The 53,603-nt window shown below is 63.4% G+C and carries 59 protein-coding genes (1 of these 59 running past the window's edge); 43 read left to right on the top strand and 16 right to left on the bottom strand.

Going from position 1 to position 53,603, the window contains the following annotated elements:
• The first annotated feature begins 352 nt into the window (after positions 1-352).
• Positions 353-2,158: a DNA mismatch repair endonuclease MutL gene (gene mutL, locus CS1GBM3_RS10960; RefSeq protein WP_072395332.1), complete on the top strand. Its 1,806-nt coding sequence runs from the start codon at positions 353-355 to the stop codon at positions 2,156-2,158.
• A gap of 13 nt (positions 2,159-2,171) precedes the next feature.
• Here the strand turns inward: mutL and CS1GBM3_RS10955 are convergent, their stop codons facing one another.
• Entirely contained in the window at positions 2,172-4,568 is a 2,397-nt protein-coding gene (locus CS1GBM3_RS10955; RefSeq protein WP_072395330.1) for a WD40 repeat domain-containing serine/threonine protein kinase, read from the bottom strand.
• A 260-nt stretch (positions 4,569-4,828) separates the two neighbouring features.
• Here CS1GBM3_RS10955 and CS1GBM3_RS19290 point away from each other — a divergent pair, with 260 nt between their 5' ends.
• The 4 genes from CS1GBM3_RS19290 to CS1GBM3_RS19285 all read left to right on the top strand — a co-directional run bounded on the left by CS1GBM3_RS19290 (position 4,829) and on the right by CS1GBM3_RS19285 (position 7,780).
• The gene (locus CS1GBM3_RS19290) at positions 4,829-5,533 is read left to right on the top strand and encodes an FHA domain-containing protein (protein WP_171946479.1); all 705 of its coding nucleotides are present in this window, start codon (positions 4,829-4,831) and stop codon (positions 5,531-5,533) included.
• A 73-nt stretch (positions 5,534-5,606) separates the two neighbouring features.
• The gene (locus CS1GBM3_RS10945) at positions 5,607-6,386 is read left to right on the top strand and encodes an FHA domain-containing protein (RefSeq protein ID WP_072395329.1); all 780 of its coding nucleotides are present in this window, start codon (positions 5,607-5,609) and stop codon (positions 6,384-6,386) included.
• Between the two features lie 13 nt (positions 6,387-6,399).
• Positions 6,400-7,254, top strand: coding sequence for a PP2C family protein-serine/threonine phosphatase (locus CS1GBM3_RS10940; RefSeq protein ID WP_083567444.1), 855 nt, complete (start codon positions 6,400-6,402; stop codon positions 7,252-7,254).
• 79 nt (positions 7,255-7,333) lie between these two features.
• Positions 7,334-7,780: a hypothetical protein gene (locus CS1GBM3_RS19285; RefSeq protein ID WP_083567442.1), complete on the top strand. Its 447-nt coding sequence runs from the start codon at positions 7,334-7,336 to the stop codon at positions 7,778-7,780.
• Between the two features lie 48 nt (positions 7,781-7,828).
• Here the strand turns inward: CS1GBM3_RS19285 and CS1GBM3_RS10930 are convergent, their stop codons facing one another.
• Complete coding sequence (locus tag CS1GBM3_RS10930; protein WP_139247883.1) at positions 7,829-8,266, bottom strand: hypothetical protein; 438 nt, start codon at positions 8,264-8,266, stop codon at positions 7,829-7,831.
• Positions 8,267-8,547: 281 nt separating this feature from the next.
• Here CS1GBM3_RS10930 and CS1GBM3_RS10925 point away from each other — a divergent pair, with 281 nt between their 5' ends.
• The 14 genes from CS1GBM3_RS10925 (at position 8,548) to CS1GBM3_RS10860 (ending at position 19,393) form a co-directional block, all read left to right on the top strand.
• The gene (locus tag CS1GBM3_RS10925; protein WP_072395325.1) at positions 8,548-9,327 is read left to right on the top strand and encodes a response regulator transcription factor; all 780 of its coding nucleotides are present in this window, start codon (positions 8,548-8,550) and stop codon (positions 9,325-9,327) included.
• The gene (locus CS1GBM3_RS10920) at positions 9,324-10,601 is read left to right on the top strand and encodes a flagellar hook protein FlgE (protein ID WP_072395323.1); all 1,278 of its coding nucleotides are present in this window, start codon (positions 9,324-9,326) and stop codon (positions 10,599-10,601) included. The genes CS1GBM3_RS10925 and CS1GBM3_RS10920 overlap by 4 nt, the downstream gene beginning before the upstream one ends.
• Before the next feature lie 32 nt (positions 10,602-10,633).
• Complete coding sequence (gene flgK / locus CS1GBM3_RS10915; RefSeq protein ID WP_072395321.1) at positions 10,634-12,097, top strand: flagellar hook-associated protein FlgK; 1,464 nt, start codon at positions 10,634-10,636, stop codon at positions 12,095-12,097.
• 6 nt (positions 12,098-12,103) lie between these two features.
• On the top strand, positions 12,104-13,153 hold the full coding sequence (locus tag CS1GBM3_RS10910; RefSeq protein WP_072395319.1) for a flagellar hook-associated family protein: 1,050 nt from the start codon (positions 12,104-12,106) through the stop codon (positions 13,151-13,153).
• Between the two features lie 34 nt (positions 13,154-13,187).
• On the top strand, positions 13,188-13,535 hold the full coding sequence (gene flaF, locus CS1GBM3_RS10905; RefSeq protein ID WP_072395317.1) for a flagellar biosynthesis regulator FlaF: 348 nt from the start codon (positions 13,188-13,190) through the stop codon (positions 13,533-13,535).
• A complete protein-coding gene (locus tag CS1GBM3_RS10900) occupies positions 13,532-13,963 on the top strand; it encodes a flagellar biosynthesis repressor FlbT (protein WP_072395315.1) in 432 nt (143 codons plus the stop codon). Before flaF ends, CS1GBM3_RS10900 begins: the two co-directional genes overlap by 4 nt.
• Complete coding sequence (gene flgD / locus CS1GBM3_RS10895) at positions 13,960-14,391, top strand: flagellar hook assembly protein FlgD (RefSeq protein ID WP_072395313.1); 432 nt, start codon at positions 13,960-13,962, stop codon at positions 14,389-14,391. Before CS1GBM3_RS10900 ends, flgD begins: the two co-directional genes overlap by 4 nt.
• Positions 14,388-14,654, top strand: a complete 267-nt coding sequence (fliQ, locus tag CS1GBM3_RS10890; RefSeq protein ID WP_072395311.1) for a flagellar biosynthesis protein FliQ — start codon at positions 14,388-14,390, stop codon at positions 14,652-14,654. Before flgD ends, fliQ begins: the two co-directional genes overlap by 4 nt.
• A gap of 144 nt (positions 14,655-14,798) precedes the next feature.
• A complete protein-coding gene (flhA, locus tag CS1GBM3_RS10885) occupies positions 14,799-16,886 on the top strand; it encodes a flagellar biosynthesis protein FlhA (RefSeq protein WP_072395309.1) in 2,088 nt (695 codons plus the stop codon).
• Entirely contained in the window at positions 16,883-17,638 is a 756-nt protein-coding gene (fliR, locus tag CS1GBM3_RS10880; RefSeq protein WP_072395307.1) for a flagellar biosynthetic protein FliR, read from the top strand. Before flhA ends, fliR begins: the two co-directional genes overlap by 4 nt.
• Before the next feature lie 6 nt (positions 17,639-17,644).
• Positions 17,645-18,052, top strand: a complete 408-nt coding sequence (locus CS1GBM3_RS19810) for a hypothetical protein (RefSeq protein WP_072395305.1) — start codon at positions 17,645-17,647, stop codon at positions 18,050-18,052.
• 85 nt (positions 18,053-18,137) lie between these two features.
• Positions 18,138-18,491, top strand: a complete 354-nt coding sequence (locus CS1GBM3_RS19805; protein WP_171946478.1) for a rod-binding protein — start codon at positions 18,138-18,140, stop codon at positions 18,489-18,491.
• Between the two features lie 3 nt (positions 18,492-18,494).
• Positions 18,495-18,938, top strand: a complete 444-nt coding sequence (locus CS1GBM3_RS10865; protein ID WP_244534628.1) for a hypothetical protein — start codon at positions 18,495-18,497, stop codon at positions 18,936-18,938.
• Positions 18,935-19,393 carry a hypothetical protein gene (locus CS1GBM3_RS10860; RefSeq protein WP_083567437.1) on the top strand — a complete coding sequence of 153 codons (459 nt, stop codon included), beginning with the start codon at positions 18,935-18,937 and terminating at the stop codon, positions 19,391-19,393. The genes CS1GBM3_RS10865 and CS1GBM3_RS10860 overlap by 4 nt, the downstream gene beginning before the upstream one ends.
• A 14-nt stretch (positions 19,394-19,407) precedes the next feature.
• Here CS1GBM3_RS10860 and fliI read toward each other — a convergent pair whose 3' ends face one another.
• Positions 19,408-20,823, bottom strand: a complete 1,416-nt coding sequence (gene fliI, locus CS1GBM3_RS10855) for a flagellar protein export ATPase FliI (protein ID WP_072395300.1) — start codon at positions 20,821-20,823, stop codon at positions 19,408-19,410.
• Between the two features lie 60 nt (positions 20,824-20,883).
• The gene (gene flgF / locus CS1GBM3_RS10850; RefSeq protein WP_072395298.1) at positions 20,884-21,609 is read right to left on the bottom strand and encodes a flagellar basal-body rod protein FlgF; all 726 of its coding nucleotides are present in this window, start codon (positions 21,607-21,609) and stop codon (positions 20,884-20,886) included.
• Positions 21,610-21,827: 218 nt separating this feature from the next.
• Here flgF and motA point away from each other — a divergent pair, with 218 nt between their 5' ends.
• The 4 genes from motA (at position 21,828) to CS1GBM3_RS10830 (ending at position 24,802) form a co-directional block, all read left to right on the top strand.
• On the top strand, positions 21,828-22,703 hold the full coding sequence (gene motA, locus CS1GBM3_RS10845) for a flagellar motor stator protein MotA (protein WP_072395297.1): 876 nt from the start codon (positions 21,828-21,830) through the stop codon (positions 22,701-22,703).
• A gap of 72 nt (positions 22,704-22,775) precedes the next feature.
• Complete coding sequence (gene fliN, locus CS1GBM3_RS10840; protein WP_072395296.1) at positions 22,776-23,165, top strand: flagellar motor switch protein FliN; 390 nt, start codon at positions 22,776-22,778, stop codon at positions 23,163-23,165.
• A gap of 76 nt (positions 23,166-23,241) precedes the next feature.
• On the top strand, positions 23,242-24,324 hold the full coding sequence (flhB, locus tag CS1GBM3_RS10835) for a flagellar biosynthesis protein FlhB (RefSeq protein ID WP_072395295.1): 1,083 nt from the start codon (positions 23,242-23,244) through the stop codon (positions 24,322-24,324).
• 10 nt (positions 24,325-24,334) lie between these two features.
• Entirely contained in the window at positions 24,335-24,802 is a 468-nt protein-coding gene (locus tag CS1GBM3_RS10830; RefSeq protein ID WP_072395294.1) for a hypothetical protein, read from the top strand.
• A gap of 18 nt (positions 24,803-24,820) precedes the next feature.
• On the opposite strand, the gene CS1GBM3_RS10825 is transcribed toward CS1GBM3_RS10830, so the two are convergent.
• Complete coding sequence (locus CS1GBM3_RS10825) at positions 24,821-25,066, bottom strand: usg protein (protein WP_072397423.1); 246 nt, start codon at positions 25,064-25,066, stop codon at positions 24,821-24,823.
• Between the two features lie 211 nt (positions 25,067-25,277).
• Here CS1GBM3_RS10825 and CS1GBM3_RS10820 point away from each other — a divergent pair, with 211 nt between their 5' ends.
• The 19 genes from CS1GBM3_RS10820 to CS1GBM3_RS10730 all read left to right on the top strand — a co-directional run bounded on the left by CS1GBM3_RS10820 (position 25,278) and on the right by CS1GBM3_RS10730 (position 42,550).
• Entirely contained in the window at positions 25,278-25,907 is a 630-nt protein-coding gene (locus tag CS1GBM3_RS10820; RefSeq protein ID WP_072395293.1) for a MarC family protein, read from the top strand.
• A gap of 199 nt (positions 25,908-26,106) precedes the next feature.
• Positions 26,107-26,487 carry a flagellar basal body rod protein FlgB gene (flgB, locus tag CS1GBM3_RS10815; RefSeq protein WP_072395292.1) on the top strand — a complete coding sequence of 127 codons (381 nt, stop codon included), beginning with the start codon at positions 26,107-26,109 and terminating at the stop codon, positions 26,485-26,487.
• Between the two features lie 3 nt (positions 26,488-26,490).
• Complete coding sequence (flgC, locus tag CS1GBM3_RS10810; RefSeq protein WP_072395291.1) at positions 26,491-26,910, top strand: flagellar basal body rod protein FlgC; 420 nt, start codon at positions 26,491-26,493, stop codon at positions 26,908-26,910.
• Positions 26,910-27,239 (top strand): flagellar hook-basal body complex protein FliE, encoded by a 330-nt coding sequence (locus CS1GBM3_RS10805; protein ID WP_072395290.1) that lies wholly within the window; start codon positions 26,910-26,912, stop codon positions 27,237-27,239. The genes flgC and CS1GBM3_RS10805 overlap by 1 nt, the downstream gene beginning before the upstream one ends.
• 21 nt (positions 27,240-27,260) lie before the next feature.
• Positions 27,261-28,049 carry a flagellar basal-body rod protein FlgG gene (gene flgG / locus CS1GBM3_RS10800; protein WP_072395289.1) on the top strand — a complete coding sequence of 263 codons (789 nt, stop codon included), beginning with the start codon at positions 27,261-27,263 and terminating at the stop codon, positions 28,047-28,049.
• Between the two features lie 18 nt (positions 28,050-28,067).
• Complete coding sequence (flgA, locus tag CS1GBM3_RS10795; protein WP_083567435.1) at positions 28,068-28,583, top strand: flagellar basal body P-ring formation chaperone FlgA; 516 nt, start codon at positions 28,068-28,070, stop codon at positions 28,581-28,583.
• A complete protein-coding gene (gene flgI, locus CS1GBM3_RS10790) occupies positions 28,580-29,689 on the top strand; it encodes a flagellar basal body P-ring protein FlgI (protein WP_072395287.1) in 1,110 nt (369 codons plus the stop codon). The genes flgA and flgI overlap by 4 nt, the downstream gene beginning before the upstream one ends.
• Positions 29,686-30,690 (top strand): MotE family protein, encoded by a 1,005-nt coding sequence (locus tag CS1GBM3_RS10785; protein WP_072395285.1) that lies wholly within the window; start codon positions 29,686-29,688, stop codon positions 30,688-30,690. The genes flgI and CS1GBM3_RS10785 overlap by 4 nt, the downstream gene beginning before the upstream one ends.
• Positions 30,687-31,448 carry a flagellar basal body L-ring protein FlgH gene (gene flgH, locus CS1GBM3_RS10780; RefSeq protein ID WP_072395283.1) on the top strand — a complete coding sequence of 254 codons (762 nt, stop codon included), beginning with the start codon at positions 30,687-30,689 and terminating at the stop codon, positions 31,446-31,448. Before CS1GBM3_RS10785 ends, flgH begins: the two co-directional genes overlap by 4 nt.
• Before the next feature lie 10 nt (positions 31,449-31,458).
• Complete coding sequence (locus CS1GBM3_RS10775; protein ID WP_072395281.1) at positions 31,459-31,944, top strand: flagellar basal body-associated FliL family protein; 486 nt, start codon at positions 31,459-31,461, stop codon at positions 31,942-31,944.
• Positions 31,941-32,693 (top strand): flagellar type III secretion system pore protein FliP, encoded by a 753-nt coding sequence (gene fliP / locus CS1GBM3_RS10770; RefSeq protein WP_072395279.1) that lies wholly within the window; start codon positions 31,941-31,943, stop codon positions 32,691-32,693. Before CS1GBM3_RS10775 ends, fliP begins: the two co-directional genes overlap by 4 nt.
• A gap of 236 nt (positions 32,694-32,929) precedes the next feature.
• Complete coding sequence (locus CS1GBM3_RS10765) at positions 32,930-33,850, top strand: flagellin N-terminal helical domain-containing protein (protein WP_072395277.1); 921 nt, start codon at positions 32,930-32,932, stop codon at positions 33,848-33,850.
• A 256-nt stretch (positions 33,851-34,106) separates the two neighbouring features.
• On the top strand, positions 34,107-35,030 hold the full coding sequence (locus CS1GBM3_RS10760; RefSeq protein ID WP_072395276.1) for a flagellin N-terminal helical domain-containing protein: 924 nt from the start codon (positions 34,107-34,109) through the stop codon (positions 35,028-35,030).
• A gap of 173 nt (positions 35,031-35,203) precedes the next feature.
• Positions 35,204-36,151 carry a flagellin N-terminal helical domain-containing protein gene (locus tag CS1GBM3_RS10755; RefSeq protein ID WP_072395274.1) on the top strand — a complete coding sequence of 316 codons (948 nt, stop codon included), beginning with the start codon at positions 35,204-35,206 and terminating at the stop codon, positions 36,149-36,151.
• Between the two features lie 178 nt (positions 36,152-36,329).
• Positions 36,330-38,009 (top strand): flagellar basal-body MS-ring/collar protein FliF, encoded by a 1,680-nt coding sequence (gene fliF / locus CS1GBM3_RS10750; RefSeq protein WP_072395272.1) that lies wholly within the window; start codon positions 36,330-36,332, stop codon positions 38,007-38,009.
• Positions 38,006-38,611, top strand: a complete 606-nt coding sequence (locus tag CS1GBM3_RS10745) for a hypothetical protein (RefSeq protein WP_139247882.1) — start codon at positions 38,006-38,008, stop codon at positions 38,609-38,611. Before fliF ends, CS1GBM3_RS10745 begins: the two co-directional genes overlap by 4 nt.
• Positions 38,608-39,822, top strand: a complete 1,215-nt coding sequence (locus CS1GBM3_RS10740) for a MotB family protein (RefSeq protein WP_083567434.1) — start codon at positions 38,608-38,610, stop codon at positions 39,820-39,822. Before CS1GBM3_RS10745 ends, CS1GBM3_RS10740 begins: the two co-directional genes overlap by 4 nt.
• On the top strand, positions 39,819-41,117 hold the full coding sequence (locus tag CS1GBM3_RS10735; RefSeq protein ID WP_072395268.1) for a hypothetical protein: 1,299 nt from the start codon (positions 39,819-39,821) through the stop codon (positions 41,115-41,117). The genes CS1GBM3_RS10740 and CS1GBM3_RS10735 overlap by 4 nt, the downstream gene beginning before the upstream one ends.
• Positions 41,114-42,550, top strand: a complete 1,437-nt coding sequence (locus CS1GBM3_RS10730; protein WP_139247881.1) for a flagellar hook-length control protein FliK — start codon at positions 41,114-41,116, stop codon at positions 42,548-42,550. Before CS1GBM3_RS10735 ends, CS1GBM3_RS10730 begins: the two co-directional genes overlap by 4 nt.
• A 390-nt stretch (positions 42,551-42,940) precedes the next feature.
• Here the strand turns inward: CS1GBM3_RS10730 and CS1GBM3_RS19275 are convergent, their stop codons facing one another.
• Entirely contained in the window at positions 42,941-43,165 is a 225-nt protein-coding gene (locus tag CS1GBM3_RS19275) for a hypothetical protein (RefSeq protein WP_083567430.1), read from the bottom strand.
• Positions 43,166-43,347: 182 nt separating this feature from the next.
• A complete protein-coding gene (locus tag CS1GBM3_RS10720) occupies positions 43,348-43,620 on the bottom strand; it encodes a hypothetical protein (RefSeq protein ID WP_072395261.1) in 273 nt (90 codons plus the stop codon).
• 130 nt (positions 43,621-43,750) lie between these two features.
• Between CS1GBM3_RS10720 and CS1GBM3_RS19950 the strand changes: the two genes are divergently transcribed.
• Positions 43,751-44,512 carry a lysozyme gene (locus CS1GBM3_RS19950; protein WP_072395259.1) on the top strand — a complete coding sequence of 254 codons (762 nt, stop codon included), beginning with the start codon at positions 43,751-43,753 and terminating at the stop codon, positions 44,510-44,512.
• A gap of 41 nt (positions 44,513-44,553) precedes the next feature.
• On the opposite strand, the gene CS1GBM3_RS10710 is transcribed toward CS1GBM3_RS19950, so the two are convergent.
• The 9 genes from CS1GBM3_RS10710 to CS1GBM3_RS10670 all read right to left on the bottom strand — a co-directional run.
• Entirely contained in the window at positions 44,554-45,480 is a 927-nt protein-coding gene (locus CS1GBM3_RS10710; RefSeq protein ID WP_072395257.1) for a CheR family methyltransferase, read from the bottom strand.
• A gap of 81 nt (positions 45,481-45,561) precedes the next feature.
• Positions 45,562-45,927: a response regulator gene (locus CS1GBM3_RS10705; protein ID WP_072395256.1), complete on the bottom strand. Its 366-nt coding sequence runs from the start codon at positions 45,925-45,927 to the stop codon at positions 45,562-45,564.
• 80 nt (positions 45,928-46,007) lie between these two features.
• Entirely contained in the window at positions 46,008-46,478 is a 471-nt protein-coding gene (locus tag CS1GBM3_RS10700) for a chemotaxis protein CheW (protein ID WP_072395255.1), read from the bottom strand.
• The gene (locus CS1GBM3_RS10695) at positions 46,475-49,123 is read right to left on the bottom strand and encodes a hybrid sensor histidine kinase/response regulator (RefSeq protein WP_072395254.1); all 2,649 of its coding nucleotides are present in this window, start codon (positions 49,121-49,123) and stop codon (positions 46,475-46,477) included. The genes CS1GBM3_RS10700 and CS1GBM3_RS10695 overlap by 4 nt, the downstream gene beginning before the upstream one ends.
• 36 nt (positions 49,124-49,159) lie before the next feature.
• Positions 49,160-49,687, bottom strand: coding sequence for a hypothetical protein (locus CS1GBM3_RS10690; RefSeq protein WP_072395253.1), 528 nt, complete (start codon positions 49,685-49,687; stop codon positions 49,160-49,162).
• A 572-nt stretch (positions 49,688-50,259) separates the two neighbouring features.
• Complete coding sequence (locus CS1GBM3_RS10685; RefSeq protein WP_072395252.1) at positions 50,260-51,216, bottom strand: flagellar motor switch protein FliM; 957 nt, start codon at positions 51,214-51,216, stop codon at positions 50,260-50,262.
• Positions 51,216-52,259, bottom strand: coding sequence for a flagellar motor switch protein FliG (locus tag CS1GBM3_RS10680; protein ID WP_072395251.1), 1,044 nt, complete (start codon positions 52,257-52,259; stop codon positions 51,216-51,218). The genes CS1GBM3_RS10685 and CS1GBM3_RS10680 overlap by 1 nt, the downstream gene beginning before the upstream one ends.
• 232 nt (positions 52,260-52,491) lie before the next feature.
• Positions 52,492-53,091, bottom strand: a complete 600-nt coding sequence (locus CS1GBM3_RS10675) for a L,D-transpeptidase (protein ID WP_072395250.1) — start codon at positions 53,089-53,091, stop codon at positions 52,492-52,494.
• Between the two features lie 183 nt (positions 53,092-53,274).
• Positions 53,275-53,603: the 3' portion of a DUF4186 domain-containing protein gene (locus CS1GBM3_RS10670; protein WP_072395249.1), read on the bottom strand. The gene runs 58 nt beyond the window's last position; 329 of the gene's 387 nt are visible here — the last part of the coding sequence; its start codon lies beyond the right edge, outside the window — the gene reads right to left on this strand; its stop codon occupies positions 53,275-53,277.

The raw sequence follows: 53,603 nt of genomic DNA, 5'->3' as shown, positions 1-53,603 counted from the left end.
TGCAAGACGCTAGGGTGTGGAATTGGGCGTGTTGCTTAAGATTTATGCTCGCAAATATGAAGAACTGTAGGCTTGAGCTCTGACTTCGTTATCTAAAGGCTAGATAGTGAACGATGCATTACTTTCCTGTACTAAAGTCTAATTAGGGGCCTGCTTGGCCCCCACGCCGCGGTTGAAAAGCCGGTGGCTGGCGAAGCGCTCTGTCATCGCCTTCGGCCTCAAGACCGCAACCGTTAGCAAGCCGGTCGGTTGCCTTTGCCGTTTCCCCTCTCGCGGATACCTTCGCAGCGTGCAGCCGAGTCGGTCCCGGCACGCATGGTGCGCGTCCAATCCCATAGGTCTCCGCTTTTCGATGGCGATCCGTCAGCTCAGCCCTGAGATGGTCAATCGCATTGCTGCCGGCGAGGTCGTCGAGCGGCCGGCGAGTGTGGTCAAGGAGCTGGTCGAGAATGCGCTCGATGCGGGCGCCAGTGAAATCGAGGTCGTGACGGCGGCGGGCGGCTTGTCGCTGATCCGCGTGACCGACGACGGCATAGGCATGGACAAGTCCGATCTGGCGTTCTCGGTCGAACGCCATGCCACCTCGAAGCTGGCGAGCGACGACCTGCTTCAGATCCACACGCTGGGGTTTCGCGGCGAGGCTTTGCCATCGATCGGCGCGATCGCGCAACTGACGATCGCCTCGCGTCCACGCGGGGGGCGCGACGCTTTCGAGATCATGGTGGATCGTGGGAGCCGGCATGATCTCAGACCCGCGGCGCTCAACCCCGGTACGCGGGTCGAGGTGCGCGATCTTTTCTCCGCGACGCCGGCGCGTCTCAAGTTTCTCAAGTCCGAGCGGGCGGAAAACATGGCCGTGTCGGAAGCCGTGAAGCGGCTTGCGATGGCGCATCCGCATGTGGGCTTCTCGCTGACGATGGGCGAGCGCACGGGGCTCCGGCTGCCGCGCTGTGCGTCGAATCCAGATGGCATGCTCGAACGGCTGGGCCGGATCATGGGCCGCGAGTTCATGACGGACGCGGTGCCGATATCGGGCGGACGCGACGGCGTCTCCGTTCGCGGCTTCGCCGGTCTTCCGACGCTGCACAGGCCGGATGCGGCGTTGCAGTTCTTGTTCGTCAACGGGCGCCCGGTGCGCGACAAGCTCGTCATCGGTGCGGTGCGCGCGGCGTACGGAGATCTCGTTCCGAAGGGGCGGCATCCCCTGTTGGCGCTGTTCGTCGAGCTGCCGCCCGAGGAGGTCGACGTCAACGTGCATCCCGCCAAGGTGGAGGTGAGGTTTCGCGATAGCGGCGCGGTGCGCGGTCTTCTGATCGGAGCGTTGCGGCATGCGCTCGAGACCGCAGGGTTTCGCGCAAGCGCGCAAGGTGGGGCGCGCACGCTCGAGACGTTGGCCCAGACCGTGGCTGTTGCTGCTCAACCCGCGCGTGCCGATGCGCCGCCTCCGCCTCTTCCGCTCTCTCCTGACCGTGCGCGAGGGTTTGCCGAGGACCGGCAGGTTCCATTCGATGCCTTCGCTATGCCGACTGCCGACAGCAATGCGCATGACGAGGCGCCCGCTGCTCCGGACGCCATGCAGCGACCGCTCGGCGCTGCGCGCGCGCAGTTGCACGAGACTTACATCGTGGCGCAGACGGAGACGTCCGTCGTCATTGTCGATCAGCACGCGGCGCATGAGCGGCTCGTGTACGAGCGACTGAAGCGTGCGCTCGCAAACGGTGGTGTTGCGCGCCAGGCCTTGCTCATTCCCGCTGTGGTCGAGGTCGGAGACGACGAGGCGCTGGTGCTCGACGAGAAGGCCGCCGAACTCGCCGAGCTGGGGCTTGTGCTCGAGCGCTTCGGGCCGGCTGCCGTTGCCGTGCGCGAGGCGCCGGCTCTGCTCGGTACTTCGTCCGTCGACGGGCTCGTCAAAGATCTCGCCGCCGATCTCCTGGCGGACGGAACGGCGACGCCGCTGCGCGAGCGGCTGGAGGCCGTCGCCTCGCGCATGGCCTGCCATGGCAGCGTCCGAGCCGGACGGCGGCTCACGGCGCCCGAGATGAACGCGCTGTTGCGCGAGATGGAGGCGACACCGTTCTCCGGCCAGTGCAATCACGGCCGGCCGACCTACGTCGAGCTCAAGCTGTCCGACATCGAGCGCCTGTTCGGGCGCAAGTAGGTCGGTCTTCGCTTTATTGGGTTGATGCCTGGGCGCTGATCGGGTTCGCCCAAATGCGCACGACGCCGTCTGCGCCTGCGGACGCGATACGCGTGCCGTCGGGTGCGAAGCTCACCGCATTCACGGCGCCGGCGTGTCCGGTCAATGTGCGCAGCGTGCGGCCGCGGGCAACGTCCCAGATGCGGAGCTGTCCGTCGGCGGCGGCCGAGGCCAGTGTCTTGCCATCGGGAGCGAACGAGAGACCGCCGACGCGGCCGCGATGACCGTAGAGGCGGCGCAGCGCGCGGCCCGAGCTGGTCGACCAGACGCGAATGTTGCCGTCGAGGCTCGCGGAGGCCAGGACTTTTCCGTCGGGTGAGAAGGCAAGTGCGGAAATGTAATCCTTGTGGCCGCGGTAGGTGCGCATGCGGTCGAGCGTGTCAAGATTCCAAAGCTTGACCACCTTGTCGGCGCCGCCCGATGCAAGGCGCGGGCCGCGATCCGTGGTGACGTAAGCGACGGCCTGTGCCGCGCTTTGATGGGCATCCAGCACCTGCACCGGAGCTGACGGCGTTGCGGCATCCCAAAGCGTGACTTTCCAGTCATGGCTGGAGGCTGCGAAACGATCGGCGCGGCCGACGAAGGTTACGGACCAAACCTCAGCGTCGTTGCGCTTGAAGGTGCCGAGCTTCTCGGCGCGCTGCCAATCCCACAGGACGACTTCGCCGGTGGCGTGTCCGGTCAGCGCGTTGTTGCCGAACAGGGCCAGCGCCGAGGCCGGGCCGTTGTCGAGCTCGATGGTGCGGGTCAGTGTTGCGGATTGCCCGTTCCAGATCTTGAGGCGTCCGTCCGCGCCGGCGGTTGCCAGCGAGACGCCGTCGTTTGCGTAGGCGACCGCTGTGACGGCGCCGATGTGTCCGGCGAGCTCGGCGAGCGGCCGGATAACCGGCACCTCCTGCAGAGACGCGGTCTTGATGGCGGCGGATGTCTCGCCGCTGCCGCGGCTCTCGAACTGCGGGAAGCGCTCCTGCATGGCGACGGCCGCGCTCGCGACACCGACGCCGACCAGCAATTTGAACAGGACGGGCCGCCAGCTTACGTTGCGGCGGCGGATGGGCCGTGGGCGGCTCGCGGGCTTAGGCTTCTCTTTTACTTCGGTCTTTCTCGGTTCCTTGACGACCAGCTCGCGGCCGGGCTCCTTCTTGCGCAATACGCGGGGTAGCTTGATCGGCTCGGGCGGCTTGTTCAGCTTCTGCGTTCCCGCGGCAGCGGGCGCCGCTTTTGCGGCGGGAGCTTCGGCTGATTTGGCCGCTGGCTCTTTCTTTTCCTTGGCGCCCTTTTCCTTCCCGGCCGCAGGTGCGGAGGGCTTCTTCTTCAACCCTTCCAGGAAATCGAGCATGCCGCCCTTCGGGCCGGGTGCATCCGGCGGCGGGGGCACAGCAGACGCGGGGGACGCGGGTTTCTTGGCAGCAGCACCTGCCGGGGCGGCACCGGCGGCCTTTTCCTCGTCTCCAGCGCGTGCCGGGGTCTTGGCGAACCAGCCGCTCTTGGCCGGGTCGGGCGCCAGAAGCGCGCCACGCCACGCGGCTATCGACTGCGGGCGTGCCTCGATCTGCAACGTGAGCGCGTCGTCGATGGCTTTGAGAAATCCGACGCGGTAGGACGACAGCGCCGCGTCGCGGGCCGGCACCAGTTCCTCTTTCACCATGCGCGAGGGGCTATCGGCCGGGCGCTTGCCGGTGACGGCATGATAGAGGGTCGCGGCAAGGGCATAGATGTCGGTCCAAGGGCCCTGCTGGCGGCTCGTTTCGGCGTATTGCTCATAAGGGGAATAGCCGGGCTTCACGAGCGCGGAGACGGTCTTCGAGTGGGCCAGGATCTCGCCGCGGGCCGAGCCAAAGTCGATCAGGACCGGCGAGCCGTCCTTGCGGATGATGATGTTGTCGGGTGCGATGTCGCGATGCAGGAAATCCTGCTTGTGAATGAGCTCGAGGGCATCGAGGAGCGGTGCCACGATGGCATCCAGCTCCTTCTGGCGCGGGGCGCGGCCGAGGCCCTTGAGCCACGACTTGAGGCTCTGGCCCTCCTCGAAGTGGAGCACCATGTAGGCCGTGTTGTTCGCCTTGAAGTAGCGATAAACGCGGACGATGTTCGGATGCGAGAAACGAGCGAGGGTCTGCGCTTCCTCGATGAAGCGGTCGAGGCCCCAACGGTAGTCGCTGGCGCAGTCCTGCGAACGGGGCGCCGCGTCGGCCGTCGAAGTGCGCGCTGCAAAATCGGACGGGAAGTATTCCTTTATGGTGACTTTGCGGTCGAGCGCATTCTCGTCAGCCAGATAGGTGATGCCGAAACCTCCAGCGCCGAGCACACGCTCGATGCGGTAATCACCGACGAGCTCCGTGCCATTTTTCAGCGCAATCAGGTTCGTCATCAGCTCTTGGGCTCTCGGTTCTTTCGGGCCAAGTGTCGGGCCAAGTCCGGGCGCGCGACTTCCATGTCATGCACAAACAGTGCAAATCACCTCCACTGCCTCTTGTGAAGCAGGAATGTGGCGGACGCGTGCGCGTTGTGGTCAAAGTTGCTGTAATCCGCAGAGGGAATCAGCGAGCGGCCATGTTGCTGCCGCAGAACGCGGCGAACAGTAAGACAGATTCGAGCCTGAGCATATCCATGTACTCTCGAGCGCCGGGGATGAGCCGGCAGCATTTCGTTTGGGGCCTTACACTCCGCATCGCGGCCGGAGCGCCGCTGTTTGCATGTTTCACGGGGCCGGTATCGGCGAAGTCGTCAGACGATGGCGAATTTGTTCTGGCGACAACCGTGCCGTATTGGACAGGATTCGCGGAGTGGGTGGCAGCCAGCTATGCACAGGCGCCAGCGTTGGTGCTCGGGCTGGCAGCACTGGTCGCGGTGCCGCCGCTGGCGCTGATCGGTCTGTGGGTCGCCCGGCGCGACGCGGCGTCCGTTTCCGTGTCCGAAGCGCGGACGCAAGTCCGGCGGGTGCGTCGCGAGGCGACGGCCGAGCCGCGTGACGGTATCAGGACCGGACATATCCCGCTGCGGCCGCTCTCAGCGTGGGTCGAGGTCGTCAATCGCAGCGAGGTTGCACCCGCGGCGCCGGATAAGCGCTATGGTCTCGCCCAGCCATTGCTTAGGATCGGGCGGGAGACGGACAACGATATCTGCCTCGAGGATAAGACCGTGCATCGCTATCATGCGGCCATCCATCGGACGGAGGATGCGGAGTTCGTGATCACCGATCTGTCGAGCTCGGGCGGTAACGGCGTGGTCGTGAATGGCCGGGCGGTATCAGAAGCGCGCCTGACGAGCGGAGACCTGATCGAGCTCGGCAACGCGCGGCTCAAGTTTTCGGCCGGGCCTGCTGGCATGGCTTGAGGAACAGAGGCGGCCGTGGTGCGCCGCGCAGGGGCACCGGGCCTAGGCGGCAGCAAACGAGGAGGACGGCATCATGGCAGCGGGCGATTCTCAAGGGCAAGGCCAACGGTCGGGGTTTCTCGGCTCGCTCAAGGATGCGCTCGTTGCGGCGAGCCGCGAGGACACCGGGCGGCAGCAGGCCATCGTCGCGCAACGCGTGGCGGCCGCGACTACGCCGGCGAGCGATAGCGTGATCGCCGTGCCGCCACCCGAAGGGACCTCCGCCCAGCTTCCGGCACCACGTGCTGAAGGCGCAACGCCGTCCGCTGCCGAAGCCGCGCGTGAAGCGCGCACGCCGCGGGTGACGGACGATCGGCATGTGGAGGCCGATGCACCGCCGACAACGCGGGTCGTGCGCGCCGCCAACAGGCCAGCGCCACCGCCCGAGGATGCCGGTTCGCGCACGACGCTCGTGCGCGGGAAGATGCAAGTGACGCGCGGGGCGTTCGAGCAGGATCCTGTCGTCGGCTGGCTGGTGGTCGTAGGCGGGCCTGGCATCGGGCAGTTCCGGCCAATCTTCGAGGGTAACAACTCGATCGGGCGTGCCACCGGCAATCGTATTGCCATCGATTTCGGAGACGATGCCATCTCGGCCGATGAGCAGGCCTATATCCGTTACGATTCGGCGGAGCGCTCGTTCCTGTTCGTGCCGAACCTTGCAAAGACCAACGTTGTTTCCGTAAACGAGAAGCGGCCGACGGGCGCGGTCGAGCTTGCGCAGATGGACGTGATCACCATGGGGCGCACCCAGCTCGTGTTCGTGCCCTTCTGCGGACCGGATTTCGATTGGGCGGCGCTGCAAGAACAGAATTGAGACGTACGTGCGAATGCTAGCGTTCGAGCATGCCAGTCGCGCCACAAAGGGTGCGCGCAACTACCAGGAGGACATGGCCCTCTTCTGGAGCGGGGACGATGCGTCCACTCCTGAGGCCACGTCCGTCACTGTCGCCAACGGGCGGTCTGCAGTCGCGGTGCTGGCAGACGGCATGGGTGGTCATGCCGGCGGGGCAATTGCGAGCCGCATGGCCTGCGAAACCTTCGTCAAAGCATTCGGAAGCCAGAACGGATCGAACCGCGAGCGCCTCGTTGAAGGCTTGACGGCCGCCAATCAGGCGATCGCCGATACGGTCGATACCAATCCGATGCTCAGCGGCATGGGATCGACGCTGGTCGGCGTAACGTTCGCGGTGGACGGGATCGAATGGATCAGCGTCGGCGACAGTCCGCTGCTGCTCTACCGGCGCGGCGAGATCGCGATGCTCAACGAGGATCATTCGCTTGCGCCGGAGCTTGATCGGTTGGCGGCGACGGGCGCCATCACCGCGGACGATGCCAAACGCGATCCACGCCGGCATATGCTGCGGTCTGCGGTGACGGGCGACGACATCGATCTCGTCGACGTGTCGCGGCGGCCGCTCAAGATCGAGCCCGGTGACTACGTCATCCTGGCCAGCGATGGGTTGCAGACGCTCGAGCCGGCAGAAATCGAACGCATCGTCACGGCCTATGCCAATGACGGGGCCGTGGCCGTGGCCAATGCATTGATCCGCGCGGTCGAAGCGCTCAAGGATCCGCATCAGGACAATGCGACGGTGATCGCGGTCCGCATGGTGCCGCAGCAGGTGCGCGAGCCGGTTACACCCCAAGACACGGCGCGTGCGGAGACGGACGCGGGCCGATAACGACGCGCAAGGTCGGAACAAGGTATCGGCAACATACTGTGCACCCTCGGCGGCAATGAACGCCAGGGAGATCCGACCCGTGGTTTGGCCGATAGGGGGCCGACGCCCTCGATCCAACAAGCATGCTTTCGAGGAGGCCCTCGAGGAGGCACGTCTCGACCCGGACGGCGATGGGCCGCTTTGGGACGACGAGGCGGGTCCGCTTGGGCCTGCGGTCGGGAGTCTCGGCGATATCGCGGTTGCGTCGGGCTACGTGGCGCCGGCCTCGCTGGCGCAGGCCTATGACGGTGAGAGAGACTTGGACGAACCGACTGCTCCGGTGCGCCCGCGGGAGGCGGCGGCCAAGCTCAAGGACACTCTCGCCGTTGGGACCTATGCCGCGACCGACCTGCAGCGGATGAGACGGCGTTTTGCTTCGCTGAACCATCCGGACCGGGTGCCCGAGCATTTGCGGCAGGAAGCGGTGACGGCGATGGCTGAGATCAATGCCGAGATCGACCGGGCGTTGAAGCAGGCAAAGGGTTAGAGCTCGTGTGCGTGCTTGTGCGTCGCCCGGCAGAGCGAGGCGGCCCGCCTACTTGATCGCGTAGCCCCCGTATCCTCCGCCAACAATAGCGCCGCCACTGATGTCGTCTTCCCAACTGAAGGCGGCCAAGAAGTCCTCGCAGCGTCCCATGACGCGGCTCGGATAGGCGCGCATGTGGCGGACGCGGCCGTTCTCGAACCAGACGGTGACGTAGAGGTCCGGATCCCGCTCCTGATGAAACAAGTCTTCGACGAAGCGACGGAAGCTGCGTCCGGGGCAATACTGCCATGCCTGCCGCAATCCTTTGACCTGGATGTAGCTTGGGGGCCCGAGCACGGATTGCAGCTCAGTCTGGTTCATGCCGGGCGCGACAAGCTCGATCGCGAAATCCTGCGCGCGGGTGTCGCCCGAGATGAAGCTCAAGGCGGCAGCGAGACTCAGCCCGAGGGCGAAGCCGCGCGCCGATGCCGCTATGCGAATCCACATCTCGTTGCCGCTCCACCTGAAGCTCGTTGGCCGAGTAAGGCCGATGATGCTTGCGCCAGGCTGAAGCGACGGCTGCTGAAAAATCTTCCGCATACGATACGTAGCCGCCCATAGGCGGTTGTCGGGAGTGATCATTTTGAGCAACACCACAATAGCGAATCGGGGCAGCGCGCGAGAAATCCTCAACAAATCGTTGATCGAAAGGGCGACGCACTGCATCCACGGCATGTGGGGTTGCGTTTGTGTGATTCGGGGGGTGCCTGTGGGCGGGGGAACATCACATGATCGTCGTCGTGGACGAGCGCGCGACCGTGACGGAGGGGTATGCGTCCTGGTTCGATAGGGAAGGTGTGTCCGCGTGCGGACTGGCGCCGGGTGAGTTCGAAAGCTGGGTCAGTGCGGTTTCGGATGCGGACATGAGGTCCGTGGAGGCAGTCCTGCTCGGGGACTGCGGCAATCGCGCTGGACTCGCGAAAATCATACGCCGCCGGTCGGCGGTTGCGGCCATCATCGTCATGAACGAGCACCGGTCGCTTGAGGAGACGCTCGAGCTCTTCGCGGCGGGCGTCGACGACGTGGTTCGCAAGCCTATTCACGTGCGCGAGATCATCGCCCGGGTCAAAGCCATCCGGCGGCGGGCGAGCGGTCAGCCGGACTATACCGACGTCGGCGAGATGCGCGTGTTCTTCGACGGGCGGGATCCGGAAGTCAAAGGCGAGGTGCTGCAACTGCCGAGGCGCGAGCGGCGCATCCTCGAGTATCTCGTCGCCAATCGCGGTTGCCGGATCAACAAGACGCAGATCTTCAACTCGGTTTACGGGCTGTTCAGCGAGGACATCGACGAGAACGTCGTCGAGAGCCACATCAGCAAGCTCAGGAAGCGGCTGCGGCATCGACTCGGCTACGATCCGATCGATTCCAAGCGCTATCTCGGCTACCGGCTGGTGGTCGATGCGGCGCCCGAGAGGGCGCTGGACGACGAGGCGCCCTCCAGCCTCACGCAAGATGCAAATGGTCTACTCGCGGGGGTGGAGCATTTCGCAAAGGACCCCGTCGTATGAGCATTTCCGGCATGATGCGGACGAGCACGTCCGGCATGGCAGCACAGTCGAGCCGCCTTGGTACTGTCTCGGACAACATCGCCAACGCCAGCACGCACGGCTACAAGCGCGCCTTTACGGCCTTCTCGACGGTGGTGCTCGAATCCGGAAAGGGCAGCTACGTGCCGGGCAGCGTCGATACGACGATCCGGTACGGCATCTCCGAGCAGGGCGCATTCGACTACACGACCTCGCCGACGGATCTCGCTGTCAGCGGCCAGGGGTTTTTCCTTGTCTCCGACGGCAGCGAGTCCACGTATCTCACGCGAGCGGGTTCGTTCGTGAAGGACAGCGAGGGGTATCTGGTCAACGCTGCGGGGTTCAAGCTGCTTGGCTATCCGATCGTCAACGGTTCGGCAGCGTCAGCTTCGAACAGCACTGCTGGTCTTGCCGAGGTCAATATCGCGACCATGTCGCTTGAGGCGACGCCTTCGACGCTCGGAACGTTTCATGCCAACGTGCCGATCGACGCAACCGACGTCGCGGCGGGCAACAGGCCTTCCGACAACATTGCCACCTCCGCGTATACAGCCAAGTCGTCGATTACTGCCATCGACAACGTCGGGCGCGAGGTGACGCTGGACATCTACTATACGAAGACAGGCACTAACACCTGGGAAGTGTCGGTCTTCGATGCTTCGACCGCCGCGTCGTCGAGTGCTCCGTTCCCCTATACCTCTCCGGCGCTTTCAACGACGACTCTGACGTTTGATGGTGGAACAGGGCAGTTGGCGTCGGTTGCGCCTGCCAACCCGGCCGGCCTTGTCATATCGGTTCCGGTGCCAAACGGTCAGACTCTTACGCTCGACATCTCCAAGTCGAGCGAGCTGGCTGAGAACTTCCAGGTCATGGCGCCGACGGCCAACGGCAACAAGCCGAGCTCGGTCGAGAGCGTGGAGTTTGCTTCTGACGGTATGCTCTATGCTGTTTACGGCAACAGCGCGCGCGTTCCGATCTTCCAGATCCCGCTTGCCACCGTGCCGAGCCCCGACAACCTGACGCCGGAAGCCGGCAACGTCTATTCGATCAGCGCCACGTCCGGAAACCTGCAGATCGGTATGCCTGGAACGTCGAGCTTCGGACTCGTGCGTTCGTCGGCTCTCGAGAAGTCCACGGTCGACACCGCGACCGAGCTTACGACGATGATCGAATCCCAGTTCGCGTTCACGGCCAACTCGAAGGTTTTCCAGACCGGCGGCGAGCTCATGGAGGTCCTCGTCAACCTCAAGCGCTAGCGCGCTTAGAGGCCCAGGGGGGATGACGCGCAATGAGCCTTTCGGCAAGTTTGTCCACGGCAAACTCCTCCCTGTTCGTGTCCAGCGAGCGGACGAGCCTCGTCTCGCGCAACATTGCCAACGCCGACAAGGCCTACTACTCGCGGAAATCCGTCGAGGTCGTGACGTTGCCGGGCTCGGGCGTGCGCACCTCGGCGGTCGTGCGTGCCGAGGACCCGGTCCTCTTTCGCAAGATCCTGTCATCGTCGTCGCAGACCGCCATGCATGGAGCGGTGCTCGACTCGCTCGATCTGCTCAACGGGACGATCAACGACGTCGAGCTTGACAGCTCGCCCGCGGCGCTGATCAACAAGCTCTTGAGCGCGCTGCAGAGTTTTTCGGCGCAGCCGCATAGCCAGCTTGCGGCGGAAGCGGCCGTCCGCTCGGCGCGGGACCTGGCGACAGGGCTCAATGCCGCGGCTCAGACCGTGCAATCGGTGCGCAACGAGGCGGATACCGGAATCCAAGCCTCGGTCGATCGCGTGAACTCCCTTCTCGCGCAGTTCCAGTCGCTGAACGACGAGATCGTCAAGGGAACGGTGCAAGGCCGCGACGTCACCGACTACATGGATCAGCGCGACGAGGTCCTCGCCAGCCTCTCGAACGAAATGGGCATCCGGACTGTCCAGCGAGAGAACAACGACATGGCGATCTACACGGACAGCGGCGTGACGCTGTTCGACCGTTCGCCGCGCACGATCGTATTCAACAGAACGCTCAACGCCACGCCAGGTGTTCCGGGCAATGCCGTCTACATTGATGGCGTGCAGGTGACAGGGGCTGGCGCGACCATGCCGCTGCAGTCGGGACGCATCGTCGGCCTGGTGCAGGCACGTGACGACATCTCGCTCGCCTACGAGGCGCAGCTGGACGAGATCGCGCGTGTTCTCGTCAAGACGTTTGCGGAGCAGGATCAGGTGGGGACCGGTCCCGATGTGCCGGGCCTCTTCACCTACGTTGGGGCGACCGGAATCCCGCCCGACGGTGTGCTCATCAGCGGTCTTGCCGCATCGTTGCGCGTCAATCCTAGCGTCGATCCCGATCAGGGCGGAAACGCCAATCTGTTGCGCGACGGTGGCATCTCGGGATTGGCCGACTATACCTACAACTCGAGTGGATCCGCGAGCTTCACCGATCGCATCGACGAATTGATCGGGAATATGGGGCTGACGAACGCGTTCGATCCTGCGACCAAGCTCGCGGGTGGGACGCTCGCCGATTTCTCGGCGGTCTCGGTTGGCTGGCTGCAGGAACAGAGGAAAGTCGCCGAGGACAGCTTTACTTATCAGAGTACGTTGTTTGAGCGCTCGTTCGAAGCCTTCACGCGTGTCACTGGCGTCAACCTCGACGAGGAGCTGTCGCTGATGCTCGAGATTGAGCGCTCGTTCGCGACGTCGTCAAAGCTGCTCTCCGTTATCGACAACATGTACAACGCGTTGCTGGGGGCCATCAGGTAACGCACCATGAAGACAAGCAACGTCTCGACCCTGGCCATCATACATGCGACGCGGGAGACACGCGTCAATCTGCAATCAAAGCTCGTCGAAGCGCAGAAGGAAGCAAATACTGGCCGTTACGCCGACGTCGGCGTAACGATTGGCTATCTTACGCAGCGAACAATTTCGCTCCGGCAGGACTACGCACGGCTGCAGACCTTCAAAGATACGAATATCGTCGCGGCCTCCCGGCTCGAACTGACGCAGACTACGCTCGACGGTGTCGCGTCTGCCGCAGAGGAGTTTCTGAGCACGCTGATGGCGGCGCGCGCGGCGCCATCGAGCGCCAGCGTAGCGATCACAGATGCCAAGAACAAGCTGACATCGTTCGAGGCCGCGCTCAACACGACCGTCAACGGCACGCATATCTTTGCGGGCGTCAACACCGACGTGAAGCCGATTACGGCCTATTTCGGAACGCCACCTTCGGCGGCGCAGTCCGCGGTTGCGACGGCGTTCGTCACCGAATTTGGTGTCGCACAAGGCGCGGCTGGCGTCGAAAACATCTCGGGTGCCGATATGCAGGCGTTCCTCGACGGTGCCTTTGCGGATCTCTTTGATCACGCCAATTGGACGACGACATGGTCGGCCGCCTCGGACCAGAACATCACGAGCCGCATCTCGACCAACGAACGCATCCAGACCTCGACCAACGCCAATGAAGGTCCGTTCCGGGCGCTGGCGCAGGCCTATACGATGATTGCGGACATCGGCCTCGATGAGCTCAGTCCCGAGGCTTATCTCGCCGTCGTCAACACGGCGATCGAGGTCGTCGGCCAGGCGGTAGCGGATCTCACCCAGCTGCGCGCGGGGCTCGGCACGTCCGAGGAGCGCATCGCGGCTGCCAACGAGCGCATCGACATTCAGAGGTCCTTGCTCAACGAGCATATTCTCCAGCTCGAAGGCGTCGATACCTATGAGGCGACAGTCAGGGTCAACTCGCTGCTGACACAGATAGAGACCGCGTACGCATTGACCGCGCGTTTGCAGAATCTCAGCCTGCTCAACCACATCTGAGGCGCTTGGTGCGCCGGGAGACACGGGAAACTCCATGTACAAGTTCTACTACGACGAGGTTCTCGACGAATCGCCCAAGGAAGCGCGCGAGAATGAGCGCACGGCGCTCGATCGCTCGATCTCGCTTCTGCAGGAAGCGGAGCGGAAGGGGACACAGTCGCGGGAGGCGATCGAGGCGATCTTCTTCGTGCGCCGCCTGTGGGGAATTTTCATCGAGGATCTCGCAAAGCCTGAAAACGGGCTGCCGCAGAAGCTTAGGGCCGACCTTGTCTCCGTTGGTCTGTGGGTGATGCGTGAGACGGAGGAGATCCGGCAGGGCCGCTCCTCGAATTTTTCCGCGTTGATCGATGTGTCACGAACAATTTCAGAGGGACTGAGATGAGCACGACAACGCGCATTACGCTTCGCCCCGGCGAGCGCATGTTTATCAACGGTGCGGTTCTCAAGGCGGAGGGCCGCATGTCGTTCGAGATCCTCAACGACGTGCCGTATCTGGTCGAGAACGAGATCCTGCACGCGCAGCAAACGACGACGCCGCTGCGTCAGCTCTATTACATCCTTCAGACGATGGTGATGGAGCCCACGGGCATGGAGATGACGCGCGAAGTCTACGAGGACACCATGCGTATTCTCCCTGAGGCGTTTGCGAACGAGGTCGTTTTGGCCGGCCTGGCAACGATCCGGGATCAGGTGACGCAGGGCTCGCCCTTCGCGGCCATGAAGACACTGCGGGCGCTGATCCCGATCGAGGATCAGATCCTTGGTAGGGACAGAATGGCAGACCTCAAAGTCGTGGGAGCAGGCGCATGACCGTCGAGGTAGTGACTTCGGCAACCGGCCGTCAGCCGACCTCAAACGCATCGGCCGCTGCGTCTCTCAACTACGACTCCTTCCTAAAGCTGCTGACGGCGCAGATGCAGTACCAGGATCCGACCAATCCCATGGATGCGACGCAGTATGTGGCGCAGCTTGCTTCGTTCTCGAACGTCGAGCAGGCGATCCAGACCAACAACAAGCTCGACGCCCTTTTGATCTCGCAGGCGCTGATACAGGTCGACGGGTTGATCGGAAAAACGGTGACGTCGATGGACGAGACGATCTCGGGTGTCGTCAAGGAGGTCCACATCTACTCGAACGGCACCGTGGTGGCGCTCGACAACGGCAAGGAGTTGCTGCTCGACTCCGGCGTCAAGATCTCGGAAACCCCACCCGCGGGCAGCGAAGACGAGACTGCATGAACCCCGCCGACGCGCTGGATCTTGGGCAGGCGGCCATCTGGACCGTTTTGATCGCCTCCTCGCCAGGAGTCATTGCGGCAATGCTGGTGGGCGTCGCGATTGCGCTCTTGCAGGCGCTGACACAGGTGCAGGAAATGACGCTCACCTTCGTGCCCAAGATCGTTGTCATCCTGGTGGTGACGGCCTTAACGGCGCCGTTCGTTGGAGCGGTGATCTTCTCGTTTGCCGAGCAGACGTATTCTCGCATCCCGAACGGTTTCTAAGGCGACCCTTGATCGGCTGCGGGGCGCCGCAGGCTGGTAAGCATATCACGACGCTTACTTTTTCCGCGCCAGGCTGCAGGGCCGCGACCTTCGCGCAAGGTTGATCACTGACACTCTCGGCGGGTTTTCGTGCCGGGAGGTTCAATGGCCACGAGCGTCGCCGTGCAGGGTATCGCGCCGAAGCGCAGTCTGCGCGATATCGGATTTGCGGCCGGCATCGTCGTTATTCTGACGGTGCTGTTCCTGCCGCTGCCCGCGATCATGATCGATATGGGGTTGGCGTTTTCGATTGCTTTCGCCGTGCTGATCCTAATGGTGTCGCTGTGGATTCACCGACCGCTCGAGTTTTCGGCGTTTCCGACCGTTCTGCTCATCGCGACCATGCTCCGGCTCTCGCTCAACGTGGCGACGACGCGCATTATCCTGTCGGAGGGCGCAGAGGGCCCACACGCGGCCGGACATGTCATCGCCGGCTTCGCTAACTTCGTGATGGGCGGCGACTTCGTGATCGGTGTCGTCGTGTTTCTCATCCTGATCACCGTCAATTTCCTTGTCATCACCAAGGGCGCGACGCGCATCGCGGAGGTCGGGGCCAGGTTCACCCTTGATGCCATTCCTGGCAAGCAGATGGCCATCGACGCGGACCTCTCGGCCGGCAACATCGACGAGCAGGAAGCCATGCGGCGGCGGCGGGAACTCGAAGAGGAGAGTTCGTTCTTCGGCTCCATGGACGGTGCTTCGAAGTTCGTGCGCGGCGATGCGATCGCCGGTCTCATTATTACGGCTGTCAATATTTTCGGCGGAATCATCATTGGTGTGACGCGTCACGAGTTGGATCTTGCGAACGCCGCCGACGTGTTTGTTCGGCTTTCGGTCGGTGACGGCTTGGTGACGCAAATCCCGGCGCTGATCATTTCGCTCGCCGCTGGCCTTCTGGTGTCGAAGGGTGGCACGCGCGGCTCGGCCGAGATGACGGTCATCTCGCAGCTTGGAAACTATCCGCGTGCGCTTGCCGTTGCGGGTACCGTGTTGCTGGCGCTGGCGGTTGCACCGGGGCTTCCGTTCTTACCGTTCGCTGTTCTCGCGGGCGGACTGATCTTCGTCTCTGTCTCCATCCCGAAGAAGCTCGCCGAGGCCAAGGCCGCGGAGGAGGCCGTCAAGCAGGAGGCGGCACGCCTCTCGGCCGAGGAAGCCAAACAGTCGGTCAAGGAGCAGCTTAAGACGGCGGAGATCGAGATCTCGCTCGGCAAGCAGCTCTCGACGTCGTTGCTTGCGTCGCAAGGCGAGCTTGCGCACCGCGTTAGCCGCATGCGCCGTGCCTTCGCCAAGCAGTACGGCTTCGTAGTGCCGGATATCCGTATCAGCGACGATCTCGCCATCCCGGCCAAGACCTATCAGATCAAGATCCACGGCACGGTGGTGACGTCTGAAGAGCTCCGCATCGGCGACGTCCTCGTCATCACGGGCGACGGTCCGGTGCCAGACGTTCCGGGCGATGAGGCGCGCGAGCCGGCGTTCGGCATGAAGGCTCTCTGGATTCCGGAGATGTTCGCCAATACGGTGAAGCGCGAGGGCTTCAGCCCCGTCGACCCGATGTCGGTGATGCTGACGCACCTGCGCGAGGTGATCCGCGGGAACCTGTCGCAACTGCTCTCCTACAAGGACATGCGCGCGCTCGTGGATCGGCTCGAGCCCGAATACAAGCGCCTCGTCGAGGAGATCATTCCGTCGCAGCTCTCCTATTCGGGCCTGCAGGCGGTGCTCAAGCTGCTTCTGGCCGAGCGCATCTCGATCCGAAATCTGCACCTCATCCTCGAAAGCATCGCCGAGATCGCGCCCCACGTTCGCCGCGCTGAGCAGCTCGCGGAGCATGTGCGTGTGCGCATGGCGCAGCAGATCTGCGGTGATCTCGCGGATGCAGGCGTGCTCAAGGTGCTGCGTCTCGGCAACCGCTGGGATCTCGCGTTCCATCAGAGCCTCAAGCGTGATGCGAAAGGTGAGGTTATCGAGTTCGAAATTGATCCGCGCTTGATCGAGCAGTTCGGTGCCGAGGCATCCAAGGTCATTCGCGGCTTTTTGGATCAGGGCCATCAATTCGTGCTGGTCTCGGCTCCCGACGCGCGGCCCTACGTGCGCATGGTCACCGAGCGCTTGTTCCCGACGCTGCCGGTGCTCTCGCATCTCGAAATCGCGCGGGGCATCCAGGTCAAGGCTCTGGGTGCAATCTCGTGACGGTGATCACGCCAGGAATGGTGCTGGTCACCTTCCTGGTGTTTTGCCGGATCGGCGCGTGCCTGATGTTGATGCCGGGGTTCGGCAGTGCACGTATCCCTGTGCAGGTGCGCGTTTTTCTGGCGGTGGCCGTGACGTTGGCGCTGGCGCCCCTGCTCGTGCCCGCGCTCGAAGGGGACATCGCCAAGGCGACGGTTCCGACCGTCGTGCAGCTCATCGCGTCGGAAACGTTGATTGGGGCCATGATCGGTATCATGGCGCGGATGTTCTTTTTGGCCTTGCAGTTCATGGGAACGGCCGTGACCATGCTCGCCGGCTTCGGCGGGCAGGCGGACGCGCCGATCGACGAGAGCGAGCCCGCACCCGCCGTGGCGACGCTGTTTACGCTTACGGCCACGGTGCTCCTGTTCTCACTGGGGCTGCACATTGAAATCATGAGAGCGCTCGTCGCATCCTATTCGGTGCTGTCGGTGACGGATCTCTTCAATCCGCAGTTCGCGCTTTCGAAGGTGACGGACTCGGCCTCGGATTCCTTCATTCTGGTGGCGCAGCTCATGGCGCCGTTTCTCGCTTATTCTCTGATCATCAATTTTCTGTTCGGAATCCTGAACAAGCTGACGCCGATCATTCCCGTCTACTTCATCTCGGCGCCGTTCGTGATGGCGGGTGGGCTCTTGCTGCTCTACTTCACGTTCAAGGAGGTATTGACGCTGTTCCTCTCGGCTTTTCAGATGTTTCTCGCAAACGGATGACGACACATGCGTAACCGCGCCCGCAGTCTCAAACGCATCCTCGAGGTCCAGCGGCACCTCCACAACGTGGAGGAGGTGAAGTATGCGCGTCTCAAGCAGCAGATGACGCATTGCCAGGACGAGCAGCGCGCGCTCACGGATGCGCTCGCCGAGGATGGCGCGCTGCACAGCATGTTCATGGACGTGACGGCGCGGCGCGTTCAGTCGCTTCAGCAGCAAGAAGCGAAGCTCGCGCCGCAACTCGATGCGCAGGCGCGTGTGTTGGTCGAGCACGGCGGGCGCATGCGCAACTCGATGCGGCTTGCCGAGGAGCTTGCGGCGGAGATCCGGCGCGAGGATGAGCGACGCGAGCTCGAGCGGCTTCTGGAAGCCGGTTTTGCATTCCGCGCCGCAAGCCCCGAGCAAGACCAGTGAGTCATTCTCGGCCGCGATAGATCCTCTGCGGAGATCGGTTTTGACTGCAGATCTTGCCATTCGTTCCGTGTCCGCGGAGCCCGCGTTGCAAGCGAATGAGCTTGGAGAGCGTGCGCCGCACGTGCGCAAGACGGCCGATGCCGCGCAGAAGTTCGAAGCCTTCGTTTTGCAGAGCTTCATTCAAGAAATGATGCCTGAAACTCAGGAGAGCGTGTTCGGCTCTGGAGTTTCGGGCGACTTCTGGAAGTCCATGATGGCGGAGAAGATTGCCGAGCAGGTCGCCGAGCGCGGCAATCTCGGCATCGCCGACATGATCCGCGCCGGCCATCTGGCCCCTGTGAAGCCGCAAGGCTTCAATCCGCTCGATGTCATGCGCAGCGATGTTCTATCGGGTGGCGTTGCCAGCCAGCTTGACACCAAACCCGTGCTTGGAGAGTAAGTCATGTATCAGCCGTCAGCACCCACGATGCAGCCCTCACGCCCTGAAGCCGCGCCTTTTACGGCGGCTCCACAGGCGCCACGGGGCGCGGTGGTTCCGACGCTCGAGATTTCGCTGCAGCGGCTCGAGGAGATCGTCGACCAGGAAACGCATGCGCTCAGGACGCGTAAGGCGATAAATCTCAAGGAGTTCAACGATCGCAAGAGCCAGGCGCTGCTCGAGCTGACGCGCTCGCTGCGTCATATCCAGGGCGTGGGCTCCGATCCGGCGCTGACGGCGCGTGTCGGCGCGCTCAAGGTCAAGCTGGCCGTCAATCAGGCCGCGCTTAAGGTGCATCTTGAGGCCGTGCGCGAGGTTTCGACCTCGATTGCCGACGCCATTCGGCAGGCCGAATCCGACGGCACCTATACGCAGGCCATATCGTCTGCCGTGCGACGCCCATTATGAAGCTTCTGCTTGTCGGCGTCTGGGCCTCGATCGTGACGCTTGGCGCGGCGTTCGGCATGCTGCACTGGCAAAAGGGCAGTGGCGGGCCGAGGGCGGGTGATGGCGAGGCGAAAGTCGAGGAGTATCGGACCAAGGCCATCAACGTGCCGATCATCGGAGCGGGCACGATCCAGGGTTATATCGTCGCGCAGTTCGTATTCACCGTCGATGCCACGGCGCTCGCAAAGGTGCCGGTCAATCCCGAGGTCTATGTGCTCGACGAGGCGTTCAAGACAATCTACGCCGGCGAGCAGGTCAACTTCCAGAACATGAAGAAGCAGGATCTGCCGGTTCTCGCCAAGCGTCTGGGCGAGAACGTCAATAAGCGGCTCGGCGTAGAGGTCGTGCGCGACGTGCTGATCGATCAGCTTTCGTACATCCCCAAGAAAGACATGCGAGGCGGCGAGCGGTCGTAGCGGGTGCCTGCAGCTTATCGCTGCTGGCCTGGCTTCTGTGCGTCGTCCTTGGTCTCGGTCAGCGCGCGGGCGATCTCCTGGAAGGGGTCGGCGCTCGGCGGGTCGCTCAGCGTCTGCTTCATGACCTCGTAGAGCTTGGGCACGATCTCGATCGCCCTGTCGAGCTCCGCGTCGGCGCCTTTCTGATAACCGCCCATTAGCCGAAGGTCGCGCGTGTCCTCGAAGTGGGAGATCATGGCGCGCAGCATCATCACGAGCTTGCGCTGCTCTGCCGACCACACGGTGTTGGCGAGGCGCGAGACGGATGTCAGCACATTGACGGCCGGATAGCGACCCTGGTCGGCGATTTTGCGATCGAGCACGACGTGGCCATCGAGCGTGCCGCGGATGCTGTCGGCAATGGGATCGTTGTGGTCGTCACCGTCGACGAGCACGGAGAAGACCCCGGTGATCGAGCCTGTGCCCTCTGCGCCGGGGCCGGCACGCTCGAGGAGCTTCGGCAACTCGCTGAAGACCGACGGCGTGTAGCCGCGCGCGACGGGTGCTTCTCCGGCGGCGAGGGCGACCTCGCGCGTCGCGTGGGCGAAACGGGTGACCGAATCGACGATCAAGAGAACGCTGTCGCCCTGATCGCGGAAGAACTCGGCGATGGCGAGGGCCGTTTTAGGCGCCAAGCGGCGCATCATCGGACTCTCGTCGCCGGTCGAGACGACCGTCACGGCGCGGGCGCGGTTCTGCGCCAGGGCATCCTCCAGGAACTCGCGCACCTCGCGGCCGCGCTCTCCGACGAGCGCCAGCACAACGGTGTCGAAGCCGTGCGAACGGGCCATCATGGAAAGCAGCGTCGATTTGCCGACACCGGAGCCGGCGAAGATGCCGATGCGCTGACCGGCACAGAGGGGTGTGAACAGATCCATCATGCGGACACCCGTCTTGAGCGGGGCGCGCACGCGCTGGCGGCTCATGGCGGAGGGAGGCTCGGCGTCGAAGGCATATGTGCGGGCGCCTTCACGCAACGTGCCCTGGCCGTCGATCGCGATGCCGAGCGCGTTCAACACGCGGCCTTTCCAGGAGAGATCGGGTCGCAGGCTTTGATCGCCATGTAGCCACGCTGCCTCGCCGGGGCCGATCTTGAGGCTGGCGTCGAACGGCTTGATGGTGGCGCCGCCCTCGTCGATGCGCACGACCTCACCGAGGGGCGGCTTCTCCGCGTTGCCAAAGGCGATGCAGTCGCCGAGCTTCAGGCGATGTGAGAGCCCCGAGACCTGAACGTAGGCGGGCGTGACGTGGGTTACGGCGCCCCCGATGCGCACGAGGGGCATGGGGGATGCATGCGCGACGCGCTGAGCTAGGAGATCGAGCGCCGTCGGGCGCCGAGCGGGCGCCGGCGCCGGGGCTTCTGGTTCCAGCTCGGGGGATGCCTCGCTCATCGCGTGTCCTTGGCGTGACGTTCCTGCTCAGCCTGCGAGTGCGACAGGCGTGGATCAGTTTCAGCTCGTCTCACCCAGCGAGCGGACCGCTCCCGACAGCGTCTCCTCGGTACGCGTCATGGCGTTGCTGATCGAGTCGAACGCGCGCTGGATCTGAACCAGACGCGAGATCTCGGAGACAGGATTGACGTTTGCCTGCTCCATGAAGCCCTGCATGACGCCGACACGATTGAAGTCGAGGGCGGGCTGGGCGGCAATGTCAGGAATTACGCCGGAGTTCGAGTAACGCGTGAGGTGTGCTTGCTCGGGGATCGTGAACAGGCCCAAAGCGCCTAGCTGCTGCCCACCTTGCGTGATGGTGCCGTCGCGGGCGATCTGCGGGGCACCGCCGTTGGGATTGAGCTGGATCGGTGCGCCGCCGACGTCGAGCACGGGATGGCCTTCGAGCGTCCGAAGCTCGCCATCCGGCGTCATGGTCATGCGCCCGTCACGCGTATAGACGGGGCCGTTCGGGCTTTGGAAGGCAAGCCAGGCATCGCCCGATACGGCAACGTCGAGAGGGTTCTCGGTGCGGACCGTCGGGCCCGGCTCGCGCGAAATGTAGGTGCTACCACCGGAGACGAACGCCGTCGGCTGCTCCGTCCGATCGGACAGAAGCTCGTCGAACTTGATCTCCTCGGCGCGGAAGCCCGCGGTATTCACGTTGGCGACGTTGTTGGCCAGCGTCTCCAAGCGGCGCATCGTCGCCATCTGGCCAGACAGCGAGACGTAGAGGCTTGGCTGCATTGGGCTCTCCGCGCCGCGGGCACTGCGGCTTCAGACGGTGTCGAATCAATAGGCCCGCAGGAAGGCTCCTTGGGCGATCGAAGGCGGCCAGTCTGGCGCGAAGGCCTTGCCTCAGGCTGACTCCGCTCGATCCCCCCAATCGGCAGCGTATCGTCAGGCTCGCACAAGGAGGGCGCGGCTAGTAATGCGGTGACAACCATTAATGCGCGAGGTCCCTCGTGACGATCATCCTCGGCCTTGTCGTGATGCTCGGCTGCATGCTCGGTGGCTATATGGCCATGGGCGGGCACGTCGACGTGCTTTGGCAGCCCTGGGAATTCGTGATCATTCTCGGAACATCGCTCGGCACGTTCATCGTCGCCAATCCGATGAAGGTGATCAAGGACACGGGCAAGGGGTTCGGCGAAGCGTTCGGCAAGGCGGCGCCGTCTGGCCGGCATTATCTCGATGTCATGGGGCTGCTTTACTCGCTGATGCGTGAGCTCAGGAGCAAGCCGCGCAACGAGGTCGAGAAGCACATCGATCTACCGGAGGAGTCGTCGATCTTCCAGAAGTTCGGCACGGTGCTCGCCAACAAGGACCTGACAACGTTCATCTGCGACTATTGCCGGCTGATCATTATCGGCAATGCGCGGACGCACGAAGTCGAGGCGCTGATGGACGAAGAGATCCAGACGCTGCGCAACGACAAGCTCAAGGCCTATCACGCCATTACCAACATCGCGGACGGCCTGCCGGCGATCGGCATCATCGCGGCCGTGCTCGGCGTCATCAAAGCCATGGGTGCCATCACCGAGCCGCCGGAGGTGCTGGGGCATCTGATCGGCGCGGCTCTCGTCGGTACCTTCGCGGGCATCTTCTTTTCCTACGGCGTGTTCGCGCCGCTTGCGACCAAGGTGAAGTCGGGGCGCGAAAAGCAGATGCGCCTTTACATCGTGACCAAGCAGACGCTGCTCGCGTTCATGAACGGTGCCATGCCGCAAGTTGCGGTCGAGTATGGCCGCAAGACGATCTCCGCCTATGAGCGTCCGACCATCGATGAAGTCGAGGCCGAGACGCTGGGCGGCGGAGGTGAAGCCAAGAAGGCCGCGTAGCACACGCGTTTCGATCGCAGCGTAAAAGTAGGGCCGAGCGCCTCAACGACCATCCAACGCAGGGTTACCGCGATGAGCCAAGAAGGTTCCGACATCCGCTCCGCTGCAGCCGGGCTGCAGACCATCGGTGATGGCGTGCAGGAGGACGCATTGGTCGAGGCCGCGGGCAAAGCTGCTGCGGCTCCCGGGCAAAAGCCTCGGCATCTGGAGACGGTGCTGCAGATCCCGGTATCGGTGAAAGTCGTGCTGGGGTCGGCGACGATGCCGGTTGCCAGCGTGCTGAAGCTTGGCCGCGGCGCCGTTGTGCCGCTCGACCGCAAGGTCGGCGAGCCGGTCGATGTGGTGGTGAACGGGCGCGTCATCGCGCGCGGAGAGGTGGTCGTTCTCGACGAGGACAACTCGCGCTTCGGCGTCTCCCTGACAGAAGTTCTGGGCGCTGCCGCTCCGACGCGCGTGGCCTGAGTCGGCGCGGAGCTCAACGGCATTGCATCTTTTCAGCCAGCTCCTCGGTCCGCCCTTCTGATCAGGTCTCATCTCGATGGCAGAGCAGCCAGACAAAGAGAGTAGAACAGAAGAGGCCACCGAGAAAAAAATCCGGGACTCGCTCAACAAGGGGCAAGTCCCGCACTCGCGCGACGCCACCGTGCTGGCGTCGATGACGGCCATTCTGATCGCAGCCGTGTTCATGTTCTCGGACAACGTCGTGCAAATGCGCGCGATGCTCGAGAGCTTCATCGACCGGCCGGAAAGCTTTCTGATTTCCAACGGTGCCGATGCGACAGCGCTGATGTACGCGATCGCGGCGGAAACCGGAAAGTTCCTGGCTCCCTTCATCGTCATTCTTGCTGTCGCCGGTATTGCCGGCGCGGTGTTCCAGCACCAACCGAGTGTGGTTTTTGATCGCATCGAACCGAAGCTCGATCGGATCTCGATCGCCAAGGGCTTCAGCCGCATCTTCGGCATCAAGGGGCAGGTCGAATTCCTGAAGAGCGTGTTCAAGCTCTCGATCGTGGCGGGGGCGGGCTACGTGGCGATGAAGAGCTCCTACACCGACATCTTCAACGCTCTCTTCATGGAACCCACTGCGACGCCTCAGTTGATGCAGAATCTGGGCGTGCGCTTCCTGTCGGCGGTGGTGGCGGCGATGGCGGTTCTTGTCGGGGCGGACCTTGCATGGAGCCGTTTCTCCTGGCGGCGCGACCTGCGTATGACCAAGCAGGAGGTCAAGGATGAGCATAAGCAAGCGGAAGGCGATCCGCTGATCAAGATGCGCTTGAGATCGCTGCAGAGGGACCGTTCGCGGCGCCGCATGATCGCCTCGGTGCCGAAGGCGACGCTCGTTATCGCCAACCCGACGCACTACTCCGTGGCGCTGCGTTACGTGCGCGAGGAAGGTGGCGCCCCCGTAGTTGTGGCTAAGGGTAAAGACCTGATCGCGCTTAAAATACGCTTCATTGCCGAGCAGAATGGAATACCTGTCTACGAGGACCGTTCTCTAGCTAGATCGCTCTACGCAAGCGTCGAGGTGGATAAGATGATTCCACCGGAGTTCTACAAGGCCGTCGCCGGCGTCATCTTGTTCCTCTCCCAGAGGGGCAAGCAGGCGCGGCGGGCCATGTGAGGATCGAGATATGCTGAAGCAAGGCAGAGATTATTCTCGCGAGCGGGAAAAGGCTTTGGCGGAGGGCTTGAGGGACGTTGCTTCGGAGCTGAGGCTCATCGATCCGGCCGATTACATCGCCTATATCCGCACCGAGCAATTCGGAAACCTGCGCAATCTCGTCAACTCGTCGACGGAAATGTTCTTCAAGCCCGGCACGATCACCTTTGGGCTTTCGGGCGAGATCGATGCGCCGTGGGGCAGCGCGCCCTGCATCTCGCTCGACATGGAATTCCATCATCTCAACGTTTCGGCCTACTTCCGCTTGGTGTTGCGATCGCTGCAGGCCGGCATCGAGATTACCTACGTCTCGTTCGATGGTGGCTCGGACGATCCGGACAAGAACACAGCGCGGCTGATCGAGGCGATCGAGGATGCGCGCCTCGTTCCGGTTTCGCGCAAGCGGCGTCCGCACGAAGCGGGCGCGGACGCCGGCTAGCGCGAAGACGCTGCCCGCTCAGTTCAGCCGGTATTCCGCGCCGATGAGGCGCATCTCGCATGGCTTGATCAGGCTGGCGTGTGCGACGAGCACCTGATGCAGCTTGCCTTCCAGATTGCGTGACCAGAAATCGAGAAAGCTCTGCAGCTTGGGAAAGCGCGGGTGAAGATCGTACTCCTGCCAGATGTAGCTCTGCATCAGATGCGGGTGGTCGGGCAGGCGGTAGATGATCTCGGCGGTGGTTAGGCTGTAGCCCGCAAGCATGCGGACGAAATCGGCGTCGGCAGTGCTCAAATGTCGCCTCCGGTCTTGCAATGTTAACTAGAACAGGTTAAGGCGAGCCGCGCGGGATTTCAAATATTATTCATTGATATCATATGCTTAGCAGCACTTTCAGGTGGCTGCTAACAGGGCGGCTAGCAAAGCGGCGCGGCATCTCTCTAGATTGCCCAGTCGGTGATCGGAATCGGGTTCGATGCTGGGTGCTGCGCTTACGAGCTTCACGACGTTCTTCGCCACGATCGGCCCTGTGGAGGCGGCCGTGATCTTCGCGACGCTGACGCCTGGGGTGTCGGGCCTCGAGCGCCGGCGAATCGCCTTCCGCGCCACGGTCATCGCGAGCTCGATCCTCGTTGCGTCAACGCTGGCCGGCGGGCCACTGCTGAAGCAACTCGGCGTTTCCATCGCGGCGCTGCAGACTGCGGGCGGGATCATCCTGCTCGCCATCGCGCTCGACATGGTGTTCGCCAGGCCGACGAGCGCCTTCAAGCTCACGCCGTCGGAAGGGGCGGAGGCACAACACAAGGACGATCTCGCGGTGTTTCCATTGGCGACGCCGCTGCTTGCCGGTCCGGGTGCCATGAGCGCAGGTATTCTCATGGCCGCCAACGCGGACGCCAATCCGCTCGAACTTGTCGCGACAGTCGCGGCGCTGGCCGCGGTGATGGTGCTCACGTTCGGCCTTCTGCTTGCCGCCAACGATCTGACCCGATTCCTCGGGGTGACGGCACAACGCGTCTTGATGCGCGTGTTTGGCATCCTGCTCGCGGCCATCGCGGTGCAGGCCGTGTTCGACGGCATTCGGGGTAGCGGACTGCTGGGGTGAGACGATGCTTGCCGTCGCCCGTTAACACTTTCTGCCGCCGTGTCTTTCTCGCTTCAGCACTTCCCCTTCGGGAGGCCGACCACAAGCTTCGGACAAGATAAGCGCTCTAGAACCAAAGCGAGCTTTTGGCGAGGTCTATGATTCAGTGTCGGGTCTTTGAGACCCGCGCGGTCATGGCCCAGGCGGGACCCGCGCTTCCATGGACCCCATCAACTTCTTCTCGCTGGCGTCGCAGCAGAACCGCTGGCTCTCGGTGCGCCAGTCCGTGGTGGCGCAGAACGTCGCCAACGTGAACACCCCCGGCTACAAGGCGCTCGATGTGGAGCCGTTCGAGGCCGTTCTCAATGCGACGGGCGTCGAGATGCGCAAGACGCAGACGCGCCACTTGAGCCCCGTCAGCGGTGCCGGAAGCGATGAGCAGACGGAAGAGAACGGCAAGTGGCAGCTCGTGCATTCCGGCAACAGCGTCGGCCTCGAAGAGCAGATGCTTAAGTCGAGCGAGGTGGCGGGCGCTTATGCGCGCAACACCGGCGTCATGAAGACCTTCCATCGCATGCTGCTGGCCTCGTCGCGGGGATAACCGATGATTGATCCGATCCGAGTTGCGATCCAGGTGGCGTCCTCGGGGCTCGAGGCCCAGTCGCGGCGCATGCTCGTCGTGTCAGAAAACTTGGCCAACGCCACGACGACTGGCAGTACGCCCGGCGCGCAGCCCTACACGCGCAAAACGGTGAGCTTCGAATCCGTGCTCGATGATGTCTCTGGGGCGAGTCTCGTGAAGGTTGATCGCGTCGACACCGACAAGCGGCCCTATCGCACCGAGTACGATCCCGGGCATCCGGCGGCCGATGCCGACGGCAACGTCAAGATGCCCAATGTCGACATGCTGGTCGAACTCGCGGACATGCGCGAATCCAACCGCTCGTATGAAGCCAACCTTCAGGTCGTGAAGCAGGCGCGGGCGCTGTCTTCGATGACCATCGATCTGCTCAGGAATTCGTGATGCTGGACGGTATCGGCAAGGTTTCACCGTTGGGGGTTGGTGGCGCGCAGGGGCTGGCGCAGCCGGCGCCGGTGGTCTCGACGCCGAATCCGGTTGCGACAGAGCCGTTGCCGACGGACTTCGGAACCGTTCTCGGACGCATGACGCTGGAAGCGATCAGCACGCTCAAGCAGGGCGAAGAGATGGCGGTCGCGGGCGTGCGCGGACAGGCTTCGACGCAGCAAGTGGTGGAAGCCGTGATGGCCTCCGAGCAGACACTCCAGGCCGGCATCGCCATACGCGACAAGGTTGTTTCCGCCTATCTCGAAATCAGCCGCATGACCATCTAGCGGGTAAGCCAGGACAGTTCCATGAGAGCGCTTTCGATTGCTGCGACGGGCATGAACGCGCAGCAGACCAACCTCGAGGTGATCGCGAACAACATCGCGAACATCAACACAACCGGCTTCAAGCGGGCGAGGGCGGAGTTCACGGATCTGCTTTATCAGGCGGAGCGCGCGCTTGGCGCGCCGACGCGCGGCGGTCAGGCGGCCGCGCCGGAAGGCGCCTACGTGGGCCTCGGTGTACGTACGGCTGCGATCCGCAACCTGCATCAGCAGGGTTCGCTCGCGCAGACGACGAACAAGCTCGACCTCGCGCTCAATGGCCGCGGATGGTTTCAGATCACGGGCGCGGACGGCGAGACCTTTTACACGCGCGATGGTGCTTTCAACAAAAACGACCAGGGCGTGATCGTGACGCTCGACGGCTACGAGGTGCAGCCGGCGATGACGGTTCCGCAGGATGCGACCGACATCATCGTCAACGAGACGGGCGAAGTCTACGTCACGATCCCGAACCAGGTCGATCCGCAGCTTCTCGGCCAGATTGCGCTTGCGACGTTCGTAAACGATGCCGGTCTCGAGCCCATGGGCGGCAATCTCTACAAGCAGACCGAGGCCTCGGGAGATCCGGTGACGGGTGTTCCGGGAGACCCCGGCTTCGCGCGCATCCATCAGGGCTATCTCGAAAACTCGAACGTCGATGCCGTGAAGGAGATCACGCAGCTCATCTCGGCGCAGCGCGCCTATGAGATGAACTCGAAGGTCATCCAGACGGTCGATTCCATGTACGGCACGGTTGCCAACAACATGCGGTAACGAGGGGGCGCAAGGCTGATGGCGCGTGGTCTGAAGCCCGCACGGACGAGACTGCCGGGCCGACGCGCGTTCTCGACGCACGTCGGACTCTGCCTTGCGCTGTTTGGCATGGCGCTCGCCGCTTCGGTGATGCCGGCTCTGGCGCGCGATATCGTGCTGCCCGTGCCGCGTGTCACCATCTATCCTGGGAACGTCATCACCGAGGAGATGCTGGTCGACAAGGCCTTCCGTGGCAATGCGTCGAGCGTGCAGGGGATCGCGACGACGCGCGAGATGCTGGTTGGGAAGGTCGCGCGCGGAACGCTGCTGCCGAACGCGCCGGTTCCAGCGGGTGGCGTGCGCGAGGCGCATGCCGTGCAGCAAGGTCAGCCTGCGGTCGTCATCTTCCAGGCCGGTGGATTGCTCATCTCGGCGACGGCTGTCTCGCTTCAAGCCGGCTCTGCCGGCGATGTCATCAGCCTGCGCAACACGGACAGCGGCACAACGATCCGGGGTGTTGTGCAAGCCGACGGCACCGTGCGGGTGGGGCCATGAGAAGCCTTCTCGCAATTGTTCTTGTTATTCTACACGCGTTGCCTGCGGCGGCGGGCGGTGGTGATGCCGTTCGCATCAAGGACATCACGTCCATACAGGGCGTGCGCGCCAACCAGCTCGTCGGCTACGGTCTCGTCGTGGGCCTCAATGGCACCGGCGACAGCCTGCGCAACTCCCCGTTCACCGAGCGGTCGTTCCAGTCGATGCTCGATCAGATGGGCGTCAATATCCGCGACGCCAACTCGCGAACACGCAACATCGCCGCCGTTTTGGTGACTGCGGACCTGCCGCCATTCGCCGGCGCGGGATCACGTATGGATGTCACGGTGTCGTCGCTCGGTGACGCAACATCGCTCGCGGGTGGTTCGCTCGTGATGACGCCGCTCTCCGGGCCAGATCAAGTTATCTATGCCGTGGCCCAAGGGCCGATTGCTGTCAGCGGCTTCCAGGCGCAGGGGCGGGCGGAATCCGTCAGTCAGAACGTTCCTACGACGGGCCGCATTCCGAACGGCGCGCTGGTCGAGCGCGAGGTGGCGGGGGCACTCGACGACGAGCGGACGCTGGTGCTCGAGCTGCGCAATCCGGATTTCGCGACGGCGGTGCATATCACCGACACCATCAATGCCTTTGCGAAGGAGCGTTATGGCCGCCGTGTGGCGCGTGAGCGCGATCTGAGGACGGTGATGCTCGAGCGACCGCACAACATCACGGCGGCGCGTTTTCTTGGCGAGGTCGGACAGCTCTACACCGAGGCCGACAGCCCGGCGCGCGTCGTCATCGACGAGCGCACGGGAACCGTCGTTATCGGCCGCGAGGTGCGGATCGCGACTGTGGCCGTTTCGCACGGCAGCCTGACCGTGCGCATCACGGAAGGTGCCCAAGTTTCGCAGCCGGAGCCGTTCTCCGACGGTGAGACGGTCGTCGTTCCCGAGACCTTCGTGTCGGTCAACCAGGAAGGGGCCAATCTTGCCATCATGGGTGGCACCAATCTCGAGACGCTGGTGCGCGGTCTCAACATGATGGGGCTCAAGCCGATCGGCGTCATCGCCATTCTGCAGGCTATCAAGACGTCAGGCGCGCTGCAGGCGGAGCTTGTCGTGCAATGATGCAATCTGGCGAGCACTTGAAGGTTACGGGTCTCGCGCTTCTTCTGAGCGCGCTCTTTGCTGCTTCGGCTGCGGTCGCGCAGGACTGGACGCCGACGGTGGCGACAGCGCCAGGGGGAACGCTGCAGGAGCCTTTGCCCGGCGCGCTCAATCGTGAGCCGACGCGGATCGATCCCAAGTATTTTCCCGCGCCCGCGGATCAGGCGCCGGTCAAGCGCGCTACGCCACCCAAGGTGATCTCGCCGATCGAGACCGGGGCCATTCCGCAATCCGAGCCGCGCGTGCCGGCTAGAGGTGCGGCCCGGCAGGCGGAGCCGGCTCCGGTTCCGCCGATTGATCTCTCGCCCATCCGTCCGATGCCGCTTCCGGCGATCGCGGCGGGCAAGCGAGCGGCGCCGGTAAACGCCGCGAGCGATCCCGACGCGCCGGCCATTCTGGCGCAAGGTCCTCAGGACGCTGCAGGGACGGTGGAGCCGCTGTTCAAGAAGCCAGGTCCGCTCGATGCTCTGCCGCCGGACGCAAGCGCAGCGCAGCAATACTGCTTCAATACTGCGGACACCGCTGCAGATGCCCGCTTTGCCTGGCAGGCCAAGAAGATCCGCGAGATGGGGGACGAGCTCGACAAGAGGGCCCAGCAACTCGAGGCGAAGACGAACGAGTACAAGCGCTGGCTTGCCCGGCGCGACGAGTTCTCACGCAAGGCTCACGAAAAGCTGGTGGGGTTTTATTCACGTATGCGGCCTGACGCGGCGGCCGTCCAGATCGCGACGCTCGACGAAGAGGTGGCGGCGGCGGTGGTGATGAAGCTCGAGACCAAAGTGGCCAGCCAGATCATGGGTGAAATGGATCCGGAGCGTGCGGCCAAGATCGCGTTGATCATCTCGGGCGCCGGCAAGGTGCCGCGTGACAAGCGTCGCGGGGCGGCTGAGGAAGCCGCTGCCAAGCCGGCGGCTGCCGAACCTGGGGATCAGCTTACGCCCGTGGAAGGATCCGGATCATGATCGAGCGGGCGCGCAAATGGACGCCGGTGCTGTTCGAGGCACCGGCTTTGGCCGTTTCGGTGGCGCTGGTCGCGCTTGTGGCTGGGTGTGCCGTGGATCCGGGTGACATCAACCGGCCGCCGGCGCTGACGGCGGTCGGGTCAGGACTGCTGGCTGACCGCGTTCCGCTGCCGGCCGAGCCTGCACCACAGCCGGCCTATCACGCGGGCAATTCGATCTGGCAGGATGCAAGCGCCGATCTCTTTCGCGATCCGCGCGCCCGCAAGATCGGCGATGTGGTTACGGTCAAGATCTCGATCAAGGACAAGGCGACGCTGGACAACAACTCCAAGCGTTCGCGCGATTCCAAGTCGAAGCTCAATCCCAAGCTTGGCTACGATTTCCAGACCACGGGCGGGCTCGCGCATACGGGCGACCTTTCGATCGACGCGGAAGTCGAGGGCGAGACCTCAACCGACAGCAAGGGAGGGATCACGCGCTCCGAGAAGATCGATCTTCTCATCGCAGCCGTGGTCACGGGTGTGCTGCCAAACGGCAATCTGATCGTCAGCGGTAGCCAGGAAGTGCGCGTCAATTACGAGGTGCGCGAACTCAGCGTGGCCGGCATCGTGCGTCCGCGCGACATCTCGACCGAGAACACCATCGATTACGACAAGGTCGCCGAAGCGCGCATCTCCTACGGCGGCAGGGGCCGGATAAGCGAAGTGCAGCAACCGGCCATCGGTCAGCAGTTGTTCGACCTGTTGACTCCGTTCTGAGGAGCGACCGGTGGCGGCTATCGAGAACAAGAATGGGGGTAAAGGCGGCGGCCTGATCGGTCTCGTCGTCGTGACGCTCGTCGCGCTCGGGTTCGGTGCCGGATTCGGCCTCTTTCTCGCCAGCGAGCCGGATGCGGATGCAAAATCCGAGCAGGCGGAGAACGAGAGCAAGGCCGTCAAAAAGCAAGAAGCGACGATGTCTTCGACGGCAATGCTGGTCGCGATGACGCCCGTGGTGGTCAATCTGGCCGAGCCGCGCGATGCGTGGATCCGCATTGAGGCATCGCTGCTCGTCGACGGGTTGGCGCAAGGCAGCGACATTCTCGCAGCCCAGCTTGCTCAAGATTTCGTGGCTTATCTGCGCACGGCGTCGCTTTCGCAATTCGAAGGCCCGAGCGGCTTTCAGAACTTGCGCGAGGATCTCGTGGATCGGGCCGTCATCCGCGATCGCGAGCATATCAAGGACGTCATCATCCACGGGGTCGTTGTCGAATGAGGCGGCTCGCGCTCCTGTCCTTGCTTCTTTTTCTGGTGGTGATCCCTGGCACGGCGTTGGCGCAAACGCAGGGCCTCAGCCTCGAGGGCCTGCTGCCGACCGGCGAGCAGACGGTGACCGGCCGCATGGTGCAGCTCATCGTGCTGATCACCATGCTCTCGATCGCGCCTGGGCTTTTGATGATGGTCACGTGCTTCACTCGGTTCGTGATCGTGCTGGCGATGCTGCGCGCCGGCCTCGGCCTGCAGACGACGCCCGCGAACATGATCCTGGTCAGTCTGGCGCTGTTCATGACCTTTTATGTCATGGCTCCGACCTTCGATCGGATCTGGCAGAACGGTCTCAAGCCGTTCGCCGAGAACAAGATCAGCGAGGAGGAGGCTTACGCTCAGATCACGCAGCCGTTGCGGGAGTTCATGAGCGCCAACGTGCGGCCGAAGGATCTCGAGCTATTCCAGGACCTCGCCGAGGAGCGCTTCGGCGCGAGGGCGCCGGATGCGGAGGTCGAGTTGCGGGTGCTCATTCCGGCCTTCATGATCTCCGAGCTCAGGCGCGGCTTCGAGATGGGCTTCCTCGTCGTGCTGCCGTTTCTCGTCATTGACCTCATCGTGGCAACGCTGACCATGTCGATGGGCATGATGATGTTGCCGCCAACGGTCATGAGCTTGCCGTTCAAGGTGCTCTTCTTTGTGTTGATCGATGGCTGGAACCTGCTCATCGGCGGGCTTGTGCGATCGTTCCCGACATAAGAACGACCACGTCGGAAGCTGGATGTAGCTACTTCCCGAGGTCGCTCCAGCACTTTGTCACGGATCTGACTATTTTATGGAGGCCAGCAAGGTCCGTTTAACTCGGGATCAATATATCCCGGCTAAAGTCCGCTCCAGTGGCAGATTGAGTTTCGGGGGGAGTATGCCCGAACGCGCTGCCGCGGTGTAGCGGGGCCGACTGTACGGCCATATCGCGTAGCGTAAGGGTAGTACAAATGAGTAGCATCAACACGAACGTCGCGTCCATGACCGCGCTCCAGACGTTGCGGTCCACCAACGCGGAAATGCTTCAGACGCAGAACCGCATTTCTACCGGTCTGCGCGTTGCCAGCGCCTCCGACAATGCCGCCTACTGGTCGATTGCGACCACGATGCGCTCCGATCGTTCCTCGATTTCGACGGTTTCGGACGCTCTCGGCCTCGGCTCGGCCACGGCCGAGATCGCCACGAAGGGCATCGAGAGCGCCATCGAGGTTGCCGGCCAGCTCAAGGACAAGCTACTGGCCGCCCGCACGCCGGGCATCGATCGCGCCAAGATTCAGAGCGAGATCAAAGAGCTTCAGGATTCGCTGCAGAGCATCGTTGATGGCGCAAGCTTCAACGGCCAGAATTGGCTGACGGGCGATAGCGCCGATACGACGACTACTCGCTCTATCGTCTCGTCGTTCACGCGTGGTTCCGACGGCTCGATCTCGATTGGCACGATCACGATCGATCTCGACGATACACGCCTGGTCGATACCAACGGCTCGGCGGCCACCGGTATCCTCAACACGGAGGCCAGCAGTGGTTCGACGTCGTACACGGTTCTCAGCCTCGACATCTCGGCGCTCACCGACTCGACCGACGATCTCGCGGTCATCGAGGACATGATGAAGACGGTCGATACGGCGATCGGCAGCATGACGGACGCTGCAACCTCGCTTGGCGCTATCAAGACCCGCATCGACATTCAGAAAGACTTCGCCGACAGCATGAAGTCTGCCATCGACAAGGGTGTCGGTCAGCTGGTCGATGCGGACATGAACGAAGAATCGACGCGACTGCAGGCGTTGCAGGTGAAGCAGCAGCTTGGCATCCAGGCTCTCAGCATCGCCAACCAGGGCGCTCAGTCGATCCTGTCGCTGTTCCGCTAAGTTTCGAGCGGACTTTCTTCGACGCCAATTTCGAGAGGCCGCGCCCCATCCGGGCGCGGCCGTTCTTGTTTTCCATGCGTGCTTGAAGCTTGCGTGGGGCTTTTGCGAGCCTTGCAAGTAGGTTCCGCCAGCCCGTCTCAGGGCTGATCTGATGATTTTGGAACACAGGTTAACTGTTCGGTAAGCAACACACCCTATTCTCGGCCATGAAAGCCCGACTTGGAGCGGGACAGAGTCGGATAGGGAAATCCTTACAATGGGCAGCAGCATCAACACGAACATCGCGGCAATGACCGCGTTGCAGAGCCTGAATCAAACCAACAAAGAGTTGCTTGTCACTCAGAACCGCGTTTCCACAGGCTACCGTGTTTCGGATGCATCCGACAACGCCGCCTATTGGTCGATCGCGACCACGATGCGCAGTGATCGCTCCTCACTCTCGACGGTGCTCGACGCGCTCGGCCTCGGCTCGGCCACGGCCGAGATCGCTGCGAAGGGCATCGAGAGCGCCATCGAAGTCGCTGGCAAGCTCAAGGACAAGCTTCTTGCAGCCCGCACGCCTGGCGTCGACCGCTCAAAGATCCAGAGCGAGATCAAAGAGCTTCAGTCCTCGTTGCAGAGCATCGTTGATGGCGCAACCTTCAACGGCCAGAACTGGCTCACCGGCGATAGTGCAGACACCACGACCACGCGCACGCTTGTCTCGTCCTTCTCTCGCGCTTCGGACGGTTCGATCGAGATCGGAACGATCACGGTCGACCTCGATGAAACGCGTCTGATCGATACGAACGGTTCGTCGGCTACCGGCATCCTCAATACCGAAGCCTCGAGCGGCTCGACCTCGTATACCATTCTGTCGCTCGACATTTCCTCGCTGACCGACGAAAGCACGGACCTCTCTATCATCGAGGACATGATGAAGACGGTTGATTCGGCGATCGGCAGCATGACGGACGCTGCCACTGCGCTCGGCGCCGTCAAGACCCGCATCGACATCCAGAAGGACTTCGCGAAGAGTCTGATCGACGCCATCGATACCGGTGTGGGCCAACTCGTGGACGCGGACATGAACGAGGAGTCGACGCGGCTTCAGGCGCTGCAGGTCCGTCAGCAGCTCGGCATCCAGGCGCTGGGTATCGCCAACCAGTCGGCTCAGATGATCATGCGGTTGTTCCAGTAAGCCGACCCCACATTCAGCTTCCGAGGAAGCCGCGGGCCCAGCCGGGTTCGCGGCTTCTTCTTTTTTCGGCATGGGCCAGCTCGTTCAGGCATCCGGCTGCGCTTCCCCTCCGGCAATCCCCGCACAAGGTTCGGCATGAACAATGGTTCACGAATCGGTAGAGGGGCGCTGTCATGAGCAGCTTGAACACCAATGTCGCGGCCATGACCGCGCTGCAGACCCTGGCCCAGACCAACAAGGAAATGCTGGTCACGCAGAACCGTGTTTCGACGGGTCTCAAGGTCAGGGACGCATCCGACAACGCCGCCTACTGGTCGATCGCCACGACGATGCGCAGCGACCGTGCGGCGGTTTCTACGGTCGAGGATGCGCTCGGGCTTGGTGCGGCAACGGTCGAGGTTGCCGTCACCGCTCTGAACAGCGCGATCGAGACCATTACCAAGATCAAGGCCAAGCTGGTCGCGGCGCGCGCGCCGGGTCTCGATCGCGGCAAGATCCAGAGCGAGATCGCTGAGCTTCAGGCCGAGCTGCGCAACACAGCGGGCTCGGCGGTGTTCTCGGGCGAGAACTGGCTGCAGGGTGATTCGACCGGTCCTACTGTCAAAACCATCGTCGCCTCGTTCTCGCGTGACAGCAGCGGCAGCATTTCGATCGGGACCATCGAGGTCGACATCGGGCCGTCGGGCTCGATGTTGTTCGACACCTCCGGCAGTGCGTCCGGCATTCTGGACACGGTGGACACTTATACGATCGCAAGTGGCACTGTTTCCTACTCCATTGCCGGTGTCTCGACAGGCATCGATATCAGCTCGCTTACGGACGATCCGACCGATCTTCTAGGCCTCGAAGCCATGGTGGACGGCGTCGATGCCGCGCTCAATACAATGACCGATGCGGCGACGCTGCTTGGCGCGGCCAAGTCGCGAATCAGCTTGCAAAAGGACTTCGTCAACAAGCTCATGGATTCGATCGATGTCGGTATCGGCCAGCTTGTCGACGCGGATATGAACGAGGAGTCGACGCGGCTTCAGGCGCTGCAGGTCCGCCAGCAGCTCGGCGTTCAGGCGCTGGGTATCGCCAACCAGTCCGCGCAGCAGATCCTGAGGCTGTTCCAGGGCTAGCCTGACAGCCCCTCGACGGGGCGGAGGCCACGACATTCGAGACCGCGCCGAGGCGCGGTCTTTTTCTTTTTGGTGCCGAAGGTTGGCTACTCGGAGCCGCGCAATTCCCACGCAAGCTTAAAAGACCAGAATCCTCCCGGCATCATTCCGAAAATGCGTGCAGGCAATTGGGGCGGGAATGCTCGGGCTCGAACAACTGGAGAAACTCTGGAGCAATCTGCTCGCCCTTGGGACGAAGCGGCTGGCCGCGCTCGGTCTCGTCGGATTGGCGGTGTTCGCCTCGGTCGGTTTCGGCAGCTATTACCTGAGCCGCTCCGACTACGACACGCTCTATGCCGGCCTCAACCCGCAGGACGTCAGCCGCATCGGTGCCGTGCTCAAGGACGCCGGCATTGTGTTCGACGTCAACGCGGATGGCACGCGCGTGCTGGTGCGGCGCGAGGAGACAGCGCAGGCGCGCATGTTGCTCGCTGAGAAGGGGCTGCCGTCCAGTTCCAACGCCGGATACGAGCTGTTCGACAAGCTCGGACCGATCGGCCTCACCTCGTTCATGCAGGAGGTGACCCGGGTGCGTGCGATCGAGGGTGAGCTGGCGCGCACCATCCAGGCAATGAAAGGGGTGAAGGCGGCGCGGGTGCATATCGTGCTTCCCGAGACCGGCTCATTCCGGCGCGGCCGTCAGCCCGCCTCTGCATCGGTGTTCATCCGGACCGAGATGGCCGCCGATGCCTCCATGGCACAGGCTATCCGGCACCTGGTTTCCGCTGCTGTCCCTGGACTGACGATCGACGATATCAGCGTTCTCAATGCCGACGGCACCGTGCTGGCGTCGGCGGGCGACGCCAGCTCGACGGCGTCGAGCCGCAAGCTCGATCTCGAGCGGACCGTTAGCAAAGATCTCAGCGAGAATGTGCGCAAGACGCTGTCGCCCTATCTCGGGCTCGACAACTTCGAGGTCAATGTCGCGGCGAACCTCAACATCGACAAGCGGCAGACCAACGAGACGACGTTCGATCCCGATTCCAAGGTCGAGCGGTCTCTGCGGGTAGTCAAGGAAAGCGGCAAGCACGAGAATACGGCCAGCCGCTCGCCTGTCGGCGTCGAACAGAATGTGCCGGACCAGGAAGCGGAGGGGGCCGGTGGCGATCAATCGCGGCGCACCAACGAGAAGCGCGAGGATCTTTCGAACTACGAGCTCAACACCAAGGTCGTCTCGACGACGAGCGAGGGCTATCGCATCGAGGGGCTCACCATCGCGGTGGTGATCAATCGCAAGCGTCTGCTCGAGACGCTCGGCGAATCTGCGACGCCGGAAGCGATCCAGGCCAAGGTGAAGGAAATCGAGCGCCTGGCCAGCACGGCCGTCGGTTTCGATGTCAAGCGCGGCGACCAGATCAGCGTCGAGGCCGTGGAGTTCGCCGAGTCCATGCGACCGGGCGACGGCTTCGATACAGCGAGCCTGATGGGGCCGCTGATCGGGCTCGTCACCGGGCTCGTCAAGGCGCTGACCGTGCTCGGTCTCGTGCTCATCGTAGTGATGTTCGGATTGCGGCCGGTGACGCGCATGCTGATCGAGCAGCGGCAGGACCAGGTGTCCGGTGGTGCTCTCGCGACCGACGAGTCGGCTCTTGCCGAAGAGGGTTCGCTGCTCGCCTCCAGCGACGAGGCCGACCCGTTGGCGCTCGATTCCGCAGCGACCGCCGAACTCCTCGGCATCAAGCGCGAACCCAATCTCATCGAGGATATCACCAACGACGTCATGCGCCTGTCGCAGCGTCGCCTCGAGCAGATGGTGGCTCTCGATGAAGAGCAGGCCGCCAACGTTCTCAAGCAATGGATGCGGGAGCGCGCGGCATGACGGCTCTCCCGGTTTCCTATTATCTGACGGATCTCTCCGGCGAGGCGCAGCGGCGCGGTCGCGGGTTTGCTTCGCTCGGCGCTCAGGACGGCGCCGATGTGGAGCTGCGGATCAGCGAGGCGCACGCGCGCGGCGTTGTGGAAGGGCGCGCAGCGGCGGATGCGGAGCACGATGCGCGGGCGGTGGCAGTTGCGGAGGCCTTCGAGCAGCGGCTTGCGGCCGAGCGGACGCGCTGGGCCGATGAGCACGGAGCCCAGCTGGGCGCGCTAGTCGCGTCCGCCTTCGAGACTATTGAGCAGCGGATCGCCGACAGCGTCAGCGGGATCCTTGGCCCGATTCTTGTCGAGCGCGCACGTGTGCGCGCGACGGACGAGCTGTCGCGCGTGATCAAAGATCTGCTCTCGAAGGGTGAGTACGCCAAGATCGCGATCTCGGGACCGGCCGACCTTCTTGCGGTGCTTGAAGCGCGCCTTGCGAACGGTCATGCTGGACTGTCGTTCGCCGCTACGGATGCGCCCGACGTCACCGTCACCGCGAATGAGACGATCCTCGCGACGCAGATCGGCGCCTGGGCCGCGGCCATCTCGGAGGGTGATCAGTGAGCGCCGACGGAGATATCTCGGCGCCGCACGAGGTCGTCATTGTTCGCCGTCGCGGCAGCGAGGGTGACGATGGGCACCATGGTGGCGCCTGGAAGATTGCCTTTGCCGACTTGATGACGGCGATGATGGCCTTCTTCCTCGTGATGTGGCTGCTCAATGTCTCCGACAAGGAGAAGATCCAGCAGATCGCCACCTATTTCAATCCGCTGAAGCTCAATGCCAAGCGGCCGACCACGAAGGGCGTGGAGGAACAGGAAACGCCGAAGTCGGCTCCGTCCGATGAGGCCACGTCCGATGGAGTGCCGTCGGACAGCAAGATTGATGACAAGATTACGCGCAAGGAGTCGTCGAAGCCGGGCGGCGATGGCGAACTTCCGGAAGGCGCGGAGCGTATCGCTGAAGAAGAGCTTTTCAACGATCCCTATGGCGTTCTGGCGCGCCTTGCGGCCAAAGCTGATGGCCAGTCCGAAGATGCCAACGCTTCGCAGAGCAGCAGCGCACTGCCTAGCGGCGAAGCCTTTACGAATCCATTCGAACCCTTCGCCGGTCAAAGCCAGCTGCAACCTCGGGCGGCGCAGAACCAGCACGAGCAGATGACGCTAGACGAGCCGGGCGCGCATCCCTTGGCTCCGGGGCTTGAGAGGCCACTCGAGGTCGAGGAGGAGCGTGCCGAGGTTGCGCCGCCGGACGCCGTGGCCAAAAAACCGGTGTCGGAGTCCGGTGTGGGTGATGATGCGTCTAATAAGGTCGACCAGCAGATGCGCGCTCTCGAAAGCGCGCTCGCGGAGGCGCTCGCCGGCGTCGCGCCCGACAAGAAGCCCAACCTGGAGGTGAAGCGCGTCGACGAGGGCGTGCTGATCAGCCTGACGGACGACTTCCGCTTTGGCATGTTCGCCAGCGCGTCTGCGGAGCCGCGGCCCGAGATGGTCGTGGTGATGGAGAAGGTAGCGAAGGTGCTCGCCGCACAACATGGCAATGTCATCGTGCGCGGGCACACGGATGCGAGGCCGTTCCGCACCGAGCGCAACAACAATTGGCGCCTGTCGATGGACCGCGCGCAGATGGCCTACTACATGCTCGTGCGCGGCGGCATTCCTGAAAAGCGCTTTGAGAGCATCGAAGGTCGTGCCGATCGGGACCTCAAGGTCCCGCAGGATCCCAACGCGGCCGAGAACAGGCGCATCGAGATCATGCTGAGGCCAAGCACATGACCTCGCGTGTCCTTCAATGGGTGCTCGCCGCATTCGCCGGGTTGGCGCTTTCCGGTGCTGATGCCCGGGCGGAAAAGACGTTCGGGGGCGGCACCGCCTTGATCAACATGGCTGCCGCAGAGGCGCAGCATGGCGATGCGCTTGAGGCCGAGGAAACGGCTCCGGCTGCCGATGAGGGTGCCTCATTGCCGACGGCGCTTTGGCCTGAGGCGGCCGCGGTCGAGACTGATCAGCAGCCCTATGTTCTGATCCGCTCGCTCCGCAAAGTGCAGGACGAGATCGCGGCCGGGAGCGCGGAAGCTCACGATCGTCAGCGGCAGATCATGCGCGATCTCGGGGCGCAGATGACGGCCTTGCCGGTCGCCGTGTGGGACGATGTGCGCAACGTGCGCGCGGCCATTTTCTTCGTTCTGTCGGGTGGCGATCCGGCTGTGCTCAAAGCCATCGTGACACGTCCGCGGACGCCTTATGTCGAACGGCGTGCCTTGCGCGGGGCTCTGGCCTACGGAGAAGGGCGCTCGCTCGATGCGCTCGGCATGCTGCAGAAGCTGGAAGCGCGCAAGCTCGATTCATTGCTCGGCGGCATTGTCGCGCTGATTCAAGGCACGCTGGTCACAAAAAAGGATCCGAAGAAAGCGATTGCATTTCTCGACGAGGCCCGTCTGCTCTCTCCGGGGACGCTGGTCGAGGAAGCGGCGTTGCGGCAGCAGATCCTGTTGCTGGCGCGGGAAGGCGAGCTCGAGCGCTTCGATCTGCTCGCCGAGCAATATTCGCGTCGCTTTCCGAACTCGCTTTTCGCGCGCAGCTTCCGGCGCCAGTTCTTTGCCGGTGTTGCCCGGCAGAACTACAAGCGTGCTTCGGAGTGGATCTCGCGCACTGAGACCGAGCTTCAGAAGGTGCCGCCGACGGAGCGCGTCGGCCTCTATCTTGCGATCGCGGAAGAGGCGACGAAGGGTGGCAACATCGATATCGCCCGCCATGCAGCGGGTAAGGCACGCGAGCTGTCCCGTGCCGACAGCCGGTCGTTGCAGCGCGCGAAGCTCTTCGAAGGCGCTGCGCTGGCTGTGACGAGCGATTTCGCGGAGGGCGTGTCGCTGCTCGACGAGATCGACCCGGAAAAGGTTGCCGAGTCCGATCTCAAGGTTCGCGACGCTGCCCTCTCGGTGGCGGCGGCTGTCGGGCGGTGGCCCGAGGCGCCCGAAACGCTCGAAGAGACGGCGGAGCCCCAGTCGGTCGGGCGTGCGCAGGCGTTGCTGAGCAAGGTCGATTCGCTTCTCAAAGGGGACAAGCAGTGAGTACGGCACAGGCTGTCACATCGGGCGTGTCATCGCCGTCCGCAGGTGCGCGGGCGGCAAACAGCGGTTCTGTCGATCGCGGCGACACGTCGTTTCGCGAAACTCTGGAGACGGCGTCGCGTTCGGGTGATGGGCACACGGGCGATCGCATCGGAGATGAGTCTGCGCGGGAACACAAGGCTGGCAGCGAGCGCGGTGGGTCGGATCGGGATCAAGCTGCAGCCGCCCCACCGGATGCCGTCCGGCAGGATGTTTTAGGCGCGGCTGAACTGGCACACATGCTCGCCGAGCTCGGCGTCACGCCTTTTGCGAGTGGTGCGGAGGCTGCTGCGGCGGCGGGTCAGCGGAGGAGCTTGGGATCTGACACGACGGGTAGCGCGATGGTCGAAGCTGCGCCGTTGTTGCCGGGTGCGGTTCAGGATGAAAATGGATCGCTCGATGCCGAGCAGTTGCGCGCGCTTCTGAAATCCGGGGCAGCAGGATTGCCTGCCGCCGAAGAGGATCCGATCGCGCTCAAGGCAAAGGTCACGCGACAGGAGACGCATCTCGCGCTCGGGCGTGCTTCGTCGACTGCGGTGGATGCTGCGTTCTCCGATGGCGATGCGGTCGGCCTCGCGTCTGTCGCAGCTCAAGCCGCGGAGGACGCGAGCTTGCCGCGGCGCGCTACGCCGGAGACGCAAACGGGCGCTGCCGGGGCGTCGCGAGGCAGCTCGATCGCGGAGGATTGGAGCCGCGGTGCTGCGTTCGCCGAGCCGGGTATCGGTGGACAGGACGGACGCCAGTCCGAGGGACGTGGTTCGTCGGGGGCCGGTGCCCAGCAACAAGGATCGGGCGCCTTCGTTGCAATGGTCGCGGGTAGCATGACGCAGGCTGTCGGCGCCGTGGGCGAAGCGCATGATATGGGCTTCGGTCCAGATCCCGTCAGCGATCAGATTGCGGATCACGTGCACGCCGAACTCAAGGCGGATGGCATTGCGGATGGGGCGTCCGATGGCGCCGTCAAGGTGCTGGAACTCGAGCTCAAGCCGGCCAACCTTGGGGCCGTGACGGTGCGTCTCGCGCTCAAGGACAACGTGATCTCGATTCACATCGAAGCGCAGCGGCTCGATACGCTGGCTGTCATCGAGCGCGAGCGTGAGGCGTTGGCGGGAGCGCTCGCATCGGCGGGCTATTCGGTCGACGGGATCACGGCCGCGCCGCAGAGCGACGTGAACCGACAGGCGGTCTCGCTCGTTGCGCAGGGTGATGCGGGTGCGTCGGCTTCGCAAGGCGGGCCGCAGGGACAGTCCGGGCAGGGCCAGGGGCTTGGCAGCTCATCGGGCGGTCAGGGCCGTCAGAGCGATGCTGGGGCAGGCGCTTACCAGGCGCCGTCCGGCGATAAGGATAACGGCGGCGCCGGCATTCGCAGGGAGGCCGGCGGGATCTATGTTTAAGGCGCTGTTAAGAAGCGTGTCGTGCGTGCGAGCGAGTGATGAGCGTTATCTATCTATCGGCGATCAGACGAGCAGCAAGAGCGATGTCTAGCAGTGGACTTCTCGGGCCTTTCAGGCTCGCTTACGACGAGATCACGAACGCCATTCCGCGCATTGTGCCGGGTGCCTTCGTCCTTGGGCACAAAGGTCCGGATGGCCGCTTTTATGTTCATTATGTGGGCCGTGCCGACGACAATCTCCGGGACACGCTTTTGGAGCGCATCGGGTCCGGCAATCTTTTCAAGTACCGGTGCGTGACGACAGGCGAGGCGGCGTTCCACGCCGAGTGCGAGCTGTTCCACGACTTCCAGCCGCCGGGGAACCGTATGCACCCCGATCGGTCGCCGGGCACTAAGTGGGAATGCCCGAGGTGTCGGTTTTTTCGCCTTCAAGGGCGAGCATAGCCATTACGTCCGTTAGTGCAGCCTGATAGCCGTGGTGCCAGTAGGCCCGCTCCGGCGTGTGCGCATCGAGATGACGCTGGTCGACTTCGGTGTAGGGGGCTTCCTCGTCAAGCCACTCGCGAATGTTGTCGCGACGCTGGCGGAGCAAACCTACCTTGGATGAATCCGACATGTTTAACTGACCCTCGACCCCTGCTTTTCGGTCTGCCGCTTTTTGTGCTGCGGCAGTCTGGTACTTTGTAACCCGAGGGCTGTTGCAGGTGGCTTAGGCCGCAGACGAAAACTTGGCTCAAATTTTATCGAATTTTTTGTGTCGGAATGGGACAGCCTTTGAGAGCCTGTCAACAAATCGGCTCAGTAGACCTCGGGAAGGACGTCTCCGATGCGGCGCATGCGGGCAGCCTTGCCGGGCGCGGTCGAGCTCGCGCGGGAGTGCTTTACGATCTCCTCGGCGATGCGGCGAATCCAGTCGTCGATGGTGGCGTCGGGGTCGTAGCCACGGGCGACGTCGGCGGCAACGGCATTGGCTAGGCTGCGAGCAAGGGCAGCCGCACGGGGCTCTCCCAGAGGTCGGGAGAGCTCGCCGAGAGCGGAGATTCGAGCGCGAAGCCTTGCCGAAAGCTGCATGGTTGCACCAAACGAGGACACTATCCCGATTACGCAACTGACGTGCCAGCTCTGAGAGGGCCGGCGAGCGGCAAGGTTTGCGCAAGGGCGTCGCGTTAACAAGACTGGCCGGAGGCCTTCGATCCCTGCCATGCACAGCTTTTATCTGGACGCGATCCGCAACTTCGAGGGCTATACGCCTCAAGCGAGCTGGGACTATGCTCAGTTCTCGAACGGATATGGCACGCGCGCCCAGTTCGCCGGTGAGGTGATCGACCGCGCCGAGGCGGAGCGGCGCTTCCATGCCGAGGTCTCGTCGGCACGCGCCATCGTCGAAAAGGCGGCGGGACATACGGACGAGGGCACCAAGGCTGCGCTCACGTCTCTCACCTACAACGCTGGCACGGCATGGATCGGCAGCGGGCTCGGCGATGCCGTGCGTCGCGGTGATCTTGATGCCGTGCGCGATATCTTCGTTCAATACAACAAGGCTGGCGGGGAGGTTCTGCAGGGGCTCGTCAGCCGCCGGACGCAGGAAGCCGAGTGGATCGGTAATCCGGACATGATCGCGTCTGCATCGCGCGTGGACGCGGGGGCGGCAACTGGGCTGCCTCCTGTCGTGGCCGAGCGCGACCAGAGTGCGCGCCAGGTGGCCGACCTGATCCGCTCACGGCCGGCTGAGGCTACGCCAGCGCCCGAGTCACTTGTCCAGCGCGGGCCTCGGGTCGAGCGCGCGGCGCTCGCCGGAGCCATGGGCAATGTATCGAGCGACGCCCTGATCGCCTTGATCGGAACGGACGCTCTCGCGCCTGATCGCGTGGCGGACATTGCGCGCCTTGCCCAGCTTGACCGGGGCAGCGAGCTCGCGCGTTCCGGCCAGGAGCGGGCGGACAACGAAACGCAGCGGGTTTGAGGTTCGCCGCCGCGTAATAATCCCAGATCATTGACTGGCGATCAGCCGGTGGTGCGCAGGCGAGCCGCTGCGGACAACGCGGTAGCGCCGAAGCCCGGCGGCAGTGTCGCGCTGGGCTGATCAGTGCGCGGCGTGAAGCGGGGTGTCGAGGCCGCAGCCGCAGCGGCGCGCGCGAAGATGCCACGGTGCTCGGGATGGGCGACAAGGTCCGTCTTGAGGCCGATGAGGCTCTCGGAGGCTCCGAGCGTCAGGAAGCCGTCGGGTGCCAGCACGCGGGTCATGCGGGCCAGGATGTCCGTCTTTCGCGCGGCGTCGAAGTAGATCAGCACGTTGCGGCAGAGAATGACGTCGAAGCGGCCGAGCACCGTAAAGTCCGAGAGCAGGTTCAGCTGCCGGAAGGTCACCTTCGAGCGAATGTGGTCAGACAATTGCCAGCTTTCGCCGATCTGATTGAAATGACGCAGTAGCATCGGCGTCGGCAGGCCGCGCTGGACCTCGAACTGCGAGTAGATGCCCTTCTTTGCCTTCTCGAGCACCTGCTCCGAAAGGTCGGTGGCGACGATGTCGATCTTCCACCCGGCGAGCTTTGCGGCGAACTCTTCGAGGATCATGGCCAGCGAGTAGGCTTCTTGCCCCGTCGACGCGGCGGCGGACCAGATGCGCAGGCGCTTCTCGTTCTGCCGTGCCGTCAGGAGGGCCGGCAGCATGACGGAGCGGAACTGGTCGAAGGGGGCCTTGTCGCGGAAGAAGTAGGTTTCGTTGACGGTCATCGCCTCGATGACGTCCTTGGCGAGCTTCGGCGATTGTCCTTTTTGCAGCAGCGCCACGAGCTCTTCGAGGCCGGACAGGCGCTCACGCCGTACGATCGGCATGACGCGGCTATCGACGAGATACTTCTTGCTCTGATCCATCACGAGGCCGGATTGGCGGCGCAGATAGTCGCAAAGGGCATCAAACGCTTGGGACATGGCAAGTATCGCTGCTCTTTTTGGGGTTGAGCCGTTTGCGTTGCTCTGGTGCTCGCGGAGCCTCGCCTTACGCCGTCGCTCTCAGACCATTCCGATCTGCTCGAGCTTCGTGCGGATGATTTCCTGGTCGAAGGGCTTCATGATGTACTCGGTGGCGCCAGCTTCGAGCGCTGTCAGGATTTTGTCGCGCGTGTTCTCGGTCGTGCAGAAGACGACCTGGGGTGCGTCGCCGCCCGGCATCTTGCGCAGCTTGGTCAAGAACTCGAGCCCGCTCATCACCGGCATGTTCCAGTCGAGCAGGATGAGATCGGGAAATCCCTTTTGGCATTGCGCGAGCGCATCGGAGCCGTCCGCGGCTTCCGATACCTCGAAGCCCATGTTGTCGAGGATCTGCCTTGCGATCTTGCGGATGAAGGAGGAGTCATCCACGACGAGCGCTGTCTTCATGTCACTCACCTTTACTCTTACTGGCAAACACCCTTGGTCGTCGAAGGCTTGCGCTGCGGGGCGTGCCCGCAGCGGTCGGCTTAGTTCGTGAAATCGAAGAGCGCTTCGATGTTGAGCGCCGGAACGAGAAGATTGCCGACTTTGTAGAGTCCGGACATCAGGCGCGAGCGGGTCGGGTCGAAGTGGGCCGGGATCGGAACCTTCATCGAGGCGTCGAGCGTCAGCACGTCGCCGACCTCGTCAACGATTAGCGCGAAGTTCTCGCCCTTGTGCTCGATGCCGATGGCCAGCGAGTTGTGTACCTCGTCGACGGGGATGCAGAGGCGACGGCGCAAGCTGACGGCGGTGACGATCTTGCCGCGTAGGTTGACGAGGCCCACGATGTCGGCGGGGCCGAGCGGGATCGGGGTCACGCTCTGGATGCGGAAAATGGTCTGTGTCTGCAGGACGGAAAGGCCGAAGGCCTCGCCGCCGGCGAAGACGGTGAAGTAGCTTTCTTCCCCGGCTGTCGGAACGTCCGAGGCGGAAGGGATGGCGACGGCTGTGCTCATGCGGCAAGCTCCATGGACGTAGCCTTGGCGTCGGCGGCGGCATCGAGCGCGTGGGCAAGCGTATCAAGCAGCATGTGGCGCTCGTGCTTGCTGATCAGCGCGGTCAAGCCGTGCTCGCTCGCGATGCGGGCTGCGCGGGGTGTCGGATTCCTGCTGACGCCGAAAGCCGGGATGCTGGCGGCGTCCTTGCGCGCCTGCAAGGCTCGTAGCGCGGCAGGGCTGGCCAGCAGCGGCGTGTCGGTATCTATGATTACGGCGTCGAACGTTGCGCTCTGTGCCAGCAGCTCGTTGATGTCGCTGCCGACGGATGTCGCGGTCACGCTGTAGCCGGCCGCCGAAAGGGCGGGGCAGAGCATGTCACGCACCAGCATGTCGTCGGAGGCGAACAGGATACGCTGCGGCGTCGGCGCCGCGCTGCCGGCGGAGTCGGCCATGCGGATGAAGTGCGAGACGTCGATGAGCTCGACCGCTTCGCCGCGGATCTCGGCGGAGCCCACCAGCGCGGAGTTGTTGCTTGTCAGCTGGATCTCGAGCTTCTCCTCGAGGATGTCGACGATCTCGTCGGCCATGAGGCCGATGGCGCGCTGGTCCGTGGCGACGACAAGCACCGGATAGGCCGGCTTCGACATGTCGATCTCGGGCGAGATCGGCACGATCGGCATCAGGCGGCCTTGAAGCAGGACCATCTGGCGGCCGTCGGACTGCTCGATGCGGTCGGTCTCGACCATCTCGATGCGCGAGACGAGCGACAGCGGCAGAACCTTGGGGGCTCCCGAGCCGGCCTTGAACATGACGAGGCGGCGGCGCTCGTATGCGCTCTGGTCGCGGGTCTCGACGCGCTTCTTCTCTGTCGATTTCTCGATGCCAAGGCTGGCGGCGAGGCCGGCCGGGTCGAGGATCAGCACCACCGAGCCGTCGCCCAGGATGGTATGGCCGCTGAAGACCTTGAGATGGGCCAGCGAGGCGGAAAGCGGCTTGACGACGATCTCCTGGATATCGGCGACGCCGTCGACGATGATGCAGAACGAGTCCGTGCCGACGCGCATGACGACCGCGAGCTTGTCGTTCGCTTCGTTCTCCGCGACGTCGGAGAGTGCAACGACGTCGCGCAACTCCACGGCGGGGATCACTTCCTCGCGCAGCTTCAGCACCAGGGCGTTCTGAACGTTCTGGATGAGATCCTTGTAGTTCTTGCCGAGGCTAACAGCCTCGACAACGGAGGTCTGCGGCAGGGCGAAGCGCTGGCCGGCGACCTCGATGATCAGGGCCGGCGCGATGGCGAGCGTCAGCGGGATGCGGAGCGAGAAGCGGCTGCCCTTGCCTTCGACGGACGAGAGCGACACCGAGCCACCAATGGCCTCGATGTTGGTGCGTACGACGTCCATGCCGACGCCGCGGCCGGAGACGTTGGAAACGACCTGGGCGGTGGAGAAGCCCGGCTCGAAGATGAAGCGGTAGATCTCCTCGTTGCTCATGGCGCGGAGATCCTGCTCCGTCGCGAGGCCTTGAGCGAGAATCTTGGCTTTGATGCGCTCGATGTCGAGGCCCTTGCCATCGTCGGCGATGTCGATGGTGATCTGACCGGCTTCATGTGCCGCAGAGACGCGGATCTCGCCGCGCTCGGGCTTGCCCCTGACAACGCGGTCCTCGGGCTTTTCGATGCCGTGGTCAGCGCAATTGCGGATGATGTGAGTCAGCGGATCACGAATGACCTCGATGAGCTGGCGATCGAGCTCGGTGTCTGCACCTTCTGTGACGAGGTCGATGCTCTTGCCGAGGCTCGTCGAGAGCTCGCGCACGAGGCGCGGAAGATTGGCGTAGAGGCGGCCAACGGGCTGCATGCGTGCACGCATGACAGCGTCCTGCAGGTCGCTGGTCAGTGTCGAGAGGTGCTGAAGGGGCGTCTTGATGCTGTCGTCCTCGCGGTGGCGCGCGATTTCGAGCAGCTGGTTGCGCGAGAGCACGAGTTCGGAGACGAGCTGCATCATGCGCTCGATGGTCTCGACCGAGACGCGGATCGATTCCTGGTTTGCTGTGGACCCGCCGGCTGCCTTGCCTTGCGCAGGGGCCGCGTCGGATGCTTTCGCAGTCTCTTTTGCGGCGGTCGGCTCGAGGGTTGCTTCGGCGATCGCAATCACCTCGGGGGCGGGGGCGGCTTTGGAAGCAACAGGCTCGTGCTCCACGATCGCCGGCTCGGCGATGGCGCTCACGACCGGTGCATCGGCTTTGGCGCTCGCCTCAGAGGCTGCGGCTGCAGCAGCGGCCTCGGAACCTGCAGCGTAATAGGCTTCAAGCGCGTTGATGATCCCGCTGTCGTCGCCCGGAGGTTCAGAGCCGTACTGGCCGATCTCCTCGATGATCGTTTTGATGCGATCGATGGCGGCGAGAATGATGGTGACGGAATGCTGTGTTGGGGGCACGCCGTCGCGCAGCATGCCCATCACCGATTCAGCAGCGTGGCCGACGCGCTCGAGGCGCTCGAGGCCGAGGAAGCTGGACGTGCCCTTGATGGTGTGAACGAGCCGGAAAATGCTCGTGATCAGCGACGCGTCGGACGGATTGCGCTCGAACATCACGAGCTGCGTCTCCGCACCTTCGATGTGCTCGGTCGTTTCCGTCAAAAAGTCTTTCAGCAGTTCATCCATTGGAAGTCCCCCCTCGGCATCCAGCGGTCGCTTACCCTACGCCACGCATGGAATCAGCCGGTCCGCCATGCCTTGCGGTGTCTCGGCTGCTTGCTCTCTTCCATTGTTCACGAGATCGGAGGCGCGGTTCAGGGCGCTCCGGATGGCGCACGAGGCGTTCTCGCAGAAATCGGAAACTTTCGAAGGATCGACCTCGCCGTCCGGCCCCCTGTGGGCGCGGATGACGTCGATCGAGGCCATCGCCATCGCGTTGACGCCGTCGATGATGCTTTCGAAATCGCGGCGGAAGCTCTCGTCGAGGCCGTCATAGATTTCAAGCGCGCGCGCGCTGCCGGGCAGCAGCGACTTGGCGAAGTACTCGCGGTAGGTGACAGGGCGCCATTCCAGAAGCTCGTCGAGCATCTCGGGAAGGAGCGTCGGCAGGTTCTCGATCAGAAGGAGAACCTCGTTGAAGTGATTCAAGTAATCGTTGGCGATGCCCGATGCGGGGTTGACCAAGTTTGCAGCGCGCTCTTCAAGCGTGTCGGTCGCGCCGTTGTTTGCCACGGCGTCGTTCTCAGCCATTCCCATTCTCGCCACCCGCGTTGGACTATCGTGGAATAATTCCGACGATACTCCATGGCGTTAGCTAAAAATCGGTTACGAATATCTGCAAAGGGACGATATGCGTCAGGCTGTGGCCGACTTCATGGTGAAGGTCGGATATACACGGTAGCGAAATTTGAAAAGATCTGAGCCGAACTCTCTCTGATGTGCGCAATCGCCTTCCGGTTCCTGCGGGTCCGGTAAGGGTTTCTTCGGATGCTTGCTACCCGCGAAGCCTCCCAGGTTGTTGGCCTTGTCGGCTCCCCTGGTCAGATCTTCTTTGCGGTACGCGTTGCCTTCTCCGTATTGCTCGCGCTGGCCTTCCCGCGGCCGAGATGCTCTTTTTCTTCGGTTGCGGCATCAACTTCTTCCATGGCTTGGAACAGAACGCCCCCGGCGGGGGGAACCGGGGGCGCGGGGTATTAAGCCGGCTGTTTTGTCTGGGGAGGGAATGAAGCGCCGGCTCTGCAGATGCAACGCAGGGCCTGGCTTTCGGTTCCATGCCGAGAGAGAAGATATATGAGGTGAAGCGCGCCCGAAGGCGGGTCTCGTCAGCGCGTTTGGGAACCCGAGATGAGATCGGCGACCAGCTCCTTCTCGCGGTCGACCGGCTGCTCGACGACGAGCGCGAACTGACCTTTGGCCTGCGCCAGGCGGCACAGGAAAATGCGCTCGTCCTGACACTCGAGCGGGATCAGGCTCTTGGTATCGACGTTGAGGCGCAGGATCTGGCCCGCCTCGAGGCTCGCAATCTGGTCGAGTGTCATGTCCGGGCCATCGAGCACGCCTTCGAGCAGCATGTGCGACGACGCCAGGCCGTCCTGCATCTTCTTCTGCCACTCGGGATCGACGGAGGTTCCGTCCAGGGCACGCGTGCGCTCAAGCAGCTTGCGGATCGGATGTAGGGCCGCTTGTGGAATGATCATGAACATGCGGCCGCCGTTGTCGAGGATCTGGAACAGGATCTGAACGGCGATGACGGGAATGTCGGTCTGCCCGAGGATCTGGAAGTCCAGTTTGGTTTCCAGCTTCTCCAGTTCGAGGTTCACGGGCGTGATGGGATTGAGCAGCTCCTCGAGCTCGTCGATGACGATGTTGAAGACGCTGCGGGCGAGGCGGGCTTCAAGAGAAGTGAAGGGGCGATCGGATTCGAACGGCGGCATGCTGCCGTCGCCGCCGAAAGCAGCGTCGATCAAAGAGAAGACGAAGCGGCGGTCGATGCCGACGACGATTTTCGAGTCCCACTGGCGGCAGTAAAAGATGCCGGCGATGCTGTCCTCGTAGGATTCGAGGACGTCCCACGAATTGCCACTCTCTATCTGATTGACGAAGAACGACGAGGGGACGTTGCAATAGTCACGGAACCGCTCGGCGAGTGTCGTGACCAGGCGCTCAAGCACCCCTTTCAGGACGTGCAGGCGCTCGACCTCAAGCTTTGGCGGCTCGAGAAGCTTATCGGTTCCGGGCTGACCACCGGAGTCGCGGATGTCCGCATACTGCTCCCGCATCACTCCTCATCCTCCTCGGGATTGCCGACCTCGATGATGCCCTTCTCGATCATCTCCATGGCCGCGTCGGCGATCGCGCGACGGGCCTTCTGGATCTCTTTCGGAGACGGCTTCTTGCCCGTCGCCAGCTCCTGCTCGATCATGCGGCGGGCGCGGCCGGGCGTCGCTTCGAGGATCAGGTCAATCATCCTCGGCTCGGCGCCGAACAACGCGGCAATCGTGCGGTCGGCGGGGACGCTGTCGAACAGCGTGACGAGTGCCGGCTGCGACAGGCGCGCGATATCGTCGAAGGTGAACAGGAGGCTGCGGACAAGCTCTGCTTCCTTCGGGCGATGCTGGTCGAGATCGGTCAGGATCTCGTCCATCTGCTTGCGCTCCATCTTGTTGATGATATCTGCAAGCCGGGCGTGAATCGTGGGGCCGGTGTTCTTGGCGCTCTTGTAGAGGAGCTCTTCCTTGACCGCGCCTTCCAGGATCTGGATCGGCTTTTCGAGCACGATCTTGAGCGCCAGCATGCGGCGCATGATCTCGTTGCGCAGTGGGCCGGGCAGCATTTTGAGCGCCGCGGCGGCATAAGCAGGGGGCGTGCGCGACAGGACGAGCGCGGAAACCTGCGGGTGCTCTTTGGCGAGATACTGGGCGGTCGACAGCTCCGGAACCTCGCCGAGCTTGATCCAGATCGACTGCAGGGATTTCGAGCGCACCTGCGTCATGATCTCGGCGATCTGCTCGGGCGGCACGACGCCGGACAGCAGGGCTTCGACCTCGTGCGCGGTTGCTATCAGGTCGCCGCCCGTGCGCAGGTGCTGGGCAAACTCCTCGATCAGGGCGTCGAGCGTCTGCTTCGAGACGGCGCCGAGATCCGTCGCCGTCTGGGCGATGAGCTTGATGTCATCTTCGTCGAAGTGCTTCAGGATGCGGGACGCGACTTTCTTGTCCATGGACAAGAGCAGCGCAGCCACTTTCTTCGGGCCGGTCAGCTCCATCGGCTCCGAAGCGTCCTCGCTTCTGGTCGATCGTCTCTCGGCCTGCGCCTGGGTCATCCGTCGCTCAAAGTGCCATCGTTGGAGACGCCGTCCCGCCGGCCCTCATCGAGCCGCTCAATCGCTGCCAGTGAATACGCAAGGACACAGCGGCGCTGTCGGCGCGCCAGAAGCCAAGTTTGAGACTTCTCCGATTTGCCTTGAGCGAGGCTTGAGGCGCGAGGTGTGCTACAACTCGGAAGATGCGGTTGAAGGCCCGGCGGCAACAGCGCCGGGCTTCAGGGACGGAAGGTCAGCGGAAGCGCTGCCAGGTGACCGTGACTTTGGTGCCCACGGGCACACGCGGATAGAGATCCAGCACGTCCTCGTTGTACATGCGGATGCAGCCCTTGGAGGCGGCAGTGCCGATGGTCCAGGGGGCATCGGTGCCGTGGATGCGATAGAGGCTCGAGCCGAGGTAGAGCGCGCGTACGCCGAGCGGGTTCATCGGATGGCCGCCCGGTACCCAGCTCGGAAGACGCGGGTTCTCGCGCAGCATGGTCGGGGTCGGTGTCCAAGATGGGTTGACGCGTTTGCTCGTGACCGTGGTTGCGCCGGACCAGCGGCTCTCCTCGCGCGGAACAGCGATCGGATAGCTGATCGCTTCGCCCTTGCGGTGGATCCAGTACAGTTTTCTGTCGCCGAACGAGACAATGACCTGGCGCGGCGCATAGTTCGAGCTGAAGGGCACAACGGATCGTGAACCGCCGTCCCAAAGGAACGAGAAGAAGTCCTGTGCGGATGCTTTCTGCGCGGAGAGAGTGGACAGCAACATCGCGAATGCAGCCAGCACGGTGAAGCGGCGAGCCGCAGCTCGGTGGGCGTTGCCGAACCTCGAACGCTCGATCGTCATGCGGGGAACTCCGTGGTTCATTGTCCGCGCGTGGCGGGACAGGCCGCGACGCACTTTGCCGTCAGGGTGCATTCCGTACGATTCCGAAGCAAGCTCGGGGTAATCCCTACAGAGAGCCTAGTCCCGTCCACTGTTGCAATTCTGCACTCGTGGTGGTGATTTGGGCTGAAATGAGGCGTCCACTCAAAGCAGACGAGGCTCGGCCGGACCGGTGTCCTCTCCTCCTTGCTGCCTTAGCCATTTCTCGATGACGGCCAGGATGTAGGCTTGCGCTGCGCCATCGAGCGGTTGCCCGCGCGGGATGTCGTGCCATTTGGCGAGGCATCCGCGGCAGCAGGTTGCGGTGGCGTGCTGGGCGACAAAGACCGGATGGCCGCGGAACGGCGTCTGCTTCCCATCGTGTACGGGATTGGCCGGTGCAAGCCGCCCCTCGATGAAGCTACGTGCGTGATCGAGCACGGCATCGAGCCCCTTGCGCGCGAGGTAGGCGCGGTCCGCGCCAGACAGCACAA

This window comes from Hyphomicrobium sp. CS1GBMeth3 (assembly GCF_900117455.1).
Classification (GTDB): domain Bacteria; phylum Pseudomonadota; class Alphaproteobacteria; order Rhizobiales; family Hyphomicrobiaceae; genus Hyphomicrobium_C.
This window is presented reverse-complemented; position numbering and strand designations above follow the sequence as displayed.

Excerpts from the sequence above, each read along its gene's own strand:
- mutL (WP_072395332.1), top strand. The coding sequence starts at position 353 with ATGGCGATCCGTCAGCTCAGCCCTGAGATGGTCAATCGCATTGCTGCC.
- CS1GBM3_RS10955 (WP_072395330.1), bottom strand. The coding sequence starts at position 4,568 with ATGACGAACCTGATTGCGCTGAAAAATGGCACGGAGCTCGTCGGTGAT.
- CS1GBM3_RS19290 (WP_171946479.1), top strand. The coding sequence starts at position 4,829 with ATGAGCCGGCAGCATTTCGTTTGGGGCCTTACACTCCGCATCGCGGCC.
- CS1GBM3_RS10945 (WP_072395329.1), top strand. The coding sequence starts at position 5,607 with ATGGCAGCGGGCGATTCTCAAGGGCAAGGCCAACGGTCGGGGTTTCTC.
- CS1GBM3_RS10940 (WP_083567444.1), top strand. The coding sequence starts at position 6,400 with ATGCTAGCGTTCGAGCATGCCAGTCGCGCCACAAAGGGTGCGCGCAAC.
- CS1GBM3_RS10930 (WP_139247883.1), bottom strand. The coding sequence starts at position 8,266 with ATGTGGATTCGCATAGCGGCATCGGCGCGCGGCTTCGCCCTCGGGCTG.
- CS1GBM3_RS10925 (WP_072395325.1), top strand. The coding sequence starts at position 8,548 with ATGATCGTCGTCGTGGACGAGCGCGCGACCGTGACGGAGGGGTATGCG.
- CS1GBM3_RS10920 (WP_072395323.1), top strand. The coding sequence starts at position 9,324 with ATGAGCATTTCCGGCATGATGCGGACGAGCACGTCCGGCATGGCAGCA.
- flgK (WP_072395321.1), top strand. The coding sequence starts at position 10,634 with ATGAGCCTTTCGGCAAGTTTGTCCACGGCAAACTCCTCCCTGTTCGTG.
- CS1GBM3_RS10910 (WP_072395319.1), top strand. The coding sequence starts at position 12,104 with ATGAAGACAAGCAACGTCTCGACCCTGGCCATCATACATGCGACGCGG.
- flaF (WP_072395317.1), top strand. The coding sequence starts at position 13,188 with ATGTACAAGTTCTACTACGACGAGGTTCTCGACGAATCGCCCAAGGAA.
- CS1GBM3_RS10900 (WP_072395315.1), top strand. The coding sequence starts at position 13,532 with ATGAGCACGACAACGCGCATTACGCTTCGCCCCGGCGAGCGCATGTTT.
- flgD (WP_072395313.1), top strand. The coding sequence starts at position 13,960 with ATGACCGTCGAGGTAGTGACTTCGGCAACCGGCCGTCAGCCGACCTCA.
- fliQ (WP_072395311.1), top strand. The coding sequence starts at position 14,388 with ATGAACCCCGCCGACGCGCTGGATCTTGGGCAGGCGGCCATCTGGACC.
- flhA (WP_072395309.1), top strand. The coding sequence starts at position 14,799 with ATGGCCACGAGCGTCGCCGTGCAGGGTATCGCGCCGAAGCGCAGTCTG.
- CS1GBM3_RS19810 (WP_072395305.1), top strand. The coding sequence starts at position 17,645 with ATGCGTAACCGCGCCCGCAGTCTCAAACGCATCCTCGAGGTCCAGCGG.
- CS1GBM3_RS10865 (WP_244534628.1), top strand. The coding sequence starts at position 18,495 with ATGTATCAGCCGTCAGCACCCACGATGCAGCCCTCACGCCCTGAAGCC.
- CS1GBM3_RS10860 (WP_083567437.1), top strand. The coding sequence starts at position 18,935 with ATGAAGCTTCTGCTTGTCGGCGTCTGGGCCTCGATCGTGACGCTTGGC.
- fliI (WP_072395300.1), bottom strand. The coding sequence starts at position 20,823 with ATGAGCGAGGCATCCCCCGAGCTGGAACCAGAAGCCCCGGCGCCGGCG.
- flgF (WP_072395298.1), bottom strand. The coding sequence starts at position 21,609 with ATGCAGCCAAGCCTCTACGTCTCGCTGTCTGGCCAGATGGCGACGATG.
- fliN (WP_072395296.1), top strand. The coding sequence starts at position 22,776 with ATGAGCCAAGAAGGTTCCGACATCCGCTCCGCTGCAGCCGGGCTGCAG.
- flhB (WP_072395295.1), top strand. The coding sequence starts at position 23,242 with ATGGCAGAGCAGCCAGACAAAGAGAGTAGAACAGAAGAGGCCACCGAG.
- CS1GBM3_RS10830 (WP_072395294.1), top strand. The coding sequence starts at position 24,335 with ATGCTGAAGCAAGGCAGAGATTATTCTCGCGAGCGGGAAAAGGCTTTG.
- CS1GBM3_RS10825 (WP_072397423.1), bottom strand. The coding sequence starts at position 25,066 with ATGCTTGCGGGCTACAGCCTAACCACCGCCGAGATCATCTACCGCCTG.
- CS1GBM3_RS10820 (WP_072395293.1), top strand. The coding sequence starts at position 25,278 with ATGCTGGGTGCTGCGCTTACGAGCTTCACGACGTTCTTCGCCACGATC.
- flgB (WP_072395292.1), top strand. The coding sequence starts at position 26,107 with ATGGACCCCATCAACTTCTTCTCGCTGGCGTCGCAGCAGAACCGCTGG.
- flgC (WP_072395291.1), top strand. The coding sequence starts at position 26,491 with ATGATTGATCCGATCCGAGTTGCGATCCAGGTGGCGTCCTCGGGGCTC.
- CS1GBM3_RS10805 (WP_072395290.1), top strand. The coding sequence starts at position 26,910 with ATGCTGGACGGTATCGGCAAGGTTTCACCGTTGGGGGTTGGTGGCGCG.
- flgG (WP_072395289.1), top strand. The coding sequence starts at position 27,261 with ATGAGAGCGCTTTCGATTGCTGCGACGGGCATGAACGCGCAGCAGACC.
- flgA (WP_083567435.1), top strand. The coding sequence starts at position 28,068 with ATGGCGCGTGGTCTGAAGCCCGCACGGACGAGACTGCCGGGCCGACGC.
- flgI (WP_072395287.1), top strand. The coding sequence starts at position 28,580 with ATGAGAAGCCTTCTCGCAATTGTTCTTGTTATTCTACACGCGTTGCCT.
- CS1GBM3_RS10785 (WP_072395285.1), top strand. The coding sequence starts at position 29,686 with ATGATGCAATCTGGCGAGCACTTGAAGGTTACGGGTCTCGCGCTTCTT.
- flgH (WP_072395283.1), top strand. The coding sequence starts at position 30,687 with ATGATCGAGCGGGCGCGCAAATGGACGCCGGTGCTGTTCGAGGCACCG.
- fliP (WP_072395279.1), top strand. The coding sequence starts at position 31,941 with ATGAGGCGGCTCGCGCTCCTGTCCTTGCTTCTTTTTCTGGTGGTGATC.
- CS1GBM3_RS10765 (WP_072395277.1), top strand. The coding sequence starts at position 32,930 with ATGAGTAGCATCAACACGAACGTCGCGTCCATGACCGCGCTCCAGACG.
- CS1GBM3_RS10760 (WP_072395276.1), top strand. The coding sequence starts at position 34,107 with ATGGGCAGCAGCATCAACACGAACATCGCGGCAATGACCGCGTTGCAG.
- CS1GBM3_RS10755 (WP_072395274.1), top strand. The coding sequence starts at position 35,204 with ATGAGCAGCTTGAACACCAATGTCGCGGCCATGACCGCGCTGCAGACC.
- fliF (WP_072395272.1), top strand. The coding sequence starts at position 36,330 with ATGCTCGGGCTCGAACAACTGGAGAAACTCTGGAGCAATCTGCTCGCC.
- CS1GBM3_RS10745 (WP_139247882.1), top strand. The coding sequence starts at position 38,006 with ATGACGGCTCTCCCGGTTTCCTATTATCTGACGGATCTCTCCGGCGAG.
- CS1GBM3_RS10735 (WP_072395268.1), top strand. The coding sequence starts at position 39,819 with ATGACCTCGCGTGTCCTTCAATGGGTGCTCGCCGCATTCGCCGGGTTG.
- CS1GBM3_RS19275 (WP_083567430.1), bottom strand. The coding sequence starts at position 43,165 with ATGTCGGATTCATCCAAGGTAGGTTTGCTCCGCCAGCGTCGCGACAAC.
- CS1GBM3_RS10720 (WP_072395261.1), bottom strand. The coding sequence starts at position 43,620 with ATGCAGCTTTCGGCAAGGCTTCGCGCTCGAATCTCCGCTCTCGGCGAG.
- CS1GBM3_RS19950 (WP_072395259.1), top strand. The coding sequence starts at position 43,751 with ATGCACAGCTTTTATCTGGACGCGATCCGCAACTTCGAGGGCTATACG.
- CS1GBM3_RS10710 (WP_072395257.1), bottom strand. The coding sequence starts at position 45,480 with ATGTCCCAAGCGTTTGATGCCCTTTGCGACTATCTGCGCCGCCAATCC.
- CS1GBM3_RS10705 (WP_072395256.1), bottom strand. The coding sequence starts at position 45,927 with ATGAAGACAGCGCTCGTCGTGGATGACTCCTCCTTCATCCGCAAGATC.
- CS1GBM3_RS10700 (WP_072395255.1), bottom strand. The coding sequence starts at position 46,478 with ATGAGCACAGCCGTCGCCATCCCTTCCGCCTCGGACGTTCCGACAGCC.
- CS1GBM3_RS10695 (WP_072395254.1), bottom strand. The coding sequence starts at position 49,123 with ATGGATGAACTGCTGAAAGACTTTTTGACGGAAACGACCGAGCACATC.
- CS1GBM3_RS10690 (WP_072395253.1), bottom strand. The coding sequence starts at position 49,687 with ATGGCTGAGAACGACGCCGTGGCAAACAACGGCGCGACCGACACGCTT.
- CS1GBM3_RS10685 (WP_072395252.1), bottom strand. The coding sequence starts at position 51,216 with ATGCGGGAGCAGTATGCGGACATCCGCGACTCCGGTGGTCAGCCCGGA.
- CS1GBM3_RS10680 (WP_072395251.1), bottom strand. The coding sequence starts at position 52,259 with ATGACCCAGGCGCAGGCCGAGAGACGATCGACCAGAAGCGAGGACGCT.
- CS1GBM3_RS10675 (WP_072395250.1), bottom strand. The coding sequence starts at position 53,091 with ATGACGATCGAGCGTTCGAGGTTCGGCAACGCCCACCGAGCTGCGGCT.